This window comes from Bacillus sp. BB081, assembly GCF_008368895.1.
Classification (GTDB): Bacteria; Bacillota; Bacilli; order Bacillales; family Bacillaceae_G; genus Bacillus_A; species Bacillus_A wiedmannii.
Window position 1 is genome coordinate 346,030 of record NZ_QOZX01000002.1, and the last position, 53,003, is coordinate 399,032.

General features: G+C 35.6%; 76 protein-coding genes (2 of these 76 only partly in view). 55 read left to right on the forward strand and 21 right to left on the reverse strand.

From position 1 onward, the window contains the following. The 5 genes from metH to DN394_RS01870 all read left to right on the forward strand — a co-directional run. A protein-coding gene (gene metH, locus DN394_RS01845; RefSeq protein WP_098208626.1) for a methionine synthase crosses the window boundary here: on the forward strand, positions 1-1,256 show its final stretch. The gene continues 2,143 nt to the left of window position 1, outside the view; the window shows 1,256 of its 3,399 coding nt (coding positions 2,144-3,399); its start codon lies off the left edge, out of view; its stop codon occupies positions 1,254-1,256. Positions 1,257-1,274: 18 nt separating this feature from the next. After that, positions 1,275-2,333: an undecaprenyldiphospho-muramoylpentapeptide beta-N-acetylglucosaminyltransferase gene (murG, locus tag DN394_RS01850; RefSeq protein WP_098208625.1), complete on the forward strand. Its 1,059-nt coding sequence runs from the start codon at positions 1,275-1,277 to the stop codon at positions 2,331-2,333. 249 nt (positions 2,334-2,582) lie between these two features. Then, positions 2,583-2,843: a DUF3966 domain-containing protein gene (locus tag DN394_RS01860; protein ID WP_000817963.1), complete on the forward strand. Its 261-nt coding sequence runs from the start codon at positions 2,583-2,585 to the stop codon at positions 2,841-2,843. A gap of 96 nt (positions 2,844-2,939) precedes the next feature. Further along, a complete protein-coding gene (locus DN394_RS01865) occupies positions 2,940-3,314 on the forward strand; it encodes a nucleoside 2-deoxyribosyltransferase (RefSeq protein ID WP_097915823.1) in 375 nt (124 codons plus the stop codon). 79 nt (positions 3,315-3,393) lie between these two features. Further along, complete coding sequence (locus DN394_RS01870; protein ID WP_149293561.1) at positions 3,394-3,891, forward strand: hypothetical protein; 498 nt, start codon at positions 3,394-3,396, stop codon at positions 3,889-3,891. On the opposite strand, the gene DN394_RS01875 is transcribed toward DN394_RS01870, so the two are convergent. Beyond that, on the reverse strand, positions 3,881-4,192 hold the full coding sequence (locus DN394_RS01875) for a hypothetical protein (protein WP_001093232.1): 312 nt from the start codon (positions 4,190-4,192) through the stop codon (positions 3,881-3,883). The two genes, DN394_RS01870 and DN394_RS01875, sit on opposite strands and share 11 nt — an antisense overlap. Before the next feature lie 254 nt (positions 4,193-4,446). On the opposite strand from DN394_RS01875, the gene DN394_RS01880 reads away from it, so the two are divergent. Then, on the forward strand, positions 4,447-4,662 hold the full coding sequence (locus DN394_RS01880; protein WP_001008334.1) for a DUF3912 family protein: 216 nt from the start codon (positions 4,447-4,449) through the stop codon (positions 4,660-4,662). 87 nt (positions 4,663-4,749) lie between these two features. Further along, positions 4,750-5,157 carry a hypothetical protein gene (locus tag DN394_RS01885; protein ID WP_046957547.1) on the forward strand — a complete coding sequence of 136 codons (408 nt, stop codon included), beginning with the start codon at positions 4,750-4,752 and terminating at the stop codon, positions 5,155-5,157. Between the two features lie 231 nt (positions 5,158-5,388). Here DN394_RS01885 and DN394_RS01890 read toward each other — a convergent pair whose 3' ends face one another. The 3 genes from DN394_RS01890 to DN394_RS01900 form a co-directional block, all read right to left on the reverse strand. Continuing rightward, positions 5,389-6,783 carry an L-cystine transporter gene (locus tag DN394_RS01890; protein WP_046956341.1) on the reverse strand — a complete coding sequence of 465 codons (1,395 nt, stop codon included), beginning with the start codon at positions 6,781-6,783 and terminating at the stop codon, positions 5,389-5,391. A gap of 106 nt (positions 6,784-6,889) precedes the next feature. Next, positions 6,890-7,132: a DUF2626 domain-containing protein gene (locus tag DN394_RS01895; RefSeq protein ID WP_000440719.1), complete on the reverse strand. Its 243-nt coding sequence runs from the start codon at positions 7,130-7,132 to the stop codon at positions 6,890-6,892. Positions 7,133-7,256: 124 nt separating this feature from the next. After that, positions 7,257-7,952 (reverse strand): helix-turn-helix transcriptional regulator, encoded by a 696-nt coding sequence (locus DN394_RS01900; RefSeq protein WP_000434130.1) that lies wholly within the window; start codon positions 7,950-7,952, stop codon positions 7,257-7,259. 206 nt (positions 7,953-8,158) lie between these two features. Between DN394_RS01900 and comGA the strand changes: the two genes are divergently transcribed. From comGA to DN394_RS01950, 10 genes are all read left to right on the forward strand, one after another. Beyond that, complete coding sequence (gene comGA, locus DN394_RS01905; RefSeq protein WP_060488444.1) at positions 8,159-9,202, forward strand: competence protein ComGA; 1,044 nt, start codon at positions 8,159-8,161, stop codon at positions 9,200-9,202. Continuing rightward, complete coding sequence (gene comGB / locus DN394_RS01910) at positions 9,195-10,226, forward strand: competence type IV pilus assembly protein ComGB (protein WP_098085116.1); 1,032 nt, start codon at positions 9,195-9,197, stop codon at positions 10,224-10,226. Before comGA ends, comGB begins: the two co-directional genes overlap by 8 nt. 11 nt (positions 10,227-10,237) lie before the next feature. After that, positions 10,238-10,537, forward strand: a complete 300-nt coding sequence (comGC, locus tag DN394_RS01915; RefSeq protein WP_001178693.1) for a competence type IV pilus major pilin ComGC — start codon at positions 10,238-10,240, stop codon at positions 10,535-10,537. Continuing rightward, positions 10,534-10,989 carry a comG operon protein ComGD gene (comGD, locus tag DN394_RS01920; protein ID WP_000810391.1) on the forward strand — a complete coding sequence of 152 codons (456 nt, stop codon included), beginning with the start codon at positions 10,534-10,536 and terminating at the stop codon, positions 10,987-10,989. Before comGC ends, comGD begins: the two co-directional genes overlap by 4 nt. Beyond that, the gene (locus DN394_RS01925) at positions 10,982-11,284 is read left to right on the forward strand and encodes a competence protein ComG (protein ID WP_097915827.1); all 303 of its coding nucleotides are present in this window, start codon (positions 10,982-10,984) and stop codon (positions 11,282-11,284) included. Before comGD ends, DN394_RS01925 begins: the two co-directional genes overlap by 8 nt. After that, positions 11,254-11,724, forward strand: coding sequence for a competence type IV pilus minor pilin ComGF (comGF, locus tag DN394_RS01930; protein WP_000923108.1), 471 nt, complete (start codon positions 11,254-11,256; stop codon positions 11,722-11,724). Before DN394_RS01925 ends, comGF begins: the two co-directional genes overlap by 31 nt. After that, positions 11,721-12,092 (forward strand): competence type IV pilus minor pilin ComGG, encoded by a 372-nt coding sequence (comGG, locus tag DN394_RS01935; protein WP_088123395.1) that lies wholly within the window; start codon positions 11,721-11,723, stop codon positions 12,090-12,092. The genes comGF and comGG overlap by 4 nt, the downstream gene beginning before the upstream one ends. 174 nt (positions 12,093-12,266) lie before the next feature. Beyond that, entirely contained in the window at positions 12,267-12,917 is a 651-nt protein-coding gene (locus DN394_RS01940; RefSeq protein WP_046957539.1) for a 2OG-Fe(II) oxygenase, read from the forward strand. 118 nt (positions 12,918-13,035) lie between these two features. Next, positions 13,036-13,533: a shikimate kinase gene (locus DN394_RS01945; protein WP_098208622.1), complete on the forward strand. Its 498-nt coding sequence runs from the start codon at positions 13,036-13,038 to the stop codon at positions 13,531-13,533. A gap of 38 nt (positions 13,534-13,571) precedes the next feature. After that, the gene (locus tag DN394_RS01950; protein ID WP_000106080.1) at positions 13,572-13,772 is read left to right on the forward strand and encodes a YqzE family protein; all 201 of its coding nucleotides are present in this window, start codon (positions 13,572-13,574) and stop codon (positions 13,770-13,772) included. Positions 13,773-13,839: 67 nt separating this feature from the next. Here the strand turns inward: DN394_RS01950 and DN394_RS01955 are convergent, their stop codons facing one another. Continuing rightward, on the reverse strand, positions 13,840-14,472 hold the full coding sequence (locus DN394_RS01955) for a VC0807 family protein (RefSeq protein ID WP_087981921.1): 633 nt from the start codon (positions 14,470-14,472) through the stop codon (positions 13,840-13,842). 140 nt (positions 14,473-14,612) lie between these two features. After that, on the reverse strand, positions 14,613-14,729 hold the full coding sequence (locus DN394_RS01960; protein ID WP_003279814.1) for a hypothetical protein: 117 nt from the start codon (positions 14,727-14,729) through the stop codon (positions 14,613-14,615). A 73-nt stretch (positions 14,730-14,802) separates the two neighbouring features. On the opposite strand from DN394_RS01960, the gene DN394_RS01965 reads away from it, so the two are divergent. After that, positions 14,803-15,030, forward strand: a complete 228-nt coding sequence (locus tag DN394_RS01965) for a hypothetical protein (protein WP_000032702.1) — start codon at positions 14,803-14,805, stop codon at positions 15,028-15,030. A gap of 96 nt (positions 15,031-15,126) precedes the next feature. Next, a complete protein-coding gene (locus DN394_RS29250; protein WP_000064668.1) occupies positions 15,127-15,258 on the forward strand; it encodes a hypothetical protein in 132 nt (43 codons plus the stop codon). A gap of 37 nt (positions 15,259-15,295) precedes the next feature. On the opposite strand, the gene DN394_RS01970 is transcribed toward DN394_RS29250, so the two are convergent. Then, positions 15,296-16,090, reverse strand: a complete 795-nt coding sequence (locus DN394_RS01970) for a YqhG family protein (protein ID WP_098208621.1) — start codon at positions 16,088-16,090, stop codon at positions 15,296-15,298. Continuing rightward, positions 16,077-17,759 (reverse strand): DEAD/DEAH box helicase, encoded by a 1,683-nt coding sequence (locus tag DN394_RS01975; RefSeq protein WP_087981917.1) that lies wholly within the window; start codon positions 17,757-17,759, stop codon positions 16,077-16,079. Before DN394_RS01975 ends, DN394_RS01970 begins: the two co-directional genes overlap by 14 nt. Before the next feature lie 392 nt (positions 17,760-18,151). On the opposite strand from DN394_RS01975, the gene gcvT reads away from it, so the two are divergent. The 12 genes from gcvT to DN394_RS02035 all read left to right on the forward strand — a co-directional run bounded on the left by gcvT (position 18,152) and on the right by DN394_RS02035 (position 27,361). Beyond that, complete coding sequence (gene gcvT, locus DN394_RS01980) at positions 18,152-19,252, forward strand: glycine cleavage system aminomethyltransferase GcvT (protein ID WP_000631766.1); 1,101 nt, start codon at positions 18,152-18,154, stop codon at positions 19,250-19,252. A 20-nt stretch (positions 19,253-19,272) separates the two neighbouring features. After that, complete coding sequence (gene gcvPA, locus DN394_RS01985; RefSeq protein WP_000903246.1) at positions 19,273-20,616, forward strand: aminomethyl-transferring glycine dehydrogenase subunit 1; 1,344 nt, start codon at positions 19,273-19,275, stop codon at positions 20,614-20,616. Further along, on the forward strand, positions 20,613-22,088 hold the full coding sequence (gcvPB, locus tag DN394_RS01990) for an aminomethyl-transferring glycine dehydrogenase subunit 2 (protein ID WP_000795689.1): 1,476 nt from the start codon (positions 20,613-20,615) through the stop codon (positions 22,086-22,088). Before gcvPA ends, gcvPB begins: the two co-directional genes overlap by 4 nt. Before the next feature lie 445 nt (positions 22,089-22,533). Further along, positions 22,534-22,737, forward strand: a complete 204-nt coding sequence (locus DN394_RS01995; protein WP_000639158.1) for a DUF3929 family protein — start codon at positions 22,534-22,536, stop codon at positions 22,735-22,737. 70 nt (positions 22,738-22,807) lie between these two features. Then, positions 22,808-22,999: a hypothetical protein gene (locus tag DN394_RS02000; protein ID WP_000535935.1), complete on the forward strand. Its 192-nt coding sequence runs from the start codon at positions 22,808-22,810 to the stop codon at positions 22,997-22,999. A gap of 116 nt (positions 23,000-23,115) precedes the next feature. Next, on the forward strand, positions 23,116-23,490 hold the full coding sequence (locus DN394_RS02005) for a GntR family transcriptional regulator (RefSeq protein WP_001021351.1): 375 nt from the start codon (positions 23,116-23,118) through the stop codon (positions 23,488-23,490). 3 nt (positions 23,491-23,493) lie between these two features. Further along, positions 23,494-24,366 carry an ABC transporter ATP-binding protein gene (locus tag DN394_RS02010; RefSeq protein ID WP_000891315.1) on the forward strand — a complete coding sequence of 291 codons (873 nt, stop codon included), beginning with the start codon at positions 23,494-23,496 and terminating at the stop codon, positions 24,364-24,366. Beyond that, positions 24,347-25,015: an ABC-2 transporter permease gene (locus DN394_RS02015; RefSeq protein WP_097915839.1), complete on the forward strand. Its 669-nt coding sequence runs from the start codon at positions 24,347-24,349 to the stop codon at positions 25,013-25,015. Before DN394_RS02010 ends, DN394_RS02015 begins: the two co-directional genes overlap by 20 nt. Before the next feature lie 14 nt (positions 25,016-25,029). Further along, positions 25,030-25,662, forward strand: a complete 633-nt coding sequence (locus tag DN394_RS02020; RefSeq protein ID WP_097915841.1) for an ABC-2 transporter permease — start codon at positions 25,030-25,032, stop codon at positions 25,660-25,662. A gap of 32 nt (positions 25,663-25,694) precedes the next feature. Then, complete coding sequence (locus tag DN394_RS02025) at positions 25,695-26,318, forward strand: ABC-2 transporter permease (protein WP_097915843.1); 624 nt, start codon at positions 25,695-25,697, stop codon at positions 26,316-26,318. Between the two features lie 13 nt (positions 26,319-26,331). Beyond that, on the forward strand, positions 26,332-26,925 hold the full coding sequence (locus DN394_RS02030) for an ABC-2 transporter permease (RefSeq protein ID WP_097993722.1): 594 nt from the start codon (positions 26,332-26,334) through the stop codon (positions 26,923-26,925). A gap of 247 nt (positions 26,926-27,172) precedes the next feature. After that, complete coding sequence (locus tag DN394_RS02035; RefSeq protein ID WP_002008512.1) at positions 27,173-27,361, forward strand: hypothetical protein; 189 nt, start codon at positions 27,173-27,175, stop codon at positions 27,359-27,361. Between the two features lie 16 nt (positions 27,362-27,377). Here the strand turns inward: DN394_RS02035 and DN394_RS02040 are convergent, their stop codons facing one another. The 5 genes from DN394_RS02040 to DN394_RS02060 all read right to left on the reverse strand — a co-directional run bounded on the left by DN394_RS02040 (position 27,378) and on the right by DN394_RS02060 (position 30,028). Next, positions 27,378-27,635: a DUF3975 family protein gene (locus DN394_RS02040; protein WP_046956355.1), complete on the reverse strand. Its 258-nt coding sequence runs from the start codon at positions 27,633-27,635 to the stop codon at positions 27,378-27,380. A 15-nt stretch (positions 27,636-27,650) separates the two neighbouring features. Continuing rightward, positions 27,651-27,965, reverse strand: coding sequence for a DMT family transporter (locus DN394_RS02045; RefSeq protein WP_046956356.1), 315 nt, complete (start codon positions 27,963-27,965; stop codon positions 27,651-27,653). A gap of 1 nt (position 27,966) precedes the next feature. Next, on the reverse strand, positions 27,967-28,299 hold the full coding sequence (locus tag DN394_RS02050) for a DMT family transporter (RefSeq protein ID WP_000312344.1): 333 nt from the start codon (positions 28,297-28,299) through the stop codon (positions 27,967-27,969). Positions 28,300-28,370: 71 nt separating this feature from the next. Continuing rightward, positions 28,371-28,952: a TetR/AcrR family transcriptional regulator gene (locus DN394_RS02055; protein WP_002107720.1), complete on the reverse strand. Its 582-nt coding sequence runs from the start codon at positions 28,950-28,952 to the stop codon at positions 28,371-28,373. 98 nt (positions 28,953-29,050) lie between these two features. Beyond that, positions 29,051-30,028, reverse strand: coding sequence for a LacI family DNA-binding transcriptional regulator (locus DN394_RS02060; RefSeq protein WP_001273972.1), 978 nt, complete (start codon positions 30,026-30,028; stop codon positions 29,051-29,053). A gap of 381 nt (positions 30,029-30,409) precedes the next feature. On the opposite strand from DN394_RS02060, the gene DN394_RS02065 reads away from it, so the two are divergent. Next, positions 30,410-30,946, forward strand: a complete 537-nt coding sequence (locus tag DN394_RS02065) for a hypothetical protein (RefSeq protein WP_046957602.1) — start codon at positions 30,410-30,412, stop codon at positions 30,944-30,946. 39 nt (positions 30,947-30,985) lie between these two features. On the opposite strand, the gene DN394_RS02070 is transcribed toward DN394_RS02065, so the two are convergent. Beyond that, entirely contained in the window at positions 30,986-31,369 is a 384-nt protein-coding gene (locus DN394_RS02070; protein WP_000108656.1) for a rhodanese-like domain-containing protein, read from the reverse strand. 170 nt (positions 31,370-31,539) lie between these two features. Here DN394_RS02070 and DN394_RS02075 point away from each other — a divergent pair, with 170 nt between their 5' ends. After that, positions 31,540-32,376, forward strand: coding sequence for a lipoate--protein ligase family protein (locus DN394_RS02075; RefSeq protein ID WP_098091994.1), 837 nt, complete (start codon positions 31,540-31,542; stop codon positions 32,374-32,376). Positions 32,377-32,404: 28 nt separating this feature from the next. Here DN394_RS02075 and DN394_RS02080 read toward each other — a convergent pair whose 3' ends face one another. The 3 genes from DN394_RS02080 to DN394_RS02090 form a co-directional block, all read right to left on the reverse strand. Next, positions 32,405-33,244 carry a hypothetical protein gene (locus tag DN394_RS02080; RefSeq protein ID WP_097915847.1) on the reverse strand — a complete coding sequence of 280 codons (840 nt, stop codon included), beginning with the start codon at positions 33,242-33,244 and terminating at the stop codon, positions 32,405-32,407. A gap of 201 nt (positions 33,245-33,445) precedes the next feature. Next, positions 33,446-34,117, reverse strand: a complete 672-nt coding sequence (locus DN394_RS02085; RefSeq protein WP_097915849.1) for a DUF1129 domain-containing protein — start codon at positions 34,115-34,117, stop codon at positions 33,446-33,448. 2 nt (positions 34,118-34,119) lie between these two features. Beyond that, positions 34,120-34,440, reverse strand: a complete 321-nt coding sequence (locus DN394_RS02090) for a PadR family transcriptional regulator (RefSeq protein WP_071728410.1) — start codon at positions 34,438-34,440, stop codon at positions 34,120-34,122. A gap of 156 nt (positions 34,441-34,596) precedes the next feature. Between DN394_RS02090 and splB the strand changes: the two genes are divergently transcribed. The 3 genes from splB to DN394_RS02105 all read left to right on the forward strand — a co-directional run bounded on the left by splB (position 34,597) and on the right by DN394_RS02105 (position 36,912). After that, a complete protein-coding gene (gene splB, locus DN394_RS02095; RefSeq protein WP_097915851.1) occupies positions 34,597-35,622 on the forward strand; it encodes a spore photoproduct lyase in 1,026 nt (341 codons plus the stop codon). A 144-nt stretch (positions 35,623-35,766) separates the two neighbouring features. Next, positions 35,767-36,195, forward strand: coding sequence for a transcriptional regulator MntR (gene mntR, locus DN394_RS02100; RefSeq protein ID WP_001143071.1), 429 nt, complete (start codon positions 35,767-35,769; stop codon positions 36,193-36,195). Positions 36,196-36,249: 54 nt separating this feature from the next. After that, positions 36,250-36,912, forward strand: coding sequence for an HAD family hydrolase (locus tag DN394_RS02105; RefSeq protein WP_141474866.1), 663 nt, complete (start codon positions 36,250-36,252; stop codon positions 36,910-36,912). Here the strand turns inward: DN394_RS02105 and DN394_RS02110 are convergent. Together DN394_RS02110 and DN394_RS02115 are read right to left on the reverse strand one after the other, a co-directional pair. Further along, positions 36,909-37,310, reverse strand: coding sequence for an SA1362 family protein (locus DN394_RS02110; protein ID WP_001014467.1), 402 nt, complete (start codon positions 37,308-37,310; stop codon positions 36,909-36,911). The two genes, DN394_RS02105 and DN394_RS02110, sit on opposite strands and share 4 nt — an antisense overlap. A 79-nt stretch (positions 37,311-37,389) precedes the next feature. Then, the gene (locus DN394_RS02115) at positions 37,390-38,310 is read right to left on the reverse strand and encodes a DUF1385 domain-containing protein (RefSeq protein WP_000807116.1); all 921 of its coding nucleotides are present in this window, start codon (positions 38,308-38,310) and stop codon (positions 37,390-37,392) included. A 244-nt stretch (positions 38,311-38,554) separates the two neighbouring features. Between DN394_RS02115 and DN394_RS02120 the strand changes: the two genes are divergently transcribed. Genes DN394_RS02120 through efp form a run of 4 tightly spaced genes read left to right on the forward strand, consistent with a single transcriptional unit; the run spans position 38,555 to position 41,181 of the window. Beyond that, positions 38,555-39,043: a YqhR family membrane protein gene (locus DN394_RS02120; protein ID WP_000076890.1), complete on the forward strand. Its 489-nt coding sequence runs from the start codon at positions 38,555-38,557 to the stop codon at positions 39,041-39,043. A 52-nt stretch (positions 39,044-39,095) separates the two neighbouring features. Next, positions 39,096-39,536, forward strand: a complete 441-nt coding sequence (gene aroQ / locus DN394_RS02125) for a type II 3-dehydroquinate dehydratase (RefSeq protein ID WP_000757087.1) — start codon at positions 39,096-39,098, stop codon at positions 39,534-39,536. A gap of 4 nt (positions 39,537-39,540) precedes the next feature. Beyond that, positions 39,541-40,602 carry a Xaa-Pro dipeptidase gene (pepQ, locus tag DN394_RS02130; RefSeq protein ID WP_000411061.1) on the forward strand — a complete coding sequence of 354 codons (1,062 nt, stop codon included), beginning with the start codon at positions 39,541-39,543 and terminating at the stop codon, positions 40,600-40,602. 21 nt (positions 40,603-40,623) lie between these two features. Continuing rightward, positions 40,624-41,181, forward strand: a complete 558-nt coding sequence (gene efp, locus DN394_RS02135; RefSeq protein ID WP_046957519.1) for an elongation factor P — start codon at positions 40,624-40,626, stop codon at positions 41,179-41,181. A gap of 36 nt (positions 41,182-41,217) precedes the next feature. On the opposite strand, the gene DN394_RS02140 is transcribed toward efp, so the two are convergent. After that, the gene (locus DN394_RS02140) at positions 41,218-41,538 is read right to left on the reverse strand and encodes a hypothetical protein (protein ID WP_097915855.1); all 321 of its coding nucleotides are present in this window, start codon (positions 41,536-41,538) and stop codon (positions 41,218-41,220) included. Positions 41,539-41,831: 293 nt separating this feature from the next. Here DN394_RS02140 and DN394_RS02145 point away from each other — a divergent pair, with 293 nt between their 5' ends. The 9 genes from DN394_RS02145 to DN394_RS02185 are packed head-to-tail and all read left to right on the forward strand — an operon-like array spanning position 41,832 to position 47,353. Then, on the forward strand, positions 41,832-42,113 hold the full coding sequence (locus tag DN394_RS02145; RefSeq protein ID WP_000816054.1) for a YqhV family protein: 282 nt from the start codon (positions 41,832-41,834) through the stop codon (positions 42,111-42,113). Positions 42,114-42,140: 27 nt separating this feature from the next. Beyond that, on the forward strand, positions 42,141-43,067 hold the full coding sequence (spoIIIAA, locus tag DN394_RS02150; RefSeq protein ID WP_046957518.1) for a stage III sporulation protein AA: 927 nt from the start codon (positions 42,141-42,143) through the stop codon (positions 43,065-43,067). Then, positions 43,061-43,576: a stage III sporulation protein SpoIIIAB gene (spoIIIAB, locus tag DN394_RS02155; RefSeq protein ID WP_098091993.1), complete on the forward strand. Its 516-nt coding sequence runs from the start codon at positions 43,061-43,063 to the stop codon at positions 43,574-43,576. Before spoIIIAA ends, spoIIIAB begins: the two co-directional genes overlap by 7 nt. 14 nt (positions 43,577-43,590) lie before the next feature. Further along, complete coding sequence (gene spoIIIAC / locus DN394_RS02160; protein ID WP_000020914.1) at positions 43,591-43,794, forward strand: stage III sporulation protein AC; 204 nt, start codon at positions 43,591-43,593, stop codon at positions 43,792-43,794. A 23-nt stretch (positions 43,795-43,817) separates the two neighbouring features. Continuing rightward, on the forward strand, positions 43,818-44,201 hold the full coding sequence (gene spoIIIAD / locus DN394_RS02165; RefSeq protein ID WP_077393170.1) for a stage III sporulation protein AD: 384 nt from the start codon (positions 43,818-43,820) through the stop codon (positions 44,199-44,201). 10 nt (positions 44,202-44,211) lie between these two features. Then, on the forward strand, positions 44,212-45,384 hold the full coding sequence (gene spoIIIAE, locus DN394_RS02170) for a stage III sporulation protein AE (RefSeq protein WP_000943696.1): 1,173 nt from the start codon (positions 44,212-44,214) through the stop codon (positions 45,382-45,384). A gap of 12 nt (positions 45,385-45,396) precedes the next feature. After that, positions 45,397-46,029: a stage III sporulation protein AF gene (gene spoIIIAF, locus DN394_RS02175; RefSeq protein ID WP_001161039.1), complete on the forward strand. Its 633-nt coding sequence runs from the start codon at positions 45,397-45,399 to the stop codon at positions 46,027-46,029. Next, positions 46,019-46,681: a stage III sporulation protein AG gene (gene spoIIIAG / locus DN394_RS02180; protein WP_097915859.1), complete on the forward strand. Its 663-nt coding sequence runs from the start codon at positions 46,019-46,021 to the stop codon at positions 46,679-46,681. The genes spoIIIAF and spoIIIAG overlap by 11 nt, the downstream gene beginning before the upstream one ends. A gap of 15 nt (positions 46,682-46,696) precedes the next feature. Then, positions 46,697-47,353 carry a SpoIIIAH-like family protein gene (locus DN394_RS02185; protein WP_000914707.1) on the forward strand — a complete coding sequence of 219 codons (657 nt, stop codon included), beginning with the start codon at positions 46,697-46,699 and terminating at the stop codon, positions 47,351-47,353. An 86-nt stretch (positions 47,354-47,439) separates the two neighbouring features. Here DN394_RS02185 and DN394_RS02190 read toward each other — a convergent pair whose 3' ends face one another. Next, entirely contained in the window at positions 47,440-47,634 is a 195-nt protein-coding gene (locus tag DN394_RS02190; protein ID WP_046957516.1) for a hypothetical protein, read from the reverse strand. Positions 47,635-48,104: 470 nt separating this feature from the next. On the opposite strand from DN394_RS02190, the gene accB reads away from it, so the two are divergent. The 6 genes from accB to xseA form a co-directional block, all read left to right on the forward strand. Beyond that, a complete protein-coding gene (gene accB / locus DN394_RS02195; RefSeq protein WP_046957515.1) occupies positions 48,105-48,593 on the forward strand; it encodes an acetyl-CoA carboxylase biotin carboxyl carrier protein in 489 nt (162 codons plus the stop codon). Between the two features lie 16 nt (positions 48,594-48,609). Further along, entirely contained in the window at positions 48,610-49,962 is a 1,353-nt protein-coding gene (accC, locus tag DN394_RS02200) for an acetyl-CoA carboxylase biotin carboxylase subunit (protein ID WP_000592872.1), read from the forward strand. A gap of 23 nt (positions 49,963-49,985) precedes the next feature. Next, positions 49,986-50,378, forward strand: coding sequence for an Asp23/Gls24 family envelope stress response protein (locus tag DN394_RS02205; protein WP_000807630.1), 393 nt, complete (start codon positions 49,986-49,988; stop codon positions 50,376-50,378). Positions 50,379-50,725: 347 nt separating this feature from the next. After that, positions 50,726-51,118, forward strand: a complete 393-nt coding sequence (gene nusB, locus DN394_RS02210; protein WP_000830244.1) for a N utilization substance protein NusB — start codon at positions 50,726-50,728, stop codon at positions 51,116-51,118. Between the two features lie 23 nt (positions 51,119-51,141). Beyond that, positions 51,142-52,002 carry a bifunctional methylenetetrahydrofolate dehydrogenase/methenyltetrahydrofolate cyclohydrolase FolD gene (folD, locus tag DN394_RS02215; protein ID WP_000226735.1) on the forward strand — a complete coding sequence of 287 codons (861 nt, stop codon included), beginning with the start codon at positions 51,142-51,144 and terminating at the stop codon, positions 52,000-52,002. Between the two features lie 26 nt (positions 52,003-52,028). Then, positions 52,029-53,003, forward strand: partial view of an exodeoxyribonuclease VII large subunit gene (gene xseA, locus DN394_RS02220; RefSeq protein ID WP_000415269.1) — the 5' portion only. Its footprint extends 384 nt past the window's final position; only the first 975 of its 1,359 coding nucleotides appear in the window; the start codon lies at positions 52,029-52,031; its stop codon lies beyond the right edge, outside the window.

Sequence of the window (53,003 nt, forward strand, 5' to 3'; positions counted from 1 at the left end):
GTGACGTACATGATATTGGCAAAAACCTCGTTGAAATTATTTTATCGAATAACGGATATGAGATTATTAATTTAGGAATCAATGTTCGCTCAGATCGAATTGTACAAGAAGTACAAGAAAAGAAGCCTGACATTATTGGCCTTTCTGGTTTATTAGTAAAATCAGCGCAACAAATGGTAACGACTGCTGAAGATTTAAAAGCGGCAAATATTGATATTCCAATCGTTGTAGGCGGGGCGGCGTTAACGAGAAAGTTTACAGATAACCGTATATCCCCATCATATACAGGGCTCGTATGCTATGCGAGTGATGCGATGACGGGGCTTGATATTATTAATAAGCTTCAAAAAGAAGAAGAGCGCGAGAAGATGAAACAAGATAAAAAAGAGCGTCATCTTCATATCGTAAAAAAAGAGGAGAAGAAAGTAGAAATTCCAGCAGTAATTGAACCGTTACCGAAGGCTGAGGTTATGATACCTGATTCAACAAAGCGAATTGTATTACGTGATATCCCAGTTGCACATCTCGCTCCATTTTTAAATAGACAAATGCTACTTGGACATCACCTTGGATTAAAAGGAAATGTGAAGAAGCTTTTGCGAGAGGGAGATAAGAGAGCACACGAATTAAATGATTTAATAGACGAATTATTGCAGGAAGGAAAATATTGGTTAAAACCGAAAGCGGTGTATCAATTTTTCCCAGCGCAAAGTGACGGACAAAACATTGTAATATATGATCCAGAAGATCATACACGTGTTATAGAGCGTTTCACATTCCCAAGGCAAGGAAAAGCACCATATCGTACTTTAGGTGATTATTTACGACCAGTTGAAGATGAGATGGACTATGTTGCTTTCCTATCTGTTACGGTTGGGGAAGGCGTTCGGGACATTGCTGAAGAGTGGAAGGCGAAGGGGGATTATTTACGCAGTCATGCCATTCAATCGTTAGCGCTTGAACTAGCAGAAGGTCTTGCTGAAAAAACACATATGCTCATTCGTGATCGCTGGGGTATTCCAGATTCATCAGAACTGACGATGGAAGAACGTTTCCGTACGAAATATAGAGGGATACGAGTGTCCTTCGGTTATCCGGCATGTCCAGAACTTGCAGATCAAGAAAAGCTATTTCGCTTAATTCATCCAGAGGAAATAGGTATTTCATTAACGGAAGGATTTATGATGGAGCCAGAAGCGTCTGTAACGGCTATGGTATTTTCTCACCCTGAGGCAAGATATTTTAGTGTATTATAGTGTAGAAGGGGGAGACGTATGAAGAAAATAGTCTTTACAGGTGGCGGTTCGGCCGGGCATGTAACACCTAATTTAGCCATCATTCCACATTTACAAGAACGGAATTGGGATATTTCTTATATTGGTTCTCATCAAGGAATTGAGAAAACGATTATAGAACAGGAAGGCATTCCGTACTATAGTATTTCAAGTGGAAAGCTACGTCGTTATTTTGATTTAAAAAATATAAAAGATCCTTTTCTTGTAATGAAGGGTGTTATGGATGCGTATGTAAGGATTCGAAAACTAAAACCGGATGTGATTTTTTCAAAAGGTGGTTTCGTATCTGTACCAGTCGTAATTGGAGGCTGGCTAAATAGAGTCCCTGTTTTATTACATGAATCTGATATGACGCCAGGACTAGCAAATAAAATTGCGCTCCGTTTTGCTTCGAAAATATTTGTTACATTTGAAGAAGCTGCGAAACATTTACCGAAAGAAAAAGTAATCTATACAGGATCTCCTGTACGTGAAGAAGTGCTAAAGGGAAATCGTGAAAAAGGTTTAGCGTTTTTAGGTTTTTCACGTAAAAAGCCAGTTATTACAATTATGGGAGGAAGTTTGGGCGCAAAGAAAATTAATGAAACGGTTCGAGAAGCGTTACCAGAACTTTTGAAAAAATATCAAATTGTTCATCTTTGCGGAAAAGGTAATCTTGATGAAAGCTTACAAAATAAAGAAGGATATAAACAATTTGAATATATACATGGAGAACTGCCAGACATATTAGCGATAACAGATTTTGTTATTTCACGTGCGGGCTCTAATGCCATTTTTGAGTTTTTAACATTGCAAAAGCCGATGGTTTTAATTCCGCTATCGAAATTTGCAAGTCGTGGAGATCAAATACTAAATGCAGAGTCTTTTGAAAGACAAGGATATGCTTCCGTATTGTATGAAGAAGATGTGACTGTGAAATCACTTATAAAGCATGTCGAAGAATTAAATCAAAATAATGAGATGTATAAAACAGCACTAAAAAAATATAATGGAAAAGAAGCAATTCAAACAATCATTCAACATATTTCAGAGGCATGATGAAACAATCATGTCTTTTTTAGTAGGATGAAAGATTCCAAGGATTGATATTTTTATGTTACAATAAAGTGAAACTTTAATCAGTGGGGGAGGGGTTAATCCCCCACTGATTATTAGTTGGACCAATCGGGCTTTTACGGGCAGTTAATCCCACACCTAACTTCTTTATTTTTGCTGAATTTTGAGGTGGGGGTTTTACTGCCCTCGAATAGCGGGGTAACAAATGGATTAGTAGGGAAATTCCAATTAATGAAGCGTGAAAATACGAATGGATTAGGAGTGACTGTGTTGGAGCTAAGTCTCTATGAAAATACTGCACTTATTATATGCTTTGTGTTGTACGTTGGTAGTGTTATTGTTTATATTTCAAGGAAATTTTCGCAAGAAAGAGAGCTTGAAAAATCAGAAATAACAGCTGAACTAGAAATGTTAGCTGATGAAAGTTATAAAAAGAAGAAAATAAAAGAAGAGCATGAAGAATCCCATCATTTAAACGCAAATAAGTTTTAAAGAGGGGGATTTTTTTTTTTGAAGTCGTTCTTTATTATGTTTATAGCAATTAACGCTAAAAGGAGTTTCCCGTACATAATGAAGGAGTGTATATAAATGAATTTTTATGTCGCCTCAGGATTCCAAAATAAACATCTTGTACGTTCTATAGCAAATGAACTGAAACATGCAGGATGGCACCATACATATGATTGGACAAGAAACGAAAGAGCAGTGAATCAAGATCAATTAAGAGAAATTGGTCAGGCAGAAAAGAATGCTATTAAAGAAGCGGATGTCTTTTTACTTATATTAGATGGCGGAAAAGGGAGCCATACAGAGTTTGGAATGGCGATTGCGCTAGAGAAAAAGATATATGTATATCATGAAAGAAACCCGCTTCAAACAACGTTCTATCATTTGCCAGAAATAAATATTTTTGAAGGAGATGCAACTGAATTTGCATCTTATGTTATGAATCATGTGAAATAATAGTAACGACCTAAAAGGTTATAAAAGTGATCTTTTGGGAACAGTGATGATAAGAAACGTATATAAAGGAGTATATAATATGAAATTAGAAAATGGATGGGAAACGAGCTTTTTAGAAGTTGTACAAAATAGTGAATTTAAGAAAGGGGCCGTTCTTAGTCAATTGCTTTGTGAGGACAGTGAAGAAGTAGAAGAGCTTGTGGATGATTACGGATATGAAGAGATTATTGAACGCGAACATGATGATGAATTAGCAGAAGTTTTAGGTGAAGAACTTTTCGATGAGATGGAACGACACGTATTCTTATCTTCACAGCCAGAAGAAAAACTTATTTCATTCGTAAATGGATTAGGTTTTCATGTGTTAGATTGGATCGTTCTTCTTGAAACAGAATTTGGCATTGATAGTGTACACTTTACGTCGGACGCCGTGAAAATGTTAGAAAAGCGCTTTAGACAATTTCCATACATAGAGGATAAGACGATATTTGATATGACATTTGGAGAAGCAATGGATGTATTACAATCCATTACAAAAAAGAACGTGAGGATATCACGTTCTTTTTTTACATTATAATAATTTTGTCATCTAGTTTTGTTTGCCCGCTAAGAAGTGCGTTTAAATATTCCACTTTCCTTATACAGGCCTGTATATGTCTTTCAACCTCTTGTAACTCTGCTTGGTGATGTGTTTCAATCGGATGAATTTGTACGTTGAATTTTTCAAATTGACTACTATATGTTATTTCTGCATAGCCGCTCATAATATCCATTTCGTTATGAAATAAAAATTGTTTCGTTTTGTCACAGAATGATACATTCTGAAAGCCATATACTTTTAATGCGTCAATTACTTTTTTAATCATTTTTGTATTCATTTTTTTTAACCCTCTTTGCGAAGTTCTACTTATATATTATAACATAAAAAATTACATAGAAAGCGCTTCCAAGTGTATTTTATTATAAACTTTACGTTTCAATCACAAAAATGAAACAAAGAAAAAATAATTGTAAAGAAGGGAGGACTCTTTTATTGTTTCGTCATATATATAGAGAAATAGTGCAAGGAAAGGAAAATTTCCGAATTTGAGTTCGTATTTCAAATTTAAGCGCAATAAAAGAGGTGAGAGACTTGAACTTTGATATTGTAGGACAAAAAGCATATATAAAAGATGGACCGCATCGGAACCGAATTGGAATTGTAAAGAACAGCGAGACAAAATTAGAATCGCAGTTTGCTATTGTAATTGGAGAACAAATCATTGATGTAGAGCTAAAGGATATCGTGTTAGTTGGAGTAGACGTAGGACAATTTCATAAATGGTGCGAACAAAATGGTTATTTGTGAAAAGGACGGGCTGTGAGATAATGAAATATATTTGAGAAAAGAGAATATATTATTGTATTCTCTTTTTCTATGTGTAAGGAGACGGAAATGAAGTATAAAGAACGAGATTTTACATTGGAGTTAAAAGAGAAGGTTCAATGCATGGAGAAGGAAATAGAGAGAATATCATTTAAACTTTTTAAAGATTATTCACATTTGTACATAGAAAAAAACATGGAATTATTTATAGAACTCATCAGAGATAAAGAAAATCCTTTTGAAACAGGATATTATTCATCGATTTCGATAGCTGTATTAGATGAAGAAGGAAAGATGATTGAATTTTATACAGTTCCTATCTGGGAATGTTGTAATTATTTTTTAGGAGTACCGCTTCAAATAAGGTTTTGGGGAAGTAAGTTAAGTGGTGAACTTGTTGATGAAACTTATTGTGAGATAGAGGAGGAGTTAAAGGAGCGGTTGGAAGAGTTTTTACAGTTTGCAGATGAGGAATAATAGTTAGTCTTTAGTTTATAATTAATAGTTATTAAAAAAATGAAAAATGGTATTATTTCATTATATCTATGCGTAATAATATATAGGTGGTGTTTTACCATGGTTGAAGTAATTGGTAGAGCTTTACTTATATTATTTGAGACAATATGTTATGCCTTATGTATAAAAGAAAAAGAGGAAGATGGAAAGAACTAAAAAAGGACGCTAACAGTTTTGTTAGCGTCCTTTTCATTATGAAGCAATTTCACCAGTTTTTGTATCATCTTGATTGTACGTATCTTGATCTAATTCACCAAGCCATTTACTAGAAATAAGACCTGCTGTCATAGAACCACTTACGTTAAGAGCTGTACGACCCATATCGATTAATGGTTCAACTGAGATAACAAGAGCGACAATACCGATTGGTAAGTTCATTGTAGATAGTACGATTAACGCTGCGAATGTTGCACCGCCACCAACACCGGCAACACCGAATGAGCTAATAGCAACGACAGCGATTAAAGTTAAAATAAATTGTGGTTGTAATGGATCGATTCCTACAGTTGGAGCGACCATCATTGCAAGCATTGCTGGATAAATACCTGCGCAACCGTTTTGTCCGATAGATACTCCAAATGATGCTGCGAAGTTTGCAATCCCTTCGGAAATACCAAGCTTTTCTTTTTGCGCTTCAATATTTAATGGCATTGCACCAGCACTAGAGCGAGATGTGAATGCAAATGTTAATACAGGGAACACCTTTTTTAAATATTGAATTGGATTTAAACCAGATAGAGCAATTAATAATAAGTGGATAACGAACATTACGATAAGTGCTACGTAAGACGCTAACACGAAGTTACCAAGTTTTAAAATAGCATTTATGTCGCTACCAGCAACTGTTTTTGCCATAAGAGCTAATACGCCGTATGGAGTAAGACGTAAAATTAATGTTACCATACGCATTACGATTGCATATACAGCATCAAGCATTTTCTTAAATAGTTCTGCTTGTTCTGGATATTTTCGTTTTACCCCTATAAAGGCGATACCGATAAAGGCTGCAAATATTACAACAGAAATTGTTGATGTTGGACGAGCACCTGTTAAATCAAGAAACGGATTTGTAGGCAACAGCTCTAATAATTTATCTGGAATTGTTGTTTTTTCAATAGAAGTAAATCTTTCTTCAACTAACTTCAGACGAGCAGATTCTGCATCACCTTGTTGCAAGCCTGTTGCTGATACATCAAATCCTGCACTTGCAGCAATACCGACAGCTGCAGCGATTCCTGTAGTAAGAATTAAAATTCCGATAATAAGACCACTAATTTTACCAAGGTTTTTCGTTAACTGTAATTTTGTAAATGCGGAAATAATAGATACTAAAATAAGTGGCATAACGATCATTTGAAGTAATTTCACATAACCGCTACCGATTAAGCCAAACCAAGTATTTGATTCAATAATTACTTTAGAAGTTGGCTCATAAATAAATTGTAATATAAGACCGAATATAATTCCGACTCCTAAAGCAGTAAATACACGTTTATTAAAAGATACATGCTTACGTTGCATATAATATAATACGCCAACTAAGATGATCATGACTGCAACGTTAATTCCGACAAGCAGTGTATTCATGTTGATTCCCCCTAATTCCAATCTGTTATATAGAATATAAGGTAATAAAACCTATAAGTCAACTAGGAAATTACGGAATTAAAAAAAAGATGGCAAAATGCCATCTTTAATGTCCAGCTCCAGGGACAAGTAAAAACGTCGTGTAGTATGTAAATCCTATGAAGAAAACAGTTAAATATGCCCCGAATACGTATATATACATACGCTCTGTTAAATTTAAATAGCTTAAAAGTACGAAGAAACCTGTTTGTCCTAAAAATAGTAGTGCAGCCTGTTGCATATCCCCTACGTAAAACATAACCGAGAAAATTCCAGTCCAAAAGCCGAGAACGCGAAACATGCGCTCCATGCCATCTCCCTCCTTTTCTAAAAAAGTAAACCTCTCCTCATTATAGTTTATTTTTCTTACTATTGTAAATATTCGTTCATATAAAAAGAAGCCAATTATAATTGGCTTCTTTTTATATGAGAAATTAAATTGTTAGTTTATAATTACAAGATTTACATCCATCTAGTAGACTATCGTTTCGAGTTAATTCCATGTTAGGGAATAGGATTTCAAAAATCCCTTTCATCATATCTCCGTGCATATTACAAATTTCAGTTGGGTGATGAACAGCAACCTCTTTAAATGGACAATTGTGTACATCGTAGAAAATTTTCGTTCCATCTGCACTTAATTCAAATGCAGGTGATAAACCAGCTGTTGAGAAAGCTTCTTTTGCAATTTGGACTTTTTGCTCTACTGTTAAAGCATCTTCATTCACATGTAAACGCTGCATATGTTGTTGCATTAACTCGGCCCCGAATTGTTTTCCTGTTTCGTATAGCGCTTTTTCACCAGCGGCGCCAAGGCTAAGTAAAGAATTAAATGCTATTCTTGCTAACAATTGATAATCGCGGAATGGAAATTGTAATTGAATCACATCTTCAGATAATACATATAATCTGCTTGGTCTTCCGCCTTTTCCAGTTTTTTTCGTTTCCGATTTCAGCATATGAACATCTTCTAATTTAGATAAATGTAAACGTGCTACGTTTGGATGAATCTCAAACTCATCTGCAATTTCTTGTACAGTTACGTAACTATGTTTTTGAGAAATATATTTATAAATGTAATAACGAGTTGGGTCAGATAATACGCCTGTAATTTTTAAAGCTTGTTCCATGAGGATCTCCACCTTTATCACTTTATCCAAGATAATAACATTATAATACAGATAAACTTCCATATAGGTAATTTCAGACAATAATTCGGAAATTGTTCATAATTTCACAAACATATTTTCCCTTTTTTCTCTAGTGAAAATACAAAAATGCCGATTTTTCTTATCTGTTTTTTCATGCTATATACATAGTGGGGAGGGAAAAAATGATGAATGGAATTGAAATTTTTGCGAATACGATTTTGAAAGAGGCGTGCAGGGTACAAGCTTCGGATTTACATATTGTGCCCAGGAAGAAGGATGTAGTGGTTCAACTGCGTATAGGAAAAGATTTAATGACGAAACACTGTATCGAAAAGGAATTTGGAGAAAAACTTGTTTCACACTTTAAATTTTTAGCATCCATGGATATAGGGGAGAGACGGAAGCCACAAAATGGTTCACTGTATTTACAAATGGATGGACAAGAAGTGTATTTACGCCTTTCCACGCTTCCAACCGTATACCAAGAAAGTCTCGTTATTCGTCTTCATTTACAAGCATCTATTCAGCCGTTATCTCATCTTTCGTTATTTCCAAGTACAGCGAAAAAACTACTCTCTTTTTTACACTATTCACATGGGTTACTCGTATTTACTGGACCGACTGGTTCGGGGAAGACAACAACAATGTATGCATTATTAGAGGTAATTAAAAAAAAGAAAACACGTCGCATCGTTACACTTGAAGATCCAGTTGAAAAAAGAAATGACGATGTATTACAAATTCAAATAAATGAAAAAGCAGGTATCACATATGAGGCGGGACTAAAGGCCATTTTACGTCATGATCCAGATATTATTTTAGTCGGTGAAATTCGTGATGAAGAAACAGCGAAAATCGCTATAAGAGCAAGTTTGACTGGACATTTAGTAATGACGACACTGCATACTAGTGATGCGAAAGGGGCGATACTCCGATTTATGGATTTCGGTATAACGAGGCAAGAGATTGAACAATCTTTATTGGCTATAGCTGCACAGCGACTTGTCGAATTGAAGTGTCCGTTTTGCCAAAGAAAGTGCTCAACTTTATGTAAATCAATGAGGCAGGTAAGACAAGCGAGTATTTATGAGTTGTTATATGGATATGAGTTAAAACAAGCAATTAAAGAAGCAAACGGGGAATGTGTCACGTACAAGCACGAAACATTAGAATCTTCGATACGAAAAGGATACGCTTTAGGATTTTTAGAAGAGGATGTGTATGTTTAAGAAAATATGGAGTTTAAGTGATCAAGTAGTATTGCTGAAACGATTAGGAGAACTATTAGAAAAAGGATACTCCCTTTTGCAGGCATTAGAATTTTTACGGTTTCAATTACCTTTAGAAAAGAAAGTACAATTGCAGCGCATGATTGATGGATTAAAAGATGGAAAAAGTCTACACGATTCTTTTCATCAATTAATGTTTCATCAGGAGGTGTTAAGTTATTTATTTTATGCTGAGCAACATGGTGATATTTCTTTTGCGTTGCAACAAGGGAGCGCACTTCTTTATAAAAAGGATAAGTATAGGAAAGATATGATAAAAATAATGCAGTATCCTATGTTTTTGGCGTTCTTTTTACTAATCATGATTTTGATTTTTAATCGCATTTTATTACCACAGGTTGACATGGTATATAGTTCGTTTGGTTCCACAGCACCGTTATTTACAGAACAAATATTAAGTGCAATTAAGCTGCTACCCAGCCTTATTTTTAGCACTATTTTTATCATTATGATTGGATGTAGTGTATATATGTTTTACTTTCGGAAACTCCCGCATATGAAGCAGGTAAAAATTATGCTTCGTATCCCCCTCGTAAAAACATTTCTTATTTTAAAGCATTCACATTATTTCGCCACTCAATTGAGCGGTTTATTACAAGGTGGACTATCAGTACTTGAGGCCCTAACAATAATGATGGAGCAAAATTATCATCCGTTCTTTCAATATGAAGCGGGTCGAATTGAACGCCAATTAATTGCAGGAGAACCGTTGCAATCTATTATTGCTAAAAGCGGATATTATGAGGAAGAACTTTCTTATATTATTACGCATGGACAAGCAAACGGTAATTTGGCGATTGAATTAGGTGACTATAGCGATCTTATTATGGAAAAGATGGAGCAAAAAGTTAAACGTATGTTAGTGATCATTCAACCAATTTTATTTACGTGTATTGGAGGAATAGTCGTTCTTATGTATTTAGCGATGATTATGCCAATGTTTCAAATGATGAATTCTATTTAGGAGGCATTTACATGCAGAATGAAGAAGGGTTTACCCTTTTAGAAATGTTATTAGTTATGGTCGTCATAACTGTATTATTACTATTAATTATTCCGAATGTAGTTACACAGCGTTCATCCGTCGAAGGAAAAGGATGTAAAGCCTATGTGAAATCTATAGAAGCTCAAATACAAGCATACCATTTACAACATAATAAAATTCCCTCGCTAAAAGAGCTAAGGGATGAAAAATATATTACAGCTGATGAGTGTCCGAATGGTGAATCCATTCATATTTCAAATGATGGCACAGTAACAACTGGGAAACTGTGAAACAAAAAGGTTTTACTCTTTTAGAAATGCTACTCGTTCTATTTGCAATTTCTGTACTAAGTATGGTCACGTATTTTAACGTACATTCATTACATGAAAAACAAAAAGTGGAACAATTTTTAAGACAGTTTTCAAACGATATTTTGTATATGCAACAATTAGCGATAAACCGTCAAAAACACTATACATTACGATGGTATAAAGATAGACATACGTATTATATAGGGGAGCTAAGTGAGAATCTTACTATCATTAAAAGAGAATATGATAGCGATATACAAATTGATTTGAATACTTTTCCAAATCCGATGACATATAATCCGAGTGGAAATATTAATAGAGGTGGCACTATTTTACTTTCGTATCGAAGTTATAAATATGAGATTGTATTTCAGCTTGGGAGAGGGAGATTTACGTATCGTGAAATGTCAAAAAGGGTCAGTGATGGCTGAGATGCTTGTAGCATTAAGTATAGTAATGATGGCAGTATCTTTACTACTTCCGCAAACAGTATTGGTTATGCAAGAACGAAAAAACATACAAATTCGTTATAAAGCATTTGTATTATTAAAAAGGGAAGCAGCTTTATATATGTATGAGAATGGGGCGAAACGACCGCAAGAAAAAGTCGTAAACGGAAATGTATATTACACATATTGGGGAGGAAATGAAGTTTGTGCTACGTGGAAAGATGTGAAAGGAAGAATGATGGAACAATGCTTTTATGCAGGAGAAAAAATAAATTAGAAGTTGGGTTTACATTAATAGAAATGATCGTATGTTTTTTTCTGTTATCACTGTTCTTTTTACTTTTACCACGTTTGAATTTTATTGGAATAGAAAACAACCAATCAAAAGGATTAAATAATTGGGAATGGGATGTGTTTATAGGACAAGTACAGTTAGAGTTTCGTGAAGTATCTTTTGTAGAAAAAATAGTCCCTGAAAATAAAGATAATCTTTTGCGCTTCCGTCTTCGCACTGGAGATGAAGTGACGTATGAAAAATTGAATAATCATCTTATAAGAAAAGTGAATATGCGCGGAAGAGAAGTTATATTACAAAATGTTGAAATGGTTTCGTACGAAGTAACACCTCATCTGCTCTTTATAAATGTGAAAGATATGAGTGGGAAAATATATGAAGGTGTAGCTGTAAGATATAGCGAAATGGAAATAAATATATGAGAAAACAAGATGGATTTACGATGCCAGGAACAATTATTTTTCTTGTATTATTAACTTCGTTTTTTGTATACGAAACGAATATGTTGCTTATAGATAAAAAATTTTATATTGAAATAAAGCAAAAGTTTGTACTGGAGGAACTACTAAATCGATCTATTACAAATATAAAAAAAGACTTACAGCAAAAAGAAAAGGAAGATACTTTTTTCTTTCAATATGAAAAGGGCGAAGCAAGTGGGAATTACGTCTTTGAAAACGATGTTATACTCGTTTCGTTGCAGTGCAAAATAAAACAAGAAGTTTTCTACAAGGTTAGTTTCCGGTATAGAAAAAAGGATGAGAAAATATTCGATTGGATAGAAGGATAGTATGTGAAATATATGGATAAAACCATAATTTCTCATTTTAAAAGAGGCTATTTTTTCAAAGAAAATGGATAAATAAAACAATCAAAAGTTTAAATTTTCTCAAAAAAGAGAAAGGTAGAAAGAATATGATATATTCAAGCTATCCAAACATATATTTTTAGGGAGAATAGGGAAATGACAAATAACAATCAAATAGGTGAAAATAAGGAACAAACTATTTTTGATCATAAAGGAAATGCAATTATGACGGAAGATAGGGAAATACACATTATTTCAAAATTCGAAGAACCTCTTATTGTCGTGTTAGGAAATGTATTAAGTGATGAAGAATGCGACGAATTGATTGAATTGTCTAAAAGTAAAATGAAACGTTCTAAAGTTGGTTCATCACGTGATGTAAATGATATTCGAACGAGTAGCGGTGCATTTTTGGAAGACAATGAGCTTACTGTAAAGATTGAAAAACGAATTTCATCTATCATGAATGTTCCTGTAGCACATGGAGAAGGATTGCACATTTTAAATTATGAAGTGGATCAACAATATAAAGCGCACTATGATTATTTTGCGGAACATAGTAGATCAGCTGCTAATAATCGTATCAGTACGCTTATCATGTATTTAAATGATGTAGAAGAAGGCGGAGAAACGTTCTTCCCGAAATTAAATCTTTCTGTGCACCCTAGAAAGGGAATGGCAGTATACTTTGAGTATTTTTATCAAGATCAATCACTAAATGAGCTTACGTTACACGGAGGGGCACCTGTAACGAAAGGCGAGAAATGGATTGCAACGCAGTGGGTGAGAAGAGGCACTTATAAGTAAAAACGTGTATGTGACGTTTTGTTCTTCATTGTACAAGGAGAACAAAACGTTTTTTTATTAAATAATGAAATCTTTCGTTATAATAACAAATAATAACGGATGATTGAGAGGAACGAACATGAAATCTATATATATAACCGGCTATATGGGAGCTGGGAAAACAACAATTGGAAAAGCGTTAAGTAAAGAACTTCATATGGAGGTTGTCGATACAGACCAAAAAATTGAAGAGAAGCAGGAGAAGGCGATTCGTAATATTTTTGCTGAAGAAGGCGAAATCGCTTTTCGGGAATATGAAAGTGAAATGTTACGTTCACTGCCTGTTCATGATGTCATTATTACAACTGGCGGGGGAATCATTGAACGAGAGGAAAACAGAAAGTGGATGAAGGAAAATGGAACTGTCGTGTATTTATATTGTGATCCACATGTAATTGCAGAAAGGCTTCGTGAAGATACGACACGTCCACTATTTCAGAAGAAAGATATAGAGGCATTTGTAATGAAATTCGAATCGCGCCGAGCTCATTATGAAGAGGCTCATGTTCATATCGATACGACGAATAAGTCTGTAAAGCAAATTATGAATGAATTAAAAGAAAAGATTAATGGATAAAAAAGTGGACATACTAATCAAGTAGAGGTGATGATAATATGTCTACTAATGATTATGTTCGCTTTGTGACACAGCAATTTGTGTCGTACATGGATGCTCCAAAAGAAGATCGTAAACAAAAGAAAGAACAACGCCGTGCTGAAAAAGAACCATTTATGAATAAGTGGTTTGGTGTTATGCCGCTTAGTGCTGCTTTGTTTTATCGAAACGTAAAAGATAAAAGAAAAAAATCAAGTTAACGATTTCGTAATATGTGTAGCAAAATGAAAATCCCCTAGTAGTATGATGCTACTAGGGGGTTTTCATTTACTGTACGGATTCCTTTTCTTCTGTAACGGCATGTATTTTATTGTTTACCCAAACAAATCCAATTCCGATACAAATGGAAATGCCCCATCCAACAGCGGTCATAATTGCTCTCATTTCACCATAGCCATCTACACCGAAAACAGAGATGAAATAAATTTTTAAGAAGCTTTTTAATATGAATTGTAGGCCGAAAAATAGCGTTAAGTATTGTAGTGCTGGATAGATACGACTATCACGATACAGTTCACGACTTTTATCACGGTCATGGCCTTGCAATGCGGAAATATCTGCTGCGAAATATAACATAAGTGGTTTTTTTATAAAAATTGTACATATGACGATAATACCGAGTACGATGTGATAATACGCATCGTTCCACAACATTCGTTCAGCTGATCCAGATAATAGGTCTACTGTTGTATTAGAAATGAGTGTAATTAAAATAAAGAACCCTGTCACGTTAAACTGTTTTTCTTTTTTAAAGGTATACAGTGTATAAATAATCCCTGGAACAGAGGAAAGTAACATCGCGTAATAAGGATCGATATAAGGTTTTGCAAATTTCCAAATGAGGAATGGGATTACGAGATAAAAGACAAGATCTAATATAGCTTTTTTATTTTGATTCATATAAATCCTCCTTAAGTCATACATATATTTTATAATATAATTTCTGAAAATTGTATAAGGTTTAAGGGGAAAAGAAAAAATATATTACTTTTTGAGGGATTAGTAGATTAAAAAAATTGCCCCTAGCGTAGTAAGTTTTTTTAGTATATAATAAAGGAAACGCTTTCATTTTTGGTTTGTTCACAAAATGGACGGAAAATCACATATTTACTATCGATATGTTGCTTTATAATGAAACTAATTAAATATACATGCATACAATATTGTGAAATAAATAACATAAATAATCTATATAAATGTAAACGTTATCAAAATAGAGAGGTGGAGACAATGAGTAAATTTTTCTTCAATCATAATCCAGCAACAGTAGAGGATGGAAGGCTTGTTAAGTATGCTGAAATTATTTATGGAGAAGGTGGCCGTTCTGTATTAGAAAATTTAATGGTGAAGGCATCTATCAGATTGCGTGATCGTTATCCGAATAAATCTGACGAGCAGATCTCGAACCTAGTAAATAAAGGCATCCATGATATGTTTCAAAAATACGTGAGTGAGTAAGAGTAGCCAATGGCTGCTCTTATTTTTTTGTATAAGGATTGCATCTCTTGCTGAAAATAAGGGGGTATTTTGAAAGATATAAAAAGGGGTGAAAAGATGAGCAATGGAATTGGCCGTTCAAAAGAAAATCTTCCAACTGATGCAAATCATGTGAGTGCAAAGGATCGTGCGTATCAAAAACGTATGGCAAAGCAAAAACAACAAGAGCGTAATGAAGATAGAGAGTAACTCAAAATAAAGCTCCTTCTAAAACAGAAGGGGCTTTTTAAGAAAGAAAATGATTCGCGGTAACATAAAAGAGTCCGCCGTTAATAATTTGCACTGTAATGCGGGGTTCATATTGTTCTTGCAAGGCTTGTTTTTCAATTTCATAGCTTTCAGGAAGTTCATCACTTTCTTCATAAAAACGATTTAAAAGATCTAAATCGTGATTCCAGCGCACTCTTGCTTCTTTCGCCCACGTATGGTCATCTTCTGCAATTATATTCTTTAAAGCATCCTCTATACGTTGTAAACCGCTTTGCGGTTTAATGATAGGCGAGAGCGTAAAACAAAAGTCAGGTATTTTCGGTGTAAGTTTAATTTTAGCTAATGTTTCATGAAAGTTTGCAATCATTGTGCCAGAAATGAGATGAATACCAATAGAGTGAAGAATGTCTTTTTTTCGATCACATTGATAGGAAACTTTAATATTTACACCGAGCCAAGGATGGAGTGGTGTATGCGTTGCCCCGCTATGCCGTACTTCCTCATATAAACGTATGTAAGAGCCTAATTCTTTTGTCGTTTGGAAAATTTGATGAAGACGTGGTGAACCGTAGTGAATAAGCTCACCATCGCTTTCTTCACTTTCTGGATTTGTAAGAAGAGTAAGGCGCATCGGATTCGGTACGCCTCCTGTTTTCTCAAGATAGTGCCAATAAAAAGGGCGATTCATTAATAATTTATCCATCTCAATTGTTAACTGTACGTCTAATAGATGAGGGGAGCGCTGTAAAATTTCACAGTTATTCGCCTCGAAAAAATTGTATAAGTAATTATGAATTTCATGTTGCTGCATAGCCTTGCACCTCAGCTTCATTTCGTTTCGCGAAGTCGATAATAGATGTTAAGTTTTCCATCTTAATTCGGATTTCTCCTTCGCTTTTTGATTGCGCAAATATTTCTTGAATATGTGCGTCGATGTTTTTCATATTAATTCTCGTTAAAATTTCATCAAGTTCACCGATAACACGCTCAAATAAATTGATTTTTTCATATAACAGTTTCAAAATATGTTCTTCAACAGTATGTTTTGTAGCTAAGTTATAAATATGAACATCATTCTTTTGACCAAGACGGTGAATACGTCCGATTCTTTGTTCAAGACGCATTGGATTCCACGGTAAGTCATAATTGATCATATGGCTACAAAACTGTAAGTTAATCCCTTCACCACCAGCTTCGGTTGCAATTAATACTTGTGCGTGGTTTTGGAAAAGCTCCTTCATCCAATCTTTCTTCCCGCGTTTAAACCCGCCGCGGAATGGAACGGAAGAAATACCGTGTTGTTGTAAAAACCATTGTAAATACATTTGTGAAGCTCTATATTCAGTGAAGATAATGACTTTATCGTCAATTTCTTTTATAAGCTCTAGTGCTTTATTCGCTTTTGAGTTGAAAGGAATATGATTAATTTTGTCCATTAGCACATCAATATGCGGGTCTTTTATGTAATGCTCATTTTCTTTCTGCCTTTTTTCCACATGTTTTTTTAATGAATAGTAAACAGCTTCACGACTACTACACGCTTCCCGTTTTAAAGTTAACGATGAGAAGGCAGATGAGAAGGCATCTTGTCCTCGCCAATTTTCAATACCATTATACAAAGCTTGCTCTTCTTCATTAAACTCAACAAAAATTGTACGTACATGTCTCTTTGGCCAATCAATTCCGGTATTATGACGTCGATTTCGGACCATCACTTTGTTAATAAGAGCTTTTAAATCTTCATCAGATTCGGCTGAACGATTTTTTGAAGCGTAATATTCTTCAAAGTTGGATTGATTGCCTAAATGTCCTGGCTTTAATAAAGAAACGAGGTTGAAAATTTCATCAATCTTATTTTGAACAGGTGTAGCGGTTAATAATAAACAAAATTTCTTTTTTAATCGCTGTGCAAATTCATAGTTTTTTGTTTTATTATTTTTAAGTTTATGTGCTTCATCGATAATAATAAGGTCATATTCTAAGTTCAAAACGATATCGCGATGCGGTGAACGTTTTGCAGTATCAATTGATGATACGATCACATCGGCTTGTTCCCACGAGTAGCTTTTCTTTTGGGCTACAGCTGGAATAAAAAACTTTGTATTTAATTCGTATGCCCATTGTGATACGAGAGAGGCAGGGACGAGTATAAGTACTTTTTTCACAAGGCCGCGGACCATATATTCTTTTAAAATAAGCCCAGCTTCAATCGTTTTCCCAAGTCCCACTTCATCTGCTAGTATCGCTTTACCATTCATTTGTTCAATGACATTTTGAGCGACTTCTAATTGATGAGGAAGTGGTGTGAAATGAGATAAATGTTTCGGTGCTTGTAATCCATCGAAAGTAGGAACAAGTAATGATTTTTCTGTTTTATAAGCTAAATGATATAAATCCCAGTTTGTCCAAGGACCATCTTCGTTAATTCTATTTAAAAAATTGTTTTGCCACGTTCGATCTACGGAAATATCGACATTCATTACGACTCTCCCACCTTCTATAAACTAAAGTAATTATTAGAAAAATCTTTATTATATAAGCCTTGTAATAAGGCTCTATTACACATACTGAAAGTTAAAGAATAGACAAAGATAAAGGGCTAAATTTTGAAAGTTGTATTTAATAAGATTAAGAATGAAAAATTCTAAATTATTTTTTATGCTAGAATATTGATGAAATATAGCGAATGATGTTAGGATAATGGTGTGAAATGTGTGGAATCTTTCGTATTTTATCCAAGAAAGTGATTTTTTATTTACGCTTTCATAAAAAAATATAATGAGATTCCGTATATCCTATCTTTTCAGAGTGAAAATGTTTAGATATGGCGAGCAACTTTTATTGATTTGTCAAAGCATAAGGGGGAGAGAGCATGATTACATTACAACGTACACCGTTATTTGATGTATACGCGAAGTATGGTGGAAAAACAATCGACTTCGGTGGTTGGGAATTACCAGTTCAATTTTCAAGCATTAAAGAAGAACATGAAGCTGTACGTACGGCTGCAGGTTTGTTCGATGTGTCTCATATGGGAGAAGTTGAGGTAAAAGGTGTAGATAGTTTAGCATTTTTACAACGTGTTGTTACAAATGACGTTTCTACTTTAAAGGTAGGAGGCGCACAATATACAGCTATGTGCTACGAAAATGGTGGTACAGTAGATGATTTATTAATCTACAAACGTGGTGAAGAAGACTATTTATTAGTAATCAATGCATCAAATATCGAGAAAGATTACGAATGGTTAGCTAGCCATGTAATTGGCGATGCGACAGTAGTCAATGTTTCTAGTGAAGTTGCACAGCTTGCAATTCAAGGACCAAAAGCAGAAGGCATTTTACAAAAAGTTGTGTCAGAAGATTTGAAAGAAATTAAGTTCTTTAAATTTAAAAACGATATTCTTGTAGATGGAATTCCAGCACTTGTATCTCGTACAGGTTATACAGGTGAAGATGGATTTGAAATTTACTGTAAGAGTGAAGATGCTGCAAAACTTTGGGAGAAACTTCTTGAAGTTGGAGCAGAAGAAGGCTTAAAAGCATGTGGTTTAGGTGCTCGTGATACACTTCGCTTCGAAGCAACATTACCACTTTATGGTCAAGAATTATCAAAAGATATTACACCGATTGAAGCTGGCATTGGCTTTGCGGTAAAACCAAATAAAGAAGCAGACTTCTTTGGAAAAGAAACGTTAAAAGAGCAAAAAGAAAACGGTGCGCCTCGTAAGTTAGTCGGCATCGAAGTAATCGAACGTGGAATTCCTCGTACACATTACCCTGTATTTATTGGAGAAGAAAAAATCGGGGAAGTAACGAGTGGTACACAATCTCCAACGTTAAAGAAAAGCATTGGTTTAGCACTAATTGATGTAAAATACGCAGCAGTTGATACAGAAGTAGAAATTGAAATTCGTAATAAACGCGTCAAAGCAGTAGTTGTTCCAACACCATTTTATAAACGTTCAAAGTAACGGGGAGAGGGGTAGATTTCATGTTGCATCGTTATCTTCCAATGACAGAAGAAGACAAAAAAGAAATGTTACAAACGATCGGCGTTCAAACGATCGATGAGTTATTCTCTGATATTCCAGAGAGTGTTCGTTTTAAAGGGGATTTAAAAATTAAAGAAGCAAAATCAGAGCCAGAGCTTTTAAAAGAGTTAACTCAAATGGCTAGTAAAAATGCTAACTTAAAAGAATACGCTTCTTTCTTAGGAGCAGGTGTATACGATCATTACGCTCCAGTAATTGTAGATCACGTTATCTCTCGCTCAGAATTTTATACAGCTTACACGCCATACCAACCAGAAATTTCACAAGGGGAATTACAAGCGATCTTTGAATTCCAAACAATGATTTGTGAATTAACAGGAATGGATGTAGCAAACTCTTCTATGTACGACGGAGGTACAGCTTTAGCTGAAGCGGCAATGCTAGCAGCTGGCCATACTCGCAAAAAGAAAATTCTTGTATCTAGTGCAGTTCATCCAGAATCAAGAGCAGTCCTTGAAACGTATGCAAAAGGTCAACATCTTGAAGTTGTTGAAATTAATCATAAAGATGGTGTAACAGATTTAGACGTATTACAAAGTGAAGTAGATGATACAGTTGCTTGTGTAATCGTTCAATATCCAAACTTCTTCGGACAAGTTGAAAAATTAGCTGATATTGAAAAAATCGTTCATCAACAAAAATCATTATTTATCGTTTCTTCAAATCCATTATCATTAGGCGCATTAACACCACCAGGAAAATTTGGTGCTGATGTTGTAATCGGTGATGCACAACCATTTGGTATTCCAACGCAGTTTGGTGGACCACACTGTGGTTACTTTGCAACAACGAAAGCATTTATGCGTAAAATTCCAGGACGTCTTGTTGGACAAACTGTAGATTCAGATGGTAAACGTGGATTTGTATTAACGTTACAAGCACGTGAACAGCATATTCGCCGTGATAAAGCGACGTCTAACATTTGTTCAAACCAAGCGTTAAATGCATTAGCAGCATCAGTTGCAATGACGGCACTTGGTAAACAAGGTGTGAAAGAAATGGCACGTCAAAACATTTCTAAAGCACAATATGCAAAACGTCAATTTGAAGCGAAAGGCTTCACTGTAACATTTGCTGGACCATTCTTCAATGAGTTTGTTGTAGATTGCAAGCGTCCAGTGAAGGAAGTAAACGATGCCTTATTACAAAAGAATATTATCGGAGGTTACGACCTAGGCCGTGATTATAAAGAGCATGAGAACCATATGCTTGTAGCAGTAACTGAGCTTCGTACAAAAGAGGAAATTGACACACTTGTAAACGAAATGGGGGCTATCCAATGAAGAATCAAGACCAAGCACTTATCTTTGAAGTGAGTAAAGAAGGACGCATAGGATATAGCCTACCAAAATTAGATGTAGAAGAAGTGAAACTAGAAGATGTGTTTGAGAGCGATTATATTCGAGTAGAAGATGCAGAGCTACCAGAAGTATCTGAACTTGACATTATGCGCCACTATACAGCACTTTCAAACCGTAACCACGGTGTAGATTCTGGATTCTATCCACTTGGATCTTGTACGATGAAATATAATCCGAAAATTAATGAGAATGTAGCTCGTTTCGCAGGATTTGCAAATATTCATCCATTACAAGATGAAAAGACAGTACAAGGTGCAATGGAATTAATGTACGACTTACAAGAGCACTTAATTGAGATTACAGGTATGGATACTGTTACATTGCAACCAGCAGCGGGTGCACACGGAGAATGGACAGGCTTAATGTTAATTCGTGCATACCATGAAGCAAATGGTGACTTTAACCGTACGAAAGTAATTGTTCCTGACTCTGCTCACGGAACGAATCCAGCATCTGCAACTGTAGCTGGTTTTGAAACAATTACAGTAAAATCAAATGAACATGGTCTTGTTGACTTAGAAGATTTAAAACGTGTTGTAAACGAAGAAACAGCAGCACTTATGTTAACAAATCCTAATACATTAGGTCTATTCGAAGAAAATATTTTAGAAATGGCAGAAATCGTCCATAACGCAGGCGGTAAATTATACTATGATGGTGCAAACTTAAATGCGGTATTAAGCCAAGCACGCCCAGGAGATATGGGATTTGACGTTGTGCATTTAAACCTTCATAAAACATTTACAGGTCCTCACGGCGGCGGTGGCCCAGGTTCTGGTCCAGTAGGTGTGAAAGCAGATTTAATTCCGTACTTACCAAAACCAATTTTAGAGAAAACAGAAAATGGCTATCACTTTAACTATGATCGTCCAGAAGCAATTGGGCGCGTAAAACCATTCTATGGTAACTTCGGAATTAACGTTCGTGCATACACATATATTCGTTCTATGGGTCCAGATGGACTACGTGCAGTAACGGAGTATGCGGTATTAAATGCGAACTATATGATGAGAAGGCTAGCGCCATTCTATGATCTGCCATTCGATAGACATTGTAAGCATGAGTTTGTATTATCAGGTCGTCGTCAAAAGAAACTTGGTGTACGTACATTAGATATTGCAAAACGCCTGCTTGATTTCGGTTACCATCCACCAACAATTTACTTCCCATTAAATGTGGAAGAATGTATTATGATTGAGCCGACAGAAACAGAATCAAAAGAAACATTAGACGGTTTCATTGATAAGATGATTCAAATTGCTAAAGAAGTAGAAGAAAATCCAGAAGTTGTACAAGAAGCGCCACATACAACGGTAATTAAACGTTTGGATGAAACATTGGCTGCACGTAAACCAGTTTTACGTTATGAAAAGCTAGCTCCTGTACAAGTTTGATTAGCATAACAAAGGAAGAACTCGCTATATGCGGGTTCTTTTTTTGTATGGAGAATTTGTCCCACATTAACGGGCGGTAAAACTCCCACCTGAAAACTCGGCTGGTGCAAAGGAGTTAGGTGGGAGATAAACTGCCCGTAAATGTCCGATTGGTTCAACTAATAATCAGTGGGGATGAACAAAAATCCCCCGCTGATTAAAGTTTCACTTTATGCAGAACTAGTGAAGAAAATGTTAAAATTTTATATTTTTTGTTTCATAATGGTGTAAAGAAGTAGTTTCATAGGTGATTTTGTTGAAAAAGTCAGTTTGATAAAAGTATTTATTTTTGTTAGAATTTTATTGAAATTAAGAAGATGCAATGAGATAGGAATGACTCATTTTTATGTATATGTGAAAAAACGAGCAAGTTGGGGGTGAAAATGTGGGATATCGGTGTTATAGAATGATATACCATTTAGAAAACGGAAAAACGATTAAAGATGTAAAAGAATTTTGTTATCGAGATCAAGGAAAAGTATTAGAAAGAGTAGCACATCGTGTAATGGATAATAGAGAAGTGACGGCAATTGATAAGAAAGGAACAATCATTTCAATAGCATGTGAGGACATTGTAAAGGTGGAACTTGATTACATAACAGAAAGTTAACCTTGAGTCATATCGAATTATTCGATACAATATACTGTTGAATGGTGACGAGAGAAGAGAGGAGTTTATTATGGGTAGTACAAGACACTTTTATATGTTTATCTTAGCGTTTGTTCTTGTTGTAGCATTAACGATTTATTTAATTGTTGATAGCACTTGGTACAATACAGTTCATCCGGCGTTCCTTCTGTTTATGTATGTAGGAATTGCGGTAGTGAGTTTTGGAATGAGAGATGAGATGTTAGATCGCTTTGAAAAGTGATACATATACGAAAGACCAACAGGAAAATGTTGGTCTTTTTTTCTTGCCAAAAATAGGATGGTGTGCATATACTGTATATATAAGGTATACACAGTATATACACACTGGAGGAAAACATGAATATTATTATTTCGAATTCTTCCCAAGACCCTATTTATGTACAAATAAGAAAACAATTAAGCCAGCTTATTTTAAATGGTGGTTTAAAGGGTGGAGACCAATTACCGTCTATTCGTAGCTTAGCGAAGGAATTACAAATTAGTGTAATTACAACGAAGCGTGCGTACGAGGAGCTTGAAAAAGAAGGATATATAGAAACTGTTGCTGGGAAGGGGACTTATGTTTCACGTAAAAATAATGAACTACTAAAAGAACAAAGGCTTCGTCTATTGGAAAGTAAAGCGGAAGAGATTGTAAATGAAAGTAAAGCGTTGCAGCTTTCACTTGAAGATTTACAGCAGATGATTGCGTGTTTATATGAGGGGGAATAAGAGATGTTAGAGCTAAAAAATGTTTGTAAAAGTTATCAAGATTTTGCAGTGAAAAATATAAGTTTTACGTTACCACGCGGATATATTATGGGATTTGTCGGACCGAATGGCGCAGGGAAAAGTACGACGATCAAAATGATTATGAATTTAATTCGAAAAGATAGCGGCGATATAAAAATTTTTGGCAAAGACAATAAGAAAGCTGAAAAGGAAATAAAACAAAATATCGGTTTTGTATATGATGAAAATCATTACTACGAAGATTTAACGTGTGAACAAATGAAACGTATTATTGCACCGTTATATAAAAAGTGGGACGAAGAGCAATACAAATCGTATATGCACAGATTACAAGTTCCGAAGTATAAAAAAATTAAAGAACTCTCAAAAGGGATGAAAATGAAATTTGCGATTGCCATTGCACTTTCACATCACGCGGAGTTTATCATCATGGACGAACCGACAGCAGGATTAGATCCAGTTGTTCGTAGTGAATTACTTGATATTTTGCAAGAAATTGTAATGGAGGATGAAGTATCCGTATTATTCTCAACGCACATTACAACAGACTTAGAACGTATCGCAGATTATATTACGTTCATCAATGATGGAGAAATTATATTTACTGGTGAGAAAGATGAATTAATGGAGAACTATGTAATCGTAAAAGGAAGTAACGATTTATTAGACCGAGAAGGAAAAGAATTATTTGTTGGATTACGAAAAAATAAATTTGGTTTCGAAGGTTTAGCGAAGGATAAACAAGCAATTGTCGATTGGTTTGGAAATGAGGTTGTACTAGAAAAGCCTACATTAGATGATATTATCGTTTACACCGCAAAAGGGAGAGGTGCTTATGCGTCAGCTCATCTATAAAGATTTGTTCTTTTTTCGGGGGATATGGCCAGTGTATCTTATTATACCCTTTATATTCTTTTTATTTGAAAACGGTGATGGAATGCTGTTTCCTATGAGTTGTTTATTTATAACTCTTTCCGCAGTTATGATATTAGTCGCAATAGATGAACGAAATACAAGTGACATTATTATGAATAGTTTATCGTTAAGCAGAAAGGATATCATAATTGCTAGATATATTTCCTGTGCAATATTCATTGTAGGGGGCATGGTTTCCACTCTGCTAGTTGTTTTTCTTATAAGGTGTATCGCTGTTATTGGTGATATCGGTGCATACTATCCTAAACTTTATATTGAGATTTTGTGGTATGAAGTAATAAAGGGAGTTGTTTACGCCATATTTTTTGTTGTAATATTCTTTCCTAGTTATTATGTTACAAGGTCAAAGATAGCACGAAGTATAGTGTTAGGAGCATCAATGGTAGTTGGTGGAATTGCTTGGATATTCATAGGAGATGGATTGGATGAAACAACACCTTCATTCCTTGAGTGGATTATGAATCCGGTACATATTGGTGTATTTATAGTTGGAGGAATTATATTAGCTAGTGTCTATATCGTTTCTATGCTTCTTACAATTAAAATTTATGAAACGCGTGATTTATAGAGAGGAGAATTCATATGCAACAGTTGATTTTGAAGGAGTTTTTCTTACAGAAGAAAATGTTTATTTTATATTTTTTAATACCTATTTTCTCTATTTCTAAGAACCCCGTTCACCCAATAGGGATTGCAATAGGATTATTTATAACATGTAGTACGATTATATATATTTCTTTTTATTATGAAGAGAAAAGTAAAGTAGAAAAAGTATTAGTGAGTTTGCCTATAACGAGAAAAGAGATAGTTATAGCTAAATATATTTCAAGTACATTATTTATTATTGCTGGTTTGAGTACAACTTTTATGGTCGTAATATTAGGAAACATTTTATTGAACAGAGATATAGTTATGCCTGGATATGCAATATTTTCAGCAATAGTAGCAACTTTGATCTATTGTGTAGTAACGATACCTGCTAATTACATTGGAGGATATAAAGCTATTACTGTCTTGAATGTGATTATGATTTTTCCTTTAACGGGTATGATTGGCCTTATGTGCAATGTTTTTGGTGATAAAACAATTATGTTAAAAGTACTCCACTCTCAAGAAGCTACACTAGCAATGAGTGTTCTTGGTATCGGAGTGTTAGTAAGTATAGTCATATCAATGTTTCTCTCAATGAAAATGTTTCAGGAGGCAGAGTTATAGAAGGGACATTTTCATATTAGGAGGTGTAATACGTGATCAAGCAATTAGTTTTAAAAGATATGATGTTGCAAAGAAAGTTAAGTTTTGCGTATTTAATATGTTTGTTCTTCCTTGCTATTGTTGATTTTCGTAGTGATAGTTTTTTGATGACATTTAGCATGTTTATACCTGCTCTTGGGATGATACTGTCAATGAGTTATGAGGGGAAAAATAAAAGTGAACTGATAGTAAATAGTTTACCGTTTGACCGTAAAGATATTGTCATAGGTAAATACGTATTTGTAAGTATTTTAGTTGCTCTAGGTGGATGTTTCTCACTAGTGGTTGGTTTAATACAGTTGCAAAATGAACATATAACTGGATTTATGCTATGGGGAGCGATTCTTGGCGGAATAACGGGAGGATTGGTTTATAGCATAATCGTACTCCCAATCGAATTTTCAGTAGGATATAGCAGCGCAAAACAAATTGCTCCCTTCATCGGAATTGCATTTGGTTATTTAAGTGGACTGATTGTAAGTAACGTCTGGTTAGATGTAGAAAATGCTTGGAACACGAGTCTAGTCGTAAATATTTGTTTTATAGCAGGGCTGCTTCTTTTATATGTTATGTCCATGTTTTTCTCAATTCATTTGTATAATGAGCGTGATTTATAAGGAGGGAGTGATTGTGAAGCAACTTATAATTAAAGACTTTATCGTGCAATGGAAGTATTTAATATGGCACTTAATATACCCTCTTTTCTTGTATATGACATTAATAGACATGAAAAGTTTTTACATAATTATGTCAGCCATAATTCCAGTAATAGCAATTTTAAAAACATTTAATGACGATAAAAAATATAATAGTGAAGTAATAGTAAATAGTTTGCCGCTAGCGAGAAAGCAAATTGTGTTAGCTAAATACATAATGGCACTTATTATTTTTATTATAAGTATGCTAGTGTCTAGTCCTGTAGTAATCAATCGATTTGAAGATGGAACTTTTGAATTTGTAACGACAACAGTAATTACGATTTCTGGCTTTGTTTTTATATATTTAAGCATTGTTTTACCGATATTGTTTTGGTTTGGGTATAAAAAAGCTTCTTTTATGACGCTTTTTATACTAATAGCACCAACAGCAATTGGTACCATATTCTTTGAAATCGGCATGGAACAAATTCAACTATATAACAGCATGTTATTCATTAGTTCAATTTGCATGTTCATAGTATCTATCTTCGTTTCAGTGAAATTGTATGAGAAGAGAGAATTTTAAAAGGTGCCTTATAGAAGGCACCTTATTCAATAACGACAATATGAAAGTAAGAGTTTATAAACAGAGAGGCTATTCGGTACAACATCTTTTGGAGTATGTAATATAAAGCTGAAAACGATAACGAGAATGAGAAAGAGGAAAAATAAAAATAGGATCTGCTTATGTATAGAATTTTGCATAGTATTCACTCCTTTTTTAGGTAGTATGTCCAAAGGAAAGGAGTGTATGAAAAATGTTAGGAGGGAGAATGATGAACAAAAGAAAATGGTTATATAGAATAGGGATATTTTTATTTTCAATCGGTCTCATATTAGCAAATTTTTATGCAGATATACCATCGCCATTTCCTAATTTGCATAAAGGGATTGGTATAAGCATTGTCATAGTTGGTCTTCTTTGTCTTATCACATCAAACTTCTACAGAAAGTCTGAATGAATATAAAAAAGGACAGTTACTCTTTTTCAGAAGTACTGTCCTTTTTAAATAATTTATTCCATAGTTTGGCGATACTCCATATAATGACGATTGCAATGGAGGCAATAATAGACCAAGCAATAGATGCAATTTCAAGTGCCATGCTAGGAAGGAAGGTGAAAATGGATACTACTTTATGAAACAACCATTCTATTGTATGAAAACTGATTTGTAATAGAATGACGATCCCGAGTGTAATCCATGCTAACATTTGTTTTCCTTTTTCTTTCCACATGACATTCACCTCACGTTAGCTTAATAGTTTTAAGCCAACAGCGCCGCATAGAATGCAACTTAAGAAGGCAAGACGACGCCAATCCGCTGATTCGCGGAAAATAAGAATACCTAGAAGTGCACTTCCCGCAGTTCCGATTCCAGTCCAAATCGCGTAAGCAGTTCCCATCGGTAACGTGTTCATCGCAAGGGATAAGAAGAAGAAACTTACGCCGAAGTTAGCGATTAAAATAACTTTTGGTGCCCAGCCTTTCTTTTCAGTGGCTACTTTCATAAAGAGTACACCAATAATTTCACAAATACCAGCTAGAATTAAAAATAACCAAGCCATTTTATGCGGCCTCCTTCGCTTCTTTTTCTTCTGTGACTCGTTTTAGCCCAATTACTCCGAAGAAGATTAAACCGATTAATAAAACTTTTACAATAGAGAAAGGTTCTCCGAAGACGAAAATCTCTGTAAGAACGATCCCACCAGCTCCAATTCCTGTAAAGACTGCGTATACAGTGCCGACAGGTAAATCTTTATAAGCTCTAAATAATAAGACGAAACTAATTGTAATTAATAACGCAACACCAGCCCATTCAAGTGGTGCCTCCGCTTTTTTAAGTCCAATAACCCAAAAGATTTCAATAATACCAGCTATGATTACATAAATCCAAGCCATATGTCATTTCTCCTTCCTACCAGTCGTTAGGTAAAGGGCTTAAAAACGACGCATTGCAAAGGAGCAATCCGTCAGTTTGAAAGACCTCGCCAAAATACTTGCCAAGAGGCGTTTAAACGAGTCTCAAAGCGATTTAAACCTGCGAATAGTAGTTCCACCATAAGTCCGTCCAGTAAGCATAGAAAAGCTTCTAGAGCGTCTTTTACTTCAATGTTATGCAGTTCACTTTGCTCGTTTGCCTGTTTAAATATAGGGAATAAAAGTTTTCCGACGTTTTCAATGTGTGCATTCGCTTTTTCGATAATTTGTACGCGGAATGCATCAGGCGGAAAATAAGAAGTTCGTAACCAAAACATTGATTCTTCACTTTCACCAAATCGTTTTGCGTAGCCCTTTAGTAACTGTAAGAGCAATTCTTCAGTAGACGAATTTGAAAATTTTTCGATATCGTCTGTGAAGCTTTGTAAATCTTTTTGAAGAGCAGATTCTAAACATATAAAATATAGCTCTTCTTTTCCTTTAAAGTGTGCGTAAATCGATGGTTTTTTAATCCCAACTTCTTGAGCAATATTTGCCAATGAAGTTCCTTCATAGCCGTAGCGTGCGAAATGAGAAAGTGCTACAGCTTTAATGCGGTTTGCTGTCATTTTCATCCCCTACCTACCGTTCGTTAGGTTCATTATATGAGATGGAAAATATAAAGTCAATAGGTGAAGAGCTGAAAAAGAGCGCTACAGGTAACGCTCTTTTTCTAGACAGTATCTCGCTCAATTAAATGGAATGAAAGCTCTTCTGCCTTCCCGGCAATTTGCTCGCTTTGGATTTGTTTATGGAATAAAGAAAAAGCATGGGAGCCCATTGCGAGACCGGGGTGTTCAATTGTGGAAATTTCTAACGCCTTTGAAATTTCATGATTATCAAATCCAAGGATAGCAAGTTCTTCAGGGACTCGAATGCCATGTTTTCGCGCCTCTGTTAATAAACCAGCTGCAACTTGATCGTTCGCTGTAAAAATAGCGGTTGGGCGATTTTTCATGTTTAAAATGCGATGAAGTATTTTTGCACCATCCTGCATCGTATAGCATTGATGAAAAATCCAATCTGGATGTACCATTTTACCTTCGTTATGAAGCGTATCAGCAAATGCTTTTTCGCGCTCCATAGAATTCGCACTCGTTTTTCTTGCTAAACAGATTCCGATTTTTTCATGGCCTTTACTGAGTAAATAGGCAGTGCCGAGACGGAAGCCTTCATAGTGATCTACGTAGACGGATGAAATGAGGGGATGCTTTATCTTTTCACATGAAATAATAGGGGCAAATTTTGCGAAAGGTTCAATTTGTTCCCAAGAACTCGTTCGAGAGCAAATAATCATTCCGTCGAATTGTTTCATTTTCATCATTTCAAGAACACGAATCTCTTCGAGGCTATCGTAATTTGTTTGACATAAATTAATGTGATATCCAGCTGCTAACGCTTCGTTTCCGATTCCTTCAATAATGGTACTGAAGTATGGAAGATTAATGAAGGGGAGCATAACCCCGATTGTATATGTTTTTCCCTTTATTAAATGAATAGCATTTATATTTTTTGCATAGTTCAATTCTTCAACAGCATCTAGAACACGCTTACGTTTTTCTTCTTTTACGTAAGGGTGATTATTAAGGACGCGGGAAACAGTTGATATGGATACACCAGCAGTTTTTGCAATTTGTTTTATATTGGCCATATGTATCACCTCTTTCCCTTATTATAAAGGGAAAATAACAAGAATGAAAAAATCTTGACCTGAAAAGCTTTTCACAAACTATGTTATAAATAAGGCTTCTTTTTATTCGCGTAACCTTTTTATTTGGGCGTAAGAATGATAGGGGCTTTTTTGCGTCTATAAAAGAATTTTTGTCAAAATGTGTGAGAATAACGTAGAAAGTTTTCAAAGGTGGAGTTTGTTAATGAAGCGAATATGAATAGCATACAAAGTGAAACTTTAATCAGTCGGGCATCTCCCGCGGATTATTAGCCCCACCAATCGGGCATTAACGCTTTATTCGTAAAGAGAGCGGTATGAAGAAAGGGCGGAAACAAATTGAAAAAAAGAATCATTTGTTTCGTGTTTTCTAGTCTAGTGCTAAGTTCATGTTCGTTTCAGCAAACGATGCAAGAAGAAAAAAACTTTGTGGGAACAACAGGGGGAGCGATGGATCGTGTTACGGATCCTATTCCGCTAAAGGAGCTCCCGAAATATTTTCCGGTGAAATTTAAAGTTCCGGAGTTTTTACCGTATGACATTGCGAGTGATGTGAAGGGGGAAGTCAGAACGATTGGGAAAAAGAACGCTGTTTTAATGATTAAATATAAACAGCGGGAGCCAGGTAGAAATGAGTATATTGAGTTAAATGTTGCGAACTTTCCTTATAGTTTTCCGGATCTCGTGGAAGAGAAACGATTTCAAGAACAAATGAAATTGAATAGTGGAGCATTCGCTTATTTTAAAAATAATGATGACTCTGGGCGAGGAGATGAATTCGCTACGCTTATTTGGAAAGAGAAAGGACTTGAATATCAGCTGCTGTATCGTAATGCACAAGAGAATGATAAAGATGTGATTAAGCAAAATTTATTATACATTGCGAATAATATGGAATGAAAAAACTAGCTGAATGATTCAGCTAGTTTTTGTATGTTATTATTTCTTTTTAATTTTTCCAGTCCACGTTTTAAATCCACCTTGTAACTGGTAGAAATCTTTGTAGCCTTGTTTTTTTAAGTATTGAGCTGCACGACCAGTACGAAATCCGCTTTGGCAGTATAAGTAAACTGGTTGATCTTTGCGAAGTTCTTTATGACGAAGGCGAATTTGTGATAATGGAATGTTACGTGCGCCTAAAATATGTCCTGCAGTATATTCGTCTGCTTCGCGAATATCGATAAGCTGTGCTTTACGGTAGCCAGCGCGAAACTCTTCTTCTGAAAGTGTTTTAATTAATTTTCTCTGATAGAAATACATCCATACAGTGTAGCCGATGAACGCTACGATTACGGCTAATAAAATAATCCAAGTTGTTGACACGGTTCTATCGCTCCCTTTTTTCTTATCCTACTTTCAATATTATAATGCCCGTATGTATTTATGCAACAGATTCATTTGCATATAAGAAGAAATTTCGTATTCTTTCACAAATTTTGTCGAATTTGGTAGACTAGAGAATGTGAAAAATAATTGGTTATATGAGGTGCAGGATGGGAAAAGAAAAATGGTGTTATATTAACTCTGGTCAATGTTCACCGGCATTTAATATGGCGTTAGATGAATGTTTATTAAATTGGCAAAGTGAAAAGAAAATGCCACCAACCATTCGTTTTTATGAATGGGAAGTACCAACATTAACAGTTGGGTATTTCCAGCGTGTTGAAAAAGATATTAATATGGATGTAGTTAACGAAAAGAAATATGGATTCGTTCGTCGTCAAACAGGCGGCAGGGGGGTACTACATGATAAAGAATTAACGTACAGTGTTATTGTGTCTGAAGATCATCCAAATATGCCAAAAACAGTTACAGAAGCGTATCGTATTATTTCGCAAGGTTTATTAGACGGTTTTAAGGCATTAGAATTAGAAGCGTATTATGCAGTTCCAAAAACAGAAGCAGACCGTGAAAATTTAAAAAATCCACGTTCAGGCGTATGCTTTGATGCACCGTCTTGGTATGAAATTGTAGTAGAAGGAAGAAAAATCGCAGGTAGTGCTCAAACACGTCAAAAAGGTGTGATTTTACAGCACGGATCGATTCCGTTAGAAATAGATTTAGATGAATTATACGATCTGTTTTTATTCCCGAATGAACGTGTAAAAGAGCGTATGAAGAGTATGTTCTCTTCTAAAGCGGTAGCCATTAATGAATTAACAGACCGCACGTTTACAATCGAGCAGTTAATTAAAGCGTTTGAGGTTGGGTTTGAAAAAGGATTAGATGTAGAGCTTGTTCCGTATGAATTAACAGAAGAACAGTTACATGAAGTCCAAATATTAGCAAAAGAGAAGTATGAAAGTAAGGAATGGAATTATAAAAAATAAGAGGTGGCAATTGCCACCTCTTATTTTTTTATAGTAAATTAAGTACTTTTTCTACTTTGATTCCTTTATCTTGTAAAGAACGTAGGCGATTTACAACGTCCATAATTTCTTTGTCAAATGTAACGCTAATACCTTGGCTTTGTAGTTCTTTTTTTAAGCTTTCAATAGAATCATCTATGTCGATGCCAAGCTCGTAATCTTGACAAACTTCAATTGTCTTTTTCACGAGTTTCACATAATTTTCTTGTAGTTTTGTATTTGTTTCAGTCAAAGCAGATTGCTTCGGTTTTGCAGGAGCGACCGGTGCTGTCTCTTGCTTTGTAACTGGAGTTGGTACTGCTTTTTTCACAGGTGCTGGAGTAGATAGTTCCACTGCTGCTTCTACACTTACTGGCTTCGGTGTTGGTACCGGAGTAGGTTTAGGTGCTGCAGGTGTTTCTACTCGCGTAACAGGTTTTGGAGCAGGTGTAACTGCTTTTGGAGCTTCTACAACTACTTCTTTTTTCGGAGTAGCTTCTACAACAGTTTCTTCTTGCTCAGCAGCTTCTTTATTTTCTTTACTCCACATAACGCGTTCAACTTCTAGAGAAACATTATTTTTGTTCATCGCTGTTAATGTAACTTTACCAACTTCAGCGTTCCCAGTGAAATCAACAATTTTATAAATAACACTCTTGTTCCAATCCACGTTTCCGCTCAAAAATAATTCTTCGTTACATTTCGGCGTTAAGCCCTCGATTTTAATTTCTGCGTTTACACCGTTTTCACTATATACCATAATTAGCGAAGCATTTACATCTTCGTCTGCTAACATTAGTTCACGTACCATTTTGCCGGTGCGTACTTGCGTTTTCTTCTTAACTGACATCTAATTTCTCCTCTCAAAAATTCAGTAATAATAAAAAAATCGTATAACGAAAAATAATTGCTCACGAAGATTTATGATACCGATAATAAAAGCATCACGTCAACAATTAACTTTAATTATTTTGCATTTTTCTTATTTTCTTTATGAAATTTTTCAATTTGTAAAATTAGACAGAAGAAAAAACAGCCTTTTGAAAGGCTGTTAAAAATTTGATTTTTTATATAGGAATTTATATAAAGCATAAAATAGGATAGCGATTAAAGCATTTTGCCAAAAGGTTAGATGATAAATGAGATAAGGTTGTTTTTTAAAATAAATATTTAAGAATATAGCGGAACAAAACGGGGTAGCAAATGCGAATCCAAATAGAATTCGTCTTTTCCAATTCATTTTCTGATCAAAGGAGTATCGCTTTAATAAATATAAAATAAATAGTATACCTAGTATAATTATTGAAACAGACAAAGTAGTTCCAAGGATACTAAAAGGTGGACTTATTATTTTGGTGTTCTTTTCAAAAAAGAAAATGAAAAGAGAAGCAATGGTGTCTATTCCAAACTGTATAGCGAGAAGTAAGCTAATAACAAAGCCGATTAAAGAAGTTTTTTCTAACATTGTTTGAACCGGCAAAGCCGATATGAGTTCATCACAATAAGATTGTAAGTCATCACCAAAAATGTCATAAGCATTTTTATTTTCTGTTTGTGCTTCGATGAGATGGTCTAATATTTCTAGTAATAGTTCTTCTACTTGTTGCTCTGGCACGTTAGATAAACGAAGGTAAACTAACATATCGCTATAAGTAACTTCATTTTCAGGTGTTAGAAGTTCGCGTTTTTTATTGTTCAATTTAATCATGTCTTGCGCATTCATCCTCATCGCTCCCCCTGTAATAAGTTGTTCACCGTAGTTGAAACCATTCCCCAGCTTTGTTTAAATTCTTCAAGTTGTTCTAATCCTTTATCGGTTACGTGATAATATTTACGTTTTGGACCGAGTGAGGAGGCTTTTAAGGTTCCTTCAATCAATTTTTCTTTTTGCATACGTAACAATAATGGATATATGCTTCCTTCGCTTACAAATGTAAATCCGTGTTTATTTAATTTTGTACTCAGTTCATATCCGTACACTTCTTCTTGTGAAATGATGTATAAGATGCAACCTTCGAGCACACCTTTTAACATTTGGCTGTGCATGATTTCACCACCTTTTACTCAGGTAACTTGCGTTGCATGGTAGCTGTTATCCGAATTATAACATTCAGTAACTTGCAATGCAAGTTACTGAAGTGGAAAACTTTAATGAGTGTTAATTTTTCATCGTTTCCCATACTAACGAGAGGAGGGAATCATATGAAACCATTTATGCCAAAACTCGTTTACTTTGAACCGAAGGCACTCGAATATCCGCTTGGAAAAGAGCTGTATGAGAAGTTTACGAAGATGGGATTAGAAATTCGTGAAACGACATCCCATAATCAAATTAGAAATTTGCCAGGTGAAAATGATTTGCAAAAGTATCGTAATGCAAAGGCAACACTTGTCGTTGGGGTGAGGAAAACGCTAAAGTTTGATACGTCAAAACCGTCAGCTGAATATGCGATCCCGCTCGCAACGGGGTGTATGGGACATTGTCATTATTGCTATTTGCAAACAACACTTGGGAGTAAGCCTTACGTTCGCGTGTATGTCAATCTCAATGAAATATTTGAGAAGGCAAAGCAGTATATGAATGAAAGAGCACCAGAAATAACAAGGTTTGAAGCGGCTTGTACATCAGATATTGTTGGAATTGATCATTTAACACATGCATTAAAGCGGGCGATTGAATTCATTGGAGAAAGTGAGCATGGGCGTTTACGTTTCGTTACGAAATATTCGCACGTTGATCATTTGTTAGATGCAAAACATAATGGGAAAACTCGTTTTCGATTTAGTATTAATTCACGGTATGTGATTAAAAATTTTGAGCCGGGGACGTCACCGTTTGAAGAACGAATTGAAGCGGCTCGTAAAGTAGCGGGCGCGGGTTATCCACTTGGCTTTATAGTTGCGCCACTTTATATGCATGAAGGATGGGAGGAAGGATACCGTGAACTATTTGAGCGACTATACAATGCACTAAAAGATTTGTCGATACCGAATTTAACATTTGAATTAATTCAACATCGCTTTACAAAACCGGCAAAAAAGGTTATTCAAGAGCGTTATCCGAGTACGAAGCTTGAAATGGATGAGGAGAAGCGCAAATATAAATGGGGACGATATGGCATCGGGAAATACGTATATAAAAAAGATGATGCAGAAGTATTGGAAGAAACGATTAGAGGATATATTCATCACTTTTTTCCTAACGCAGAAATTCAATATTTTACATGAAAAGAACTTGTATTGGAATGCAAGTTCTTTTTTCTTTTAAATATTTAGGCTTGTTTTCAACTTGTCACGTTATTCTTTCTGGTGTATCATTTTATTGATTGCTTCGTACGGAATGAGCAAAATGAAATTGGATGGAGGAAACCGATGCCTACCCCTAGTATGGAAGATTATATTGAACAAATTTATTTGTTGATTGATGAAAAGGGTTATGCCCGCGTATCTGATATTGCTGAAGCGCTGAGTGTACATCCATCCTCTGTAACAAAAATGGTGCAAAAATTAGACAAAGATGAATATCTAATTTATGAAAAATATAGAGGGCTTGTATTAACATCAAAAGGTAAAAAAATCGGAGAACGTCTCGTATACCGTCATGACTTGCTAGAGCAATTTATGCGTATTATCGGTTTGGATGAAAGCAAGATCTACAATGATGTAGAAGGAATTGAACATCATTTAAGTTGGGAAGCAATTGACCGCATTGGTGATCTAGTGCAATATTTTGAACAAGATGAGGTTCGAGTGGAAACACTTCGTGGCGTTCAAAAAGCAAATGAAGAGAAAAGTAATTAAGGGGGAACGTATGTCGTTTCCTTTTTTATTTCAACCGAAAAGGATGGGGAAATTATGAAAGCAATTATTTTTGATTTTGATGGATTAATTGTGGACACGGAAACAATATGGTTTCACTCTTTCAGAGACGCTGTTCGTGAGTACGGTGGGGAGTTACCTTTAGCGGAATTTGCGAAGTGTATTGGAACGACAGACGATGTGCTTTACGCATATTTAAATGAGCAATTAAAAGAGAAGTTTAACAAGGATGCATTAAAAGAAAAAGTGAAAACTTTACATAAAGAGAAAATGAAAATACCAGAAGCTCGTGACGGGGTAAAAGAATATTTAGAGGAAGCGAAGGAAATGGGATTGAAAATCGCATTAGCTTCCAGTTCATCTAGAGAATGGGTTACTTCTTTTTTGGAAGAGCTACAAATTCGAGATTATTTTGAAGTCATTAAAACAAGGGAAGATGTTGAGAAGGTAAAACCGGACCCAGCACTTTATCGAATTGCGATAGAAGATTTAGGAATTGATCCGTCTGAAGCTGTTGTATTTGAAGACTCGTTAAACGGATTAAAAGCAGCGATTGCAGCAGGATTAAAGTGCGTTGTTGTACCTAATGATGTGACACGGGATTTACCATTTGAAAATCATCACCTTCGAATTGAAAGTATGAAAGATAAAAGTCTGAAAGAAGTACTGCAAAATATAAAAAAAGACCGTATTTCCTAAAAGGAAGCACGGTCTTTCTTTTTGTTTTTTTTGCCTTCAATGACAGTTAAATGAGATTGTTTTCTTTTTCGCTTCAAAGTGGAAGGAGCGCCTTTCTTACCTTTGTCATTAGAAGCGTTTGATTTCAAGAAAGAATTGCTTAGGGGTGCTACATTTTGTTTCCCATGTTTGCGGTTCGATTGTTTCGCTGCACGCTTATAAGAGCTTTGCGAATTTGCAGAACCACTAGAATTTGTAAACATCTTGTATAGCAAATAAAAGATACCGACAACAAGTAACATGTACCCGATATTTCTTAATACACCCATTGGATTTGTAATGACAGATGAAACAAGGCCGAATATTGCTAATCCGATAATAAGCATAACTATAGCGAATGTAAACGAACGACCGTTCATAAGGGACACCTCCTAAAAACATATATTAAAATTAGTATATTAACGATGAGGAAAGGAGTTGAACACCAATTTTAAATAATTATTGTTTGTTTTCTAAACGTAATAATTCTTCAAACGATGCAATGGCTACTTCCACTTGATCATCTGTTGGTTCTTTCGTTGTTAATAGTTGCAGCCATAATCCGGGATATCCAAGTATGCGTAATACTGGAATATCGCGTAATCGATTTGTAAATTGTAACACTTCAAAAGAAATGCCGAGAACGACTGGAATTAATAAAATTCGGTTTACGACTCTGGCCCAAAGTGGATCTGTAGGGACAAGGAAATAAACAAACATTCCAATAATGACTGTAAATATAATAAAGCTACTGCCACAGCGATAATGAAGGCGAGTTTGTTTTTGAACATTTTCTACAGTCATTGGAAGATTATTCTCATAGGCATTAATTACTTTATGCTCCGCACCATGGTACTGAAATACCCGCTTAATAAGTGGGGTTAAAGAAATAAAGTATATATAGCTCAATAATAGCATGAGCTTAATGACACTTTCGACAATGATTTGCCCTGTATGAGAAGGGAAAATCGGTCTCGTTAATTCAGCTAGTAGTGCAGGAACTGCTGTGAAAATGACTTTACCGAATATGAAAGATAAAACGCCAACTGCTGCAACTCCTAATACCATCGTTAATTTCGATTGTTCTTCTTTGTTATTTGCAATTTGTTCGTCTTCTTCTGGGTGGACATCAAATCGTTCTGAAGCAAAGTTTAAATGTTTTGCTCCATTCGCACTTGCATCCACAATAGCGGCAATCCCTCGTAAAAATGGAATTTTTTTCAGGATAGATAATGCTTTATTACGAACGCGTGGTAATCGATAAAATTCAATCGATTTATCTTTACGACGAACCGCTGTAACAGTATATTCTCTACCGCCAAACATAACTCCTTCTATGACTGCTTGCCCGCCATATATTTGTTTTGACTCTTCTGCCATGTTAACACCAACCTGTATTTGTTTCTCTCTTATGTAGAAAAAGAGGCAATTGTCATACTGGGTTCTGTCATTTTGAAATAAGACAATCACCGAGTTTCCTTTATTTTATCGACAAATACAAGTATATGACAAGGAAAAATGTTACGAGAGTCGGACATTTCTTATTCTTTTTATAGACAAATTTCGCAGTATTTAAACATGGTTCAAAATAGTTTCGGGCATACTATTGAGCGGAGGTGTCGATGTGAGTCAAGAACAATTAGGAACAAGGAATTTTGTACAAATTGGTTTATTTGGTGGAATCTTTTGGGGGGGGATATGGTATTTCCTTCATATATTTTCATTTACGGAAGCAGGACCGAACTATTTACTTTTACCATTTGCCTTTGGAAGCTGGAAAGAAGGGGTATGGGGCAATGTGTCAGGAATTGTTTGTATGGGACTACTTTCGATTTTAATTGCCTTTTTGTATAAAGCGTTTTTGGCAAAGTTTGAAGGAATTATTCCAGGGATGATTTATGGGCTATTTTGGTGGGCGTTACTATTTTTCGGAATGGGATTAATAGCGCCTGCCATTAAAAGTGCACTCCATTTACCGAAAGAAACAATTGTGACGACGATATGTATTTTTATATTGTATGGTGTGTTTATAGCATACTCTGTTTCCTACGCAGTAAATACGAATAAAGCTGAGCGAGAAGGGGAAGAGAAGACGAACTATTCAAACAAGTAACTCCTATGTTAAAATGTTGTATAGATATTTAATATTAAGGAGTTTTAAACATATGAAAAAGGTACTCCTCGTAAACGGTCCTAACCTAAATCGCCTCGGTGTCAGGGAGGTAAATGTATATGGAAAGGGCACGCTAGCGACACTTGAAGCGGATATGAAGCAAGAAGCAGAAACAATGGGAGTGGAGTTAGAATGTTTCCAATCGAATCATGAAGGTGCGATTATCGATCGTATTCATGAGGCGGAAGATATATATGAAGGGATCATTTTAAATCCTGGAGCATTTACGCATTATAGCTATGCGATTCGAGATGCAATTGCGAGCATTTCGATTCCTGTTATTGAAGTACATATTTCTAACATTCACCAGCGTGAGTCGTTCCGTCACGAATCTGTGACGGCAGCTGTTTGTGCGGGACAAATTGTTGGATTTGGTTTTTATGGCTATAAGTTAGCGTTATTTGCATTAATGGAGAAATTGAGGGAGGCATAAAGTAATGGAGAAAATCGAAAGAGTAAGAAGCGCATTTGATGAGGCTGGTATTGACGGTATTTTGTTAACAAATGAACATAGTCGTAGATATATGGCTAACTTCACAGGAACAGCTGGTGTTGTATTGATTTCGAAAAATCGTGCTCAATTTATTACAGATTTCCGATATGTAGAGCAGGCTAGTAAACAAGCGGTTGGATACGAGATTGTACAGCATGCAGGATTAATCATTGATGAAGTTGCAAAGCAAGTGAAGGAACTGGGAATTCAAAAGCTTGGCTTTGAGCAAGATACTCTTACATATAGTTCTTATTCAGCACATAAAGAAGCGATCGATGCTGAATTTATCCCAACTTCTGGGCTTGTAGAAAAGTTACGCTTGATAAAGACTGATTCAGAGATTAAGATATTAAAGGAAGCTGCACAGATTGCAGATGCTGCCTTTGAACATATTCTATCATTCATTCGCCCGGGAGTATCTGAAATTGAAGTGTCAAATGAACTTGAATTTTTCATGAGAAAACAAGGAGCAACATCTTCTTCGTTTGATATTATCGTTGCTTCAGGTCTTCGTTCGGCATTACCGCACGGCGTGGCATCTGAAAAAGTGATAGAAACAGGAGATTTCGTTACATTAGACTTCGGCGCTTATTACAAAGGATATTGCTCTGATATTACTCGTACGATTGCAGTTGGTGAACCATCTGATAAATTAAAAGAAATTTATAATATCGTTTTAGAAGCACAACTACGTGGTGTGAACGGTATTAAAGCTGGTTTAACAGGCCGTGAAGCGGATGCGTTAACGCGCGATTACATAACGGAAAAAGGATATGGTGAATACTTTGGACACTCTACTGGTCATGGAATTGGTCTTGAAATCCATGAAGCACCAGGTTTAGCGTTCCGTTCTGATACAGTACTTGAACCAGGAATGGCTGTAACTGTAGAACCAGGTATTTATATTCCAGGTATTGGCGGCGTACGTATTGAAGATGATATCATCGTAACAAGTGAAGGTAATGAAGTAATTACGAAATCACCAAAAGAACTTATTATTTTGTAATATACAGGAGGATTTTTTTACATGATTTCAGTAAACGATTTTCGTACAGGTTTAACAATTTCAGTGGACAATGCCCTTTGGCAAGTAATCGATTTCCAACACGTAAAGCCAGGTAAAGGTGCTGCATTCGTTCGCTCTAAACTACGTAACCTTCGCACAGGATCTGTTCAAGAGAAAACATTCCGTGCAGGTGAAAAAGTAGAAAAAGCACACATCGAAAACCGTCGTATGCAATACTTATACGCGAGCGGTGAGTCTCACGTATTTATGGATAACGGAACTTACGAGCAAATCGAACTTGGTGAAAACCAAATCGAGCGCGAACTTAAATTCCTAAAAGAAAACATGGAAGTATCTATTATGACATACCAAGATGAAGTACTTGGTGTTGAACTTCCGAACACAGTTGAATTAAAAGTGTCAGAAACAGAGCCAGGTATTAAAGGCGATACAGCTTCTAACGTAACAAAACCAGCTACATTAGAAACTGGTCTTGTTGTACAAGTACCAATCTTCATTAACGAAGGCGAAATGCTTATCATCAACACTGGTGAAGGTAAATACGTTTCTCGTGCATAGTAGAAAAGCACTCGTGATCATCACGAGTGCTTTTTTTTATAGGAAGTAGGGTAGATAGTAAATAGCAGTGATAATAAAACTAACTAAAACAAGTGAAAGAGTACCCGCCATATATGGAGTGAAAACGATTTGAAATGGTTTTATTTCGCCAGTCTCAACACCAGTTAATGTTTTACTTATTGCGTGATCCGTAATGTTATTTCTATGGTTACTCATAATGATTAACCAAATAATTGCAAATATCGCTAAACTACCAAGGAAAAAGGTCTCCATAAATGACCAACCGACCAATTTAGAAAAAAGATAAATAAGAGCTAATTCTATTACAATTGTTAAACTAATTTTCAATACCTTCATACTTTCCCCCCTCATTTTGCACATATAGTCAATTTTTAAAAAATGGCGTGATACGATATGTAGTACACGAGATGATTTTAGTTCTATCTCTCATGCTGCATCGTCTATACTCCCCATCACTACTGAATATACCATAATATCCCATTGAACAATACGAATATTCGGACTACGGATAGGCGATAGAGAAAAATTATGTTTTTACTTCTGAAATAGACAACCTCTGCATATGGTTGTACAAATATACTCTTTTGTAGCAGACAGCACTAGTAACCGTTATGGGAGAAGGTGGGAGAATGAAACAGTGGCTAGCGGCAATGGAAACATCCGTGCTCGTAATGGGGTTACTTCGGTTGTTTTCAGGAAGCGCGGAAATATTCGCCGCTTTGCTTATGCTTTATGTGAATGATGCGAAAAAAGCATTGTTTATAAATGGTATGTTGGCGTTTGTTGGACCGACCGTATTAATTTTAACAATGACAATAGGCATAGCGAGTGTGGCAAGTGAGATTTCTTTCTTGAAACTCTTTTTTCTAGCGCTTGGAATTGGCTGCATTTTTATCGCGTTGTTGAAATAGTAAGTCGAGTATAGTGGGGAGAAGCTGATGAAAGAAGTATTAGAAGTTTTACCAAAAACGATGAAGCGGCTAGTGGAAAGTTGTAAGCAATATGATGCTCTAGAGGAAATTCGTGTTCGAATTGGAAGACCGCTAGAGTGTATTGCTCATGGCGAAGTGTTTTTTTATGACTATATCGTTACAGCAGAGGATGCCATTTACTTATTGAATAAGTTAAGTCAATTCTCAATTTATACGATGGAAGAGGAATTAAAACGTGGGTATGTGACACTTCGAGGAGGACATAGAATCGGCTTAGCTGGAAAAGTCATTACAGAAAAAAGCGCAGTGAAAATGATTCGAGATGTCTCTTCCTTTAATATTCGTATCGCTCGTCAAAAAATAGGAATTGCTGAACCACTTTTGCCGTATTTGTATGAATCACGATGGTTAAACACGATGGTAATTGGCCCACCGCAAACGGGGAAAACAACACTTTTAAGAGATGTAGCACGTTGTATGAGTCAAGGTGTAAGTGCTTCGAAAATTCCTTCTTGTAAAGTGGGAATTGTTGATGAGCGGTCAGAAATTGCAGGTTGTGTGAAGGGCATCCCGCAATATGACTTCGGCACACGAGTAGATGTGTTAGACGCATGTCCAAAAGCTGAAGGAATGATGATGATGATTCGTTCTATGAGTCCAGATATTTTGATTGTAGATGAAATTGGGCGTAAAGAAGATAGTGAAGCAATTATGGAGGCGGTGCATGCAGGAGTTCAGCTGTTTATAAGCGCACATGGATTTTCTTATGATGATGTTGTGAAACGCCCATCACTAAAGGCGGTGCTGGAGCTCGGCATATTCGATAGGTTTGTGGAGCTATCAAAAGCAAGAGGACCAGGAACAGTTATGCAAGTAAAAGATAAATATGGAAAATCGGTATTACTTCATAGAAAGGCTGAGGGCGTATGGTGAAAATATTTGGTGCAGTGTTAATCGTTGCGGTCAGCACCTTTTTCGGATTTTCATACGCTAAAAGATACAGTGAGAGACCAAGGCAACTTAGATTATTAAAAGCGGCACTTCAATCATTAGAGGCAGAAATTATGTATGGGCACACACCTTTGTCTGAAGCTGCCAAGCGATTAGTGAAACAAATGCCTAAGCCGTTAAATTGGATATTTCAAAGTTTCGCTAGAAGGCTAGAAGGCGGAGAACAAACAGTAAGAGAAGCTTGGATAGATAGTTTGAAAGAAAATTGGAAGCTAACAGCATTTCAACGAACTGAGTACGAGATTTTGCAGCAATTTGGTGAAACGCTCGGACAACATGATCGTGAATCACAACAAAAACATATTCGCTTATGTATTACACATTTAGAGAGAGAAGAAGAGGAAGCGAAAGCATTACAACTGCAATACGAAAAAATGATCAAGAGCTTAGGGGTACTAGCGGGGCTACTTATCGTAATTTTACTGCTATAGGAGGGAGAAAGGCGATGTCCATTGATGTTGGATTAATATTTCAAATCGCCGGAATCGGCATTGTTTTAGCTTTTATTCATACCGTACTAAAAGAATTAAAGCGAGAGGATATTGCAAATTGGGTTATCCTTGTCGGTTTTGTCGTTATTTTATTTCATGTGGCATTTTTAATTAATACGCTATTCGACAAGATTAAGAGTGTCTTTCTCTTCCAGTAAAGGAGGCGGTTCGAATCGAAATTATACAAATTGTCGGATTAGGCCTCGTTGCTACGTTTTTAGCAGCTGTATTGAATCAGCATAAATCTAGCATTACGTCGTTATTTATTGTGTTCGTAGGTAGCGTGATGTTTCTTATTTTAATTGATCAAATTCACTCTATTTTACAAATGATTGAGAGAGTAGCGAGTGAAGCGAAAGTTAGCAACGTATATGTAGAAACGTTGCTAAAAATTATTGGGATTGCTTATATTGCTGAGTTTGGAGCACAAATTACAAAAGATGCAGGGCAGGGGGCAATCGCTTCGAAAATTGAATTAGCTGGAAAAATCTTAATTCTAGTAATGGCGATTCCTATTTTGACGGTTGTCATTGAAACTATTCTCGGATTTTTACCGACGGGATAAGGGGGAGTGAATGTTGAGGGGGTTTGGAGCTAAGCTGCTATTTGCTTGCTTCCTTTTCTTTTCTTTACCGGTTGTTGTACAAGCTTCTCCTGTAGAAACAAACGTCGTTGATCAACAATTGGATAAGCTCGGAATTGAAGATGTGAAGCAATTTTGGGACGGGCTTGTTACAAAATATGGAGGTTATTTACCAGAGAGTCAAAAGGGTAGCTTTATGGAGTTTGTAAAGGGAGAAAAAGAAATTTCTATAAAAGAGTGGATGCTAGGTTTATTAAAGTATTTATTTCACGAGCTTGTTGCAAATGGGAAGCTGCTGGGAACGCTCATTATGCTTACAATTTTTAGTGCATTGTTGCAATCACTGCAATCTGCATTTTCAAAGAGCAGTGTAAGTAAAATTGCGGATGCAGTTGTATATATGGTACTTATTATTTTCGCTTTAAATAGTTTTTATGTCGTCATGACATATGCAAGAGAAACTATACAAACAATGGTAGATTTCATATTAGCGCTATTGCCAATCTTGCTTGCACTCATAGCAACTGGAGGTGGTGTTGTATCTGTATCGTTTTTTCATCCGATTATTATCTTTTTAATGAACACGAGCGGGCTTTTGATGAATTATATCGTTCTACCACTTTTATTACTTGCAACGATATTAAGTATTGTAAGTACGATGAGTGATCAATATAAAGTTACGAAATTGTCCAAGCTCCTGCAAAACGTTAGCGTTGGGATTATCGGTATTTTTTTAACGATTTTTTTAGGGGTATTATCTGTACAAGGAACAGCGACAGCTGTTGCTGATGGAATAGCTGTGAAAACTGCTAAATTTGTAACAGGGAACTTTATTCCCGTAGTAGGAAGAATGTTTACAGAGGCGGCGGATACTGTTATTAGTGCATCGGGATTATTAAAAAACACAGTCGGAATTATCGGGCTCGTCATTCTATGCTTAATTGTTGCTTTTCCAGCAATTCAAATTTTTTGTATCGCGTTTATTTATAAATTCGCAGCAGCAGTATTACAGCCAGTTGGCAGCGGAGCAATTATTCAATGTTTAGATATTATCGGGCGAAGCATCATTTATGTATTTGCTTGCTTAGCTATCGTATCATTTATGTTCTTTTTAAGTATCACAATTATTATTGCTGCGGGGAACATTACACTTATGATGCGGTAGGAGGTGAAGGGTATGCAATTTGTTACAGAGTGGATTAGAAATATTATCGTTTTTTTACTCTTAGCGACAATGCTTCATCTTATTCTTCCAAATTCAAATTTGCAAAAGTACGTTAAATTCGTTGTAAGTCTATTATTAGTTGTTTTAATCTTAACGCCCCTTTTTAAACTACTGCAAACAGATGTGAATGAAGTAATCGCAAATTTTAATGAAGAGAAGTACGTAGCAGAAGGATCTGTAAAAAATTCAATAGATTCGAAGAAAAAAGAAATACAAGCTCTAACACGTGCATATAGTTTAGAAGAGATGGCTACCAAAATGAAAAAAGAAGTAGGAAAAGAATTCGAGAAAAAGTATGGTATGACAGTCTCTGAAATACAAATAGTCGCAGCGGAAAGTACAGCGGAAGTAAAGTCAGCGAAAGATATTCAAACTGTTGTTGTGACGTTGAAAGAAAAAGAACGTAGTAAAAATGATGCAATCGAAACAGTAAAACCAGTTGAAATTAACACGAAGGAACCTCCGAAAAAAGTAGAAGAAACGAATGTAGAAATGAAAGATTTCTTTTCAAGCAGGTGGCAACTAGAGAATAAACAAATTCAAGTTCAAATGGAGGGGAGGACAGGTAGAGTAAATGGACAATAAAGATAAAAATTCGAAGTTCTCATTTTTTCGAAACTTATTGAATGGGGATGAAAAAGAAAGCAATGAGAAGGGAAAAAAGATAACACCTAAGTTTTTGCTTGTCCTACTCATTCTTGGGATTTTGCTTATGTTTTCTAGTAGTCTTTTTTCAAGTAAAAAAGAAGAAGTACCTGTATTTAAAGAACAAAAAACGCAAAACCAAGAAAAAGACGTACCAACTTTTGGACAAAAAAATAATGATAGTATGTCAAATGTAGAAAAGTATGAAAAAGCGTATGAACAAGAATTAAAAGTAGCTTTAGAAGAAATAGCGGGAGTAAAAAATGTAACGATTAAAGTAAATTTAGATTCATCTGAAGAAAAAATATTAGAAAAAAACACAGTGAAACGTTCACAAACAACAGGTGAAACAGATAAGACAGGTGGTAAGAGGGAAGTAGAAGATGAGTCCCTTGATGAAAAGACAGTCATTATACGTGAAGGTGATAAAGAAACTCCCGTTGTTTTACGAACAGAGAAACCGAAAGTACGAGGTGTTCTTGTCGTAGCAAAAGGAGTGGATAATATACAAGTTAAAGCGATGGTAAAAGAAGCTGTAATACGGCTGCTAGATGTACCAGCTCATCGTGTTTCAGTATCACCGAAAAATTGATAGGGAGGAAATAAAGTGTTAAAAAAACAAACGGTTTGGCTATTAACGATGTTAAGTTTAGTTGTTGTACTATCTGTTTATTACGTAACAACTCCTGACAAAATGAATACAGCATCGCCGGCAACAGGTGAAAAGATTGGACAAGAAAAACAAGGTACTGATAAAGCAGTAACAAATGAAGCACCTAAAGAAACGCCAAAAAAAGAAAATACAAGCAAGGAAACATCAAATAAAGAAACAAACAAAGAAACAAACAAAAAAGAGAGTGCTCAAAAAGAAACAAGTAAAAAAGATGCTAACGTAACAGTTCAATCCAGTGATGAAAATTTCACAGCGTTACGTATGCAAATGGAAGATCAACTAAGTGAACAAAAATCAAGATTACAAGAAGTGATGAATTCAGCAAAATCTTCAGCAACAGAAAAGAGTAAAGCGAAAGATAATTTTGATGCAATTACTACAATGGAAACGAAGCAAGAATTACTTGAGACAGTGATTAAGTCTCAAGGAGGATATAAAGATGCCCTTGTAAGAGCTGATGGAACTGACATTAAAGTAACTGTGAAAGCAGCAAAGCATTCACAAAAAGAAGCGAATAAAATTATACAGCTTGTAAGAAGTGAAGGCGGATCAAAAGATGTAGGTGTGAAATTTGATCCACCGACAAAATAAAAGCTAATAATCCGCGGGGAAATCCTCCGCGGATTATTAGCTTTTACGAATCGGATTGTTTGAAAATAATTATAGAAAAAAAGCTATCATTTTCGATAGCTTTTTTCTGTTTCGTCTTTGTAGTTGTTTTTATTATGTTCAACTCGGAATGGAGAAATACGTTGTGAGTAAAAGATTAGCGGTTCATGGTAACGATGATTACTTTTTCCGGATTTGACGTGGATGAAGAGAACGAATGCCCAGACCATTACGGCAGGTAAGAAGAGAATGAGCCATATCATATGTCCACACCTCGATACGATATATTTTCTACACTTTGAACATACTATTCTTATATGAAGGAATGATGAACGGTGTGTAAACAAAAAAATAATATTTGGTAAAAATATGTTGTTGACTATAGATGAGGTGAAGAGTGGAGCGGTAATGATCTGTTTATTGTGTAGCATTGTGAAAAAAGTAAGGAATGTTTTTTTAGAAGTGGTCTTGCCAATTTTGTGTGAAACTTGGTATTATTACTAGGTAATAAATTTTTATTGAAATAATATTTTCACAGGAGTTTCGATTTATTATAAAGAAATATAAATTGGAATGTTTAAAAAATTTATCGTAAGATGGAAATAGTAACTATTTCTATTAGTAAATGAAATGCATTTTCTAATAGAGCACATCGTATTTTTACAGTCAATTTAGTTTTAGTGACGATAATCTGTAAAAACGGGACAAACAAGAGTATGGGAGTGGATTTTACATGTTTAAAATTCAAGAAGTTCGTGAATTAATTAAATTAATTGATAGCTCTAATATTGATGAATTTGAATACAAAAAAGATGGTACGACAATCAAAATGAAAAAGCATGGTAATGAAGTTGTTGCGGTGCAAGCGCCTGTAGCAAAGCAAGTCGTGCAACCAGTAGCACCTGTTGAAGTTGAAACAACAGTAGCGGCAGCACAAGTGGAAGTACCAAAACAAGAAGAGCAAAAAGTGGTTCAAAATGAAAACCTACATAAAATTACATCACCGATGGTAGGTACATTCTATTCTTCATCTTCGCCTGATACACCTGCATATGTAAGTGTAGGAGACAGAGTATCAAAAGATTCTATCGTATGCATTGTCGAGGCTATGAAGTTATTTAACGAAATCGATGCAGATGTAGATGGTGAAATTGTTGAGATTCTTGTTAATAATGGGCAGCTTGTTGAGTATGGACAACCGCTATTTCTTGTAAAAGCGTAATAAGGGAGTCTTTGTGATGATAAAAAAAGTATTAATAGCCAATCGTGGGGAAATTGCTGTACGAATTATTCGTGCTTGTAAAGAAATGGATATTGAAACAGTCGCAATTTATTCAGAAGCAGATAAAGAGTCACTTCACGTACAAATTGCTGATGAGGCGTATTGTGTAGGACCAACGATTTCGAAAGAAAGCTATTTAAATTTGACGAACATTATTAGTGTTGCGAAGTTAACAGGCTGCGATGCTATTCATCCAGGATACGGATTTTTAGCAGAGAATGCAGATTTTGCAGAGCTATGCCGTGAATGTAACTTGATTTTTATCGGTCCAAGTCCAGAAGCTATTTCAAAGATGGGCACAAAAGACGTTGCTCGTGATACAATGAAAGAAGCAGGGGTTCCGATTGTACCAGGTTCACAAGGGATTATTAAAAATACCGAAGAAGCGATCGAGCTTGCTAATCAAATTGGATATCCAGTTATTATTAAAGCGACTGCAGGTGGCGGCGGAAAAGGTATTCGTGTTGCACGCCATGAAGAAGAGCTTGTAAAAGGAATTCAAATTACACAGCAAGAAGCTAGTACCGCTTTTGGGAACCCTGGTGTATACTTAGAAAAGTACGTTGAAGATTTCCGCCATGTTGAGATTCAAATAATGGCAGATACACATGGAAATGCCATTCATTTAGGAGAGCGTGATTGTACAATTCAGCGCCGCTTGCAAAAACTACTAGAAGAAAGTCCATCACCTGCACTTGATGAAAATGTTCGCAAGCAGATGGGTGATGCGGCAGTTAAAGCGGCGGTAGCGGTTGATTATACAGGTGCTGGTACGGTTGAGTTTATTTATGAATATAGAACGAAAAGCTTTTATTTCATGGAGATGAATACGAGAATTCAAGTTGAGCATCCAGTTACTGAAATGGTAACAGGGATGGATTTAATTAAAGAACAAATTCGTGTTGCTTCTGGAGAAAAGTTATCGTTACAGCAAGAAGAAGTACAATTTAATGGTTGGGCAATTGAATGCCGAATTAATGCGGAAAACCCTGCCAAAAAATTTATGCCATCCCCAGGTAAAGTAGAAATGTACTTGCCACCAGGCGGATTTGGTATTCGCGTCGATTCAGCTGTATATCCGGGATATTCAATCCCACCTTTCTATGATTCGATGGTTGCTAAATTAATTGTTCACGGAAAAACACGTGAAGAGGCAATTGCAAAAATGAAGCGTGCACTCAGTGAGTTTGTCATTGAAGGCGTACATACAACAATCCCGTTCCATTTGCAATTGCTAGATCATCCTGATTTTGTAAAAGGTGAGTTTAATACGAAGTTTTTGGAAGAGCATGAACTTGTGACGCAGTGATACATTAAAGGAGGTTTTTTTTCATGGCTGAACATATGTTAGATATGGGTCAAGATACAACTCTTGGTAAAGTAGAAATTGCACCAGAAGTAATTGAAGTAATCGCAGGTATTGCAGCTGCTGAAGTAGAAGGTGTAGCGGCAATGCGTGGTAATTTTGCTACAGATGTTGTTGAGAAGTTAGGTAAGAAAAATCATGGTAAAGGTGTAAAGGTTGAATTAGCAAACGAAGATATTATCGTTGACCTTTATGTTGTAATGTATTTTGGCGTAGCAATTCCAGTTGTTGCACAAAAGATTCAAGACAACATTCGCCAGGCACTCTTTACAATGACAGGGCTTGAGCCAAAAGAAGTGAATGTTCACATCGTTGGCGTAACATTCGAAACACAAAAAACAGAAATTGAACCAGTGTAAGAATGAAAAAGGTGCCTAGTAACATAGGCATCTTTTTTATCGTTTCATTTCTTCACAAATTAAAACCCTCTAATTATTATACTATTTCAAAAAATAAGAAATCAAAAAGAAGATGTTTCGTTTTTCCAAAAAACGTACATTGTGATAAGATATGGAACTTGAAGTTAATCTTTTTATTATTTTTCAGCCTTGTAACCCGTGTGTGAAACGATAAATTGTGTTATTATCATTGTATTATAAGGTTGGAAAATCAATGAAAACTGTAAGAGTAAGTGAATTGACGGCTTATAAATTATAATAATATAACAAAGCATAAGGAAAGACTTGAAGCATAAAGGAGAGTTACAATGAAACGTAGGACGGCTAGAGAAAGAGCTATGCAAGCATTATACCAAATGGATATTACAGGTGAATTAGAACCGAAAGTAGCGGTGGAAAACACGCTAGATGAAGGTGAAGAAACAAATGATTTTCTAGAATCACTTGTAGTAGGTTTTGTAGAAAATAAAGAAGTAATTGATGAAGCGATTCGTCAAAACTTAAAAAAATGGAAGCTGGAGCGTATTAGTATTGTTGATCGCAGTATTTTACGTGTAGCTGTGTATGAAATGAAATACATGGAAGAAATTCCACACAACGTAACAATTAACGAAGCGATTGAAATTGCTAAAACATTTGGGGATGAGGAATCTCGTCGTTTTATTAACGGCGTTTTATCTAATATAAAAGATACACTGTAATTTCTTTAAGGGGGAATCTTAAAATGGTAGCAGTAATCATCAAAGGAAATGAAGTTGCGGAGAAAAAACGAGCACAATTAACAGAAGAAGTTGTGAAGTTGAAAGAGCAAGGGATTGTACCAGGATTAGCAGTTATTCTAGTTGGAGAAGATCCAGCATCTCGTTCTTATGTAAAAGGAAAAGAAAAGGGCTGTGAACAAGTAGGAATCTATTCAGAGCTAATTGAACTTCCTGAAACAATTACTGAGGAGCGTTTGCTTGCTGAAATCGATCGCTTAAATGGCGATGACCGTATTAATGGCATTTTAGTGCAATTACCTTTACCAAAACATATTGAAGAAAAAGCTATCATTGAAAGAATTTCACCAGAAAAAGATGTAGATGGATTTCACCCAATCAGCGTGGGACGTATGATGACGGGACAAGATACATTCCTTCCATGTACACCGCACGGTATCGTAGAATTAGTAAAAGAAACAAATCTTGATATCTCAGGAAAACATGTTGTAGTAATTGGAAGAAGTAATATTGTCGGCAAGCCAGTGGGGCAATTGTTCTTAAATGAAAATGCAACTGTAACATATTGTCATTCTAAAACGCAAAATATGAAAGAGTTAACGAAGTTAGCTGATATTTTAATCGTAGCTGTTGGACGACCTAAAATGGTAACAGCTGATTATATTAAAGAAGGAGCGGTTGTAATCGACGTTGGTGTGAACCGTTTAGAAACAGGTAAACTTTGTGGTGATGTTGACTTTGACAACGTGTTAGATGTTGCAGGTTACATTACACCTGTGCCAAAGGGTGTTGGTCCAATGACGATTACAATGCTTCTTCATAATACTGTTGAATCTGCTAAGCGTGCAGGTGTCGTTTGTAAATAATTTGAGTCGGCTATGAGGAGAGAGAAATGGAAAAACAATATTTAACCGTTACAGCGTTAACACGCTATATAAAAACAAAAATAGAATATGATCCGCATTTGCAGTCTGTTTGGTTAAAAGGTGAAATTTCCAACTTTAAAAATCATAGTCGTGGCCACATGTACTTTACATTGAAAGATGAAAATGCAAGAATCGCAGCGGTTATGTTTGCGGGTCATAATCGTAATATTAAATTCAGACCTGAAAATGGGATGAAGGTACTTGTGAAAGGGAAAATTTCCGTTTACGAGGCGAGTGGTTCTTATCAAATTTATATTCAAGACATGCAGCCTGACGGAGTCGGAAACCTGCATTTAGCTTACGAACAATTAAAGGTTCGTTTAGAGGAAGAAGGTTTGTTTTCTCAAGTTTATAAAAAAACAATTCCTCCTTATGCTAAAACAATAGGTGTGATTACGTCGCCAACAGGGGCAGCGATTCGTGATGTTATAACAACGATTAAACGTCGTTATCCAATTGGAAATGTTATTGTGTTTCCGGTACTTGTACAGGGGGAGTCAGCAGCTCCCTCAATTGTACAAGCGATTCGTACAGCGAATGAAATGGGAGAGATAGATGTCCTAATCGTTGGGCGAGGGGGAGGCTCTATTGAAGAGTTATGGGCTTTCAATGAAGAAATGGTAGCAAGGGCAATCTTTAAGAGTGAGATCCCTATTATTTCGGCAGTAGGCCATGAAACGGACTTTACAATTGCGGATTTTGTTGCCGATTTACGTGCGCCAACACCGACTGCAGCAGCTGAGCTGGCAGCGCCTAACATTATAGAGTTACAAGAAAAGGTATTACAAAGAACTCTAAGATTGCAAAGAGCAATGAGAGAGTTAGTACATAAAAAAGAAGAAAAACTACAAGTATTGCAAAAATCTTATGCGTTCCGTTATCCAAGACAAGTATATGAGCAAAAAGAAGAGCAATTAGATAGGGCGTTAGAACAGCTTGTT

What these genes read in the sequence shown, in the direction of transcription:
- DN394_RS02045 (WP_046956356.1), bottom strand. Translation starts at nt 27,965, where the DNA reads ATGGCTTGGTTATTTTTAATTCTAGCTGGTATTTGTGAAATTATTGGT.
- DN394_RS02040 (WP_046956355.1), bottom strand. Translation starts at nt 27,635, where the DNA reads ATGTGGAAAGAAAAAGGAAAACAAATGTTAGCATGGATTACACTCGGG.
- DN394_RS02205 (WP_000807630.1), top strand. Translation starts at nt 49,986, where the DNA reads ATGGCTGAACATATGTTAGATATGGGTCAAGATACAACTCTTGGTAAA.
- DN394_RS02115 (WP_000807116.1), bottom strand. Translation starts at nt 38,310, where the DNA reads ATGGCAGAAGAGTCAAAACAAATATATGGCGGGCAAGCAGTCATAGAA.
- DN394_RS02145 (WP_000816054.1), top strand. Translation starts at nt 41,832, where the DNA reads ATGAAACAGTGGCTAGCGGCAATGGAAACATCCGTGCTCGTAATGGGG.
- DN394_RS01995 (WP_000639158.1), top strand. Translation starts at nt 22,534, where the DNA reads ATGATATACCATTTAGAAAACGGAAAAACGATTAAAGATGTAAAAGAA.
- DN394_RS02105 (WP_141474866.1), top strand. Translation starts at nt 36,250, where the DNA reads ATGAAAGCAATTATTTTTGATTTTGATGGATTAATTGTGGACACGGAA.
- DN394_RS02000 (WP_000535935.1), top strand. Translation starts at nt 22,808, where the DNA reads ATGGGTAGTACAAGACACTTTTATATGTTTATCTTAGCGTTTGTTCTT.
- DN394_RS02035 (WP_002008512.1), top strand. Translation starts at nt 27,173, where the DNA reads ATGATGAACAAAAGAAAATGGTTATATAGAATAGGGATATTTTTATTT.
- spoIIIAF (WP_001161039.1), top strand. Translation starts at nt 45,397, where the DNA reads ATGCAATTTGTTACAGAGTGGATTAGAAATATTATCGTTTTTTTACTC.
- DN394_RS01940 (WP_046957539.1), top strand. Translation starts at nt 12,267, where the DNA reads ATGACAAATAACAATCAAATAGGTGAAAATAAGGAACAAACTATTTTT.
- DN394_RS01970 (WP_098208621.1), bottom strand. Translation starts at nt 16,090, where the DNA reads ATGCAGCAACATGAAATTCATAATTACTTATACAATTTTTTCGAGGCG.
- DN394_RS01965 (WP_000032702.1), top strand. Translation starts at nt 14,803, where the DNA reads ATGAGTAAATTTTTCTTCAATCATAATCCAGCAACAGTAGAGGATGGA.
- DN394_RS02015 (WP_097915839.1), top strand. Translation starts at nt 24,347, where the DNA reads ATGCGTCAGCTCATCTATAAAGATTTGTTCTTTTTTCGGGGGATATGG.
- DN394_RS01875 (WP_001093232.1), bottom strand. Translation starts at nt 4,192, where the DNA reads ATGAATACAAAAATGATTAAAAAAGTAATTGACGCATTAAAAGTATAT.
- DN394_RS01925 (WP_097915827.1), top strand. Translation starts at nt 10,982, where the DNA reads ATGGCTGAGATGCTTGTAGCATTAAGTATAGTAATGATGGCAGTATCT.
- folD (WP_000226735.1), top strand. Translation starts at nt 51,142, where the DNA reads ATGGTAGCAGTAATCATCAAAGGAAATGAAGTTGCGGAGAAAAAACGA.
- DN394_RS01890 (WP_046956341.1), bottom strand. Translation starts at nt 6,783, where the DNA reads ATGAATACACTGCTTGTCGGAATTAACGTTGCAGTCATGATCATCTTA.
- DN394_RS01870 (WP_149293561.1), top strand. Translation starts at nt 3,394, where the DNA reads ATGAAATTAGAAAATGGATGGGAAACGAGCTTTTTAGAAGTTGTACAA.
- DN394_RS02140 (WP_097915855.1), bottom strand. Translation starts at nt 41,538, where the DNA reads ATGAAGGTATTGAAAATTAGTTTAACAATTGTAATAGAATTAGCTCTT.
- spoIIIAE (WP_000943696.1), top strand. Translation starts at nt 44,212, where the DNA reads ATGTTGAGGGGGTTTGGAGCTAAGCTGCTATTTGCTTGCTTCCTTTTC.
- DN394_RS02050 (WP_000312344.1), bottom strand. Translation starts at nt 28,299, where the DNA reads ATGGCTTGGATTTATGTAATCATAGCTGGTATTATTGAAATCTTTTGG.
- spoIIIAA (WP_046957518.1), top strand. Translation starts at nt 42,141, where the DNA reads ATGAAAGAAGTATTAGAAGTTTTACCAAAAACGATGAAGCGGCTAGTG.
- gcvT (WP_000631766.1), top strand. Translation starts at nt 18,152, where the DNA reads ATGATTACATTACAACGTACACCGTTATTTGATGTATACGCGAAGTAT.
- comGF (WP_000923108.1), top strand. Translation starts at nt 11,254, where the DNA reads ATGCTTTTATGCAGGAGAAAAAATAAATTAGAAGTTGGGTTTACATTA.
- DN394_RS02020 (WP_097915841.1), top strand. Translation starts at nt 25,030, where the DNA reads ATGCAACAGTTGATTTTGAAGGAGTTTTTCTTACAGAAGAAAATGTTT.
- aroQ (WP_000757087.1), top strand. Translation starts at nt 39,096, where the DNA reads ATGAAAAAGGTACTCCTCGTAAACGGTCCTAACCTAAATCGCCTCGGT.
- splB (WP_097915851.1), top strand. Translation starts at nt 34,597, where the DNA reads ATGAAACCATTTATGCCAAAACTCGTTTACTTTGAACCGAAGGCACTC.
- accC (WP_000592872.1), top strand. Translation starts at nt 48,610, where the DNA reads ATGATAAAAAAAGTATTAATAGCCAATCGTGGGGAAATTGCTGTACGA.
- DN394_RS01895 (WP_000440719.1), bottom strand. Translation starts at nt 7,132, where the DNA reads ATGGAGCGCATGTTTCGCGTTCTCGGCTTTTGGACTGGAATTTTCTCG.
- DN394_RS02090 (WP_071728410.1), bottom strand. Translation starts at nt 34,440, where the DNA reads ATGCACAGCCAAATGTTAAAAGGTGTGCTCGAAGGTTGCATCTTATAC.
- comGA (WP_060488444.1), top strand. Translation starts at nt 8,159, where the DNA reads ATGAATGGAATTGAAATTTTTGCGAATACGATTTTGAAAGAGGCGTGC.
- DN394_RS01900 (WP_000434130.1), bottom strand. Translation starts at nt 7,952, where the DNA reads ATGGAACAAGCTTTAAAAATTACAGGCGTATTATCTGACCCAACTCGT.
- spoIIIAB (WP_098091993.1), top strand. Translation starts at nt 43,061, where the DNA reads ATGGTGAAAATATTTGGTGCAGTGTTAATCGTTGCGGTCAGCACCTTT.
- spoIIIAG (WP_097915859.1), top strand. Translation starts at nt 46,019, where the DNA reads ATGGACAATAAAGATAAAAATTCGAAGTTCTCATTTTTTCGAAACTTA.
- spoIIIAC (WP_000020914.1), top strand. Translation starts at nt 43,591, where the DNA reads ATGTCCATTGATGTTGGATTAATATTTCAAATCGCCGGAATCGGCATT.
- mntR (WP_001143071.1), top strand. Translation starts at nt 35,767, where the DNA reads ATGCCTACCCCTAGTATGGAAGATTATATTGAACAAATTTATTTGTTG.
- DN394_RS01945 (WP_098208622.1), top strand. Translation starts at nt 13,036, where the DNA reads ATGAAATCTATATATATAACCGGCTATATGGGAGCTGGGAAAACAACA.
- DN394_RS01885 (WP_046957547.1), top strand. Translation starts at nt 4,750, where the DNA reads ATGAAGTATAAAGAACGAGATTTTACATTGGAGTTAAAAGAGAAGGTT.
- DN394_RS01975 (WP_087981917.1), bottom strand. Translation starts at nt 17,759, where the DNA reads ATGAATGTCGATATTTCCGTAGATCGAACGTGGCAAAACAATTTTTTA.
- DN394_RS02080 (WP_097915847.1), bottom strand. Translation starts at nt 33,244, where the DNA reads ATGTCAGTTAAGAAGAAAACGCAAGTACGCACCGGCAAAATGGTACGT.
- comGG (WP_088123395.1), top strand. Translation starts at nt 11,721, where the DNA reads ATGAGAAAACAAGATGGATTTACGATGCCAGGAACAATTATTTTTCTT.
- DN394_RS01960 (WP_003279814.1), bottom strand. Translation starts at nt 14,729, where the DNA reads ATGCATGTATATTTAATTAGTTTCATTATAAAGCAACATATCGATAGT.
- DN394_RS01865 (WP_097915823.1), top strand. Translation starts at nt 2,940, where the DNA reads ATGAATTTTTATGTCGCCTCAGGATTCCAAAATAAACATCTTGTACGT.
- DN394_RS01950 (WP_000106080.1), top strand. Translation starts at nt 13,572, where the DNA reads ATGTCTACTAATGATTATGTTCGCTTTGTGACACAGCAATTTGTGTCG.
- DN394_RS29250 (WP_000064668.1), top strand. Translation starts at nt 15,127, where the DNA reads ATGAGCAATGGAATTGGCCGTTCAAAAGAAAATCTTCCAACTGATGCA.
- DN394_RS02010 (WP_000891315.1), top strand. Translation starts at nt 23,494, where the DNA reads ATGTTAGAGCTAAAAAATGTTTGTAAAAGTTATCAAGATTTTGCAGTG.
- gcvPA (WP_000903246.1), top strand. Translation starts at nt 19,273, where the DNA reads ATGTTGCATCGTTATCTTCCAATGACAGAAGAAGACAAAAAAGAAATG.
- comGC (WP_001178693.1), top strand. Translation starts at nt 10,238, where the DNA reads ATGCAGAATGAAGAAGGGTTTACCCTTTTAGAAATGTTATTAGTTATG.
- DN394_RS01955 (WP_087981921.1), bottom strand. Translation starts at nt 14,472, where the DNA reads ATGAATCAAAATAAAAAAGCTATATTAGATCTTGTCTTTTATCTCGTA.
- DN394_RS02110 (WP_001014467.1), bottom strand. Translation starts at nt 37,310, where the DNA reads ATGAACGGTCGTTCGTTTACATTCGCTATAGTTATGCTTATTATCGGA.
- nusB (WP_000830244.1), top strand. Translation starts at nt 50,726, where the DNA reads ATGAAACGTAGGACGGCTAGAGAAAGAGCTATGCAAGCATTATACCAA.
- comGB (WP_098085116.1), top strand. Translation starts at nt 9,195, where the DNA reads ATGTTTAAGAAAATATGGAGTTTAAGTGATCAAGTAGTATTGCTGAAA.
- gcvPB (WP_000795689.1), top strand. Translation starts at nt 20,613, where the DNA reads ATGAAGAATCAAGACCAAGCACTTATCTTTGAAGTGAGTAAAGAAGGA.
- DN394_RS02060 (WP_001273972.1), bottom strand. Translation starts at nt 30,028, where the DNA reads ATGGCCAATATAAAACAAATTGCAAAAACTGCTGGTGTATCCATATCA.
- DN394_RS02005 (WP_001021351.1), top strand. Translation starts at nt 23,116, where the DNA reads ATGAATATTATTATTTCGAATTCTTCCCAAGACCCTATTTATGTACAA.
- pepQ (WP_000411061.1), top strand. Translation starts at nt 39,541, where the DNA reads ATGGAGAAAATCGAAAGAGTAAGAAGCGCATTTGATGAGGCTGGTATT.
- DN394_RS02075 (WP_098091994.1), top strand. Translation starts at nt 31,540, where the DNA reads ATGGGAAAAGAAAAATGGTGTTATATTAACTCTGGTCAATGTTCACCG.
- accB (WP_046957515.1), top strand. Translation starts at nt 48,105, where the DNA reads ATGTTTAAAATTCAAGAAGTTCGTGAATTAATTAAATTAATTGATAGC.
- DN394_RS02055 (WP_002107720.1), bottom strand. Translation starts at nt 28,952, where the DNA reads ATGAAAATGACAGCAAACCGCATTAAAGCTGTAGCACTTTCTCATTTC.
- DN394_RS01860 (WP_000817963.1), top strand. Translation starts at nt 2,583, where the DNA reads ATGAAGCGTGAAAATACGAATGGATTAGGAGTGACTGTGTTGGAGCTA.
- efp (WP_046957519.1), top strand. Translation starts at nt 40,624, where the DNA reads ATGATTTCAGTAAACGATTTTCGTACAGGTTTAACAATTTCAGTGGAC.
- murG (WP_098208625.1), top strand. Translation starts at nt 1,275, where the DNA reads ATGAAGAAAATAGTCTTTACAGGTGGCGGTTCGGCCGGGCATGTAACA.
- DN394_RS02190 (WP_046957516.1), bottom strand. Translation starts at nt 47,634, where the DNA reads ATGATATGGCTCATTCTCTTCTTACCTGCCGTAATGGTCTGGGCATTC.
- DN394_RS02085 (WP_097915849.1), bottom strand. Translation starts at nt 34,117, where the DNA reads ATGAATGCGCAAGACATGATTAAATTGAACAATAAAAAACGCGAACTT.